The sequence below is a fragment of the Dickeya sp. ws52 genome (assembly GCF_007210685.1).
GTDB lineage: Bacteria > Pseudomonadota > Gammaproteobacteria > Enterobacterales > Enterobacteriaceae > Dickeya > Dickeya chrysanthemi.
The window spans coordinates 1-57,671 of record NZ_SZVX01000012.1; the positions used below are offsets into that span (position 1 = coordinate 1).

Annotated in this window: 48 protein-coding genes, 1 tRNA gene and 1 pseudogene; 14 read left to right on the plus strand and 36 right to left on the minus strand. The window is 51.7% G+C overall.

Going from position 1 to position 57,671, the window contains the following annotated elements; all coding sequences use genetic code 11:
• On the plus strand, positions 1–188 hold a 188-nt coding region (locus FDP13_RS21790; protein WP_234424408.1), incomplete at its 5' end, for a hypothetical protein.
• A 369-nt stretch (positions 189–557) separates the two neighbouring features.
• Here the strand turns inward: FDP13_RS21790 and FDP13_RS12740 are convergent.
• The 8 genes from FDP13_RS12740 to FDP13_RS12775 form a co-directional block, all read right to left on the minus strand.
• Complete coding sequence (locus FDP13_RS12740) at positions 558–1,568, minus strand: AI-2E family transporter (protein WP_012771029.1); 1,011 nt, start codon at positions 1,566–1,568, stop codon at positions 558–560.
• 341 nt (positions 1,569–1,909) lie between these two features.
• Positions 1,910–2,683, minus strand: coding sequence for an ABC transporter ATP-binding protein (locus FDP13_RS12745; protein ID WP_033575912.1), 774 nt, complete (start codon positions 2,681–2,683; stop codon positions 1,910–1,912).
• 42 nt (positions 2,684–2,725) lie between these two features.
• On the minus strand, positions 2,726–3,619 hold the full coding sequence (locus FDP13_RS12750; protein ID WP_012771031.1) for an ABC transporter ATP-binding protein: 894 nt from the start codon (positions 3,617–3,619) through the stop codon (positions 2,726–2,728).
• Positions 3,591–4,397, minus strand: a complete 807-nt coding sequence (locus FDP13_RS12755; RefSeq protein ID WP_370512556.1) for an ABC transporter permease — start codon at positions 4,395–4,397, stop codon at positions 3,591–3,593. Before FDP13_RS12755 ends, FDP13_RS12750 begins: the two co-directional genes overlap by 29 nt.
• Positions 4,398–4,492: 95 nt before the next feature.
• Positions 4,493–5,551, minus strand: coding sequence for an ABC transporter permease (locus FDP13_RS12760; protein WP_033575909.1), 1,059 nt, complete (start codon positions 5,549–5,551; stop codon positions 4,493–4,495).
• 85 nt (positions 5,552–5,636) lie between these two features.
• On the minus strand, positions 5,637–7,199 hold the full coding sequence (locus tag FDP13_RS12765) for an ABC transporter substrate-binding protein (protein WP_370512557.1): 1,563 nt from the start codon (positions 7,197–7,199) through the stop codon (positions 5,637–5,639).
• A 127-nt stretch (positions 7,200–7,326) separates the two neighbouring features.
• The gene (locus FDP13_RS12770; protein WP_143839584.1) at positions 7,327–8,481 is read right to left on the minus strand and encodes a mandelate racemase family protein; all 1,155 of its coding nucleotides are present in this window, start codon (positions 8,479–8,481) and stop codon (positions 7,327–7,329) included.
• 1,086 nt (positions 8,482–9,567) lie between these two features.
• Positions 9,568–9,960: a hypothetical protein gene (locus FDP13_RS12775; RefSeq protein WP_012771037.1), complete on the minus strand. Its 393-nt coding sequence runs from the start codon at positions 9,958–9,960 to the stop codon at positions 9,568–9,570.
• A 754-nt stretch (positions 9,961–10,714) separates the two neighbouring features.
• Between FDP13_RS12775 and acs the strand changes: the two genes are divergently transcribed.
• From acs to actP, 3 genes are all read left to right on the plus strand, one after another.
• Entirely contained in the window at positions 10,715–12,676 is a 1,962-nt protein-coding gene (acs, locus tag FDP13_RS12780) for an acetate--CoA ligase (protein WP_012771038.1), read from the plus strand.
• 120 nt (positions 12,677–12,796) lie between these two features.
• Positions 12,797–13,108 (plus strand): DUF485 domain-containing protein, encoded by a 312-nt coding sequence (locus FDP13_RS12785; protein ID WP_143839639.1) that lies wholly within the window; start codon positions 12,797–12,799, stop codon positions 13,106–13,108.
• Positions 13,105–14,763: a cation/acetate symporter ActP gene (gene actP / locus FDP13_RS12790; RefSeq protein ID WP_143839585.1), complete on the plus strand. Its 1,659-nt coding sequence runs from the start codon at positions 13,105–13,107 to the stop codon at positions 14,761–14,763. Before FDP13_RS12785 ends, actP begins: the two co-directional genes overlap by 4 nt.
• A 51-nt stretch (positions 14,764–14,814) precedes the next feature.
• Here the strand turns inward: actP and FDP13_RS12795 are convergent, their stop codons facing one another.
• From FDP13_RS12795 to FDP13_RS12810, 4 genes are all read right to left on the minus strand, one after another.
• Complete coding sequence (locus FDP13_RS12795) at positions 14,815–16,461, minus strand: Na+/H+ antiporter (protein ID WP_012771041.1); 1,647 nt, start codon at positions 16,459–16,461, stop codon at positions 14,815–14,817.
• Between the two features lie 208 nt (positions 16,462–16,669).
• The gene (locus FDP13_RS12800; protein ID WP_143839586.1) at positions 16,670–18,037 is read right to left on the minus strand and encodes an NCS2 family permease; all 1,368 of its coding nucleotides are present in this window, start codon (positions 18,035–18,037) and stop codon (positions 16,670–16,672) included.
• An 823-nt stretch (positions 18,038–18,860) separates the two neighbouring features.
• Positions 18,861–19,784, minus strand: coding sequence for a kdo(2)-lipid IV(A) palmitoleoyltransferase (gene lpxP, locus FDP13_RS12805; RefSeq protein ID WP_143839640.1), 924 nt, complete (start codon positions 19,782–19,784; stop codon positions 18,861–18,863).
• A 250-nt stretch (positions 19,785–20,034) separates the two neighbouring features.
• The gene (locus FDP13_RS12810; protein WP_143839587.1) at positions 20,035–20,463 is read right to left on the minus strand and encodes a molybdopterin-binding protein; all 429 of its coding nucleotides are present in this window, start codon (positions 20,461–20,463) and stop codon (positions 20,035–20,037) included.
• Between the two features lie 269 nt (positions 20,464–20,732).
• On the opposite strand from FDP13_RS12810, the gene FDP13_RS12815 reads away from it, so the two are divergent.
• The 5 genes from FDP13_RS12815 to FDP13_RS12835 are packed head-to-tail and all read left to right on the plus strand — an operon-like array spanning position 20,733 to position 25,714.
• Complete coding sequence (locus tag FDP13_RS12815; RefSeq protein WP_143839588.1) at positions 20,733–21,605, plus strand: carbohydrate ABC transporter permease; 873 nt, start codon at positions 20,733–20,735, stop codon at positions 21,603–21,605.
• Positions 21,595–22,482: a carbohydrate ABC transporter permease gene (locus FDP13_RS12820; protein WP_027713080.1), complete on the plus strand. Its 888-nt coding sequence runs from the start codon at positions 21,595–21,597 to the stop codon at positions 22,480–22,482. The genes FDP13_RS12815 and FDP13_RS12820 overlap by 11 nt, the downstream gene beginning before the upstream one ends.
• Positions 22,483–22,492: 10 nt before the next feature.
• The gene (locus FDP13_RS12825) at positions 22,493–23,314 is read left to right on the plus strand and encodes a phosphodiesterase (RefSeq protein ID WP_143839589.1); all 822 of its coding nucleotides are present in this window, start codon (positions 22,493–22,495) and stop codon (positions 23,312–23,314) included.
• Complete coding sequence (locus tag FDP13_RS12830; RefSeq protein WP_143839590.1) at positions 23,314–24,399, plus strand: ABC transporter ATP-binding protein; 1,086 nt, start codon at positions 23,314–23,316, stop codon at positions 24,397–24,399. Before FDP13_RS12825 ends, FDP13_RS12830 begins: the two co-directional genes overlap by 1 nt.
• Complete coding sequence (locus tag FDP13_RS12835; RefSeq protein WP_143839591.1) at positions 24,392–25,714, plus strand: ABC transporter substrate-binding protein; 1,323 nt, start codon at positions 24,392–24,394, stop codon at positions 25,712–25,714. Before FDP13_RS12830 ends, FDP13_RS12835 begins: the two co-directional genes overlap by 8 nt.
• 63 nt (positions 25,715–25,777) lie before the next feature.
• Here the strand turns inward: FDP13_RS12835 and FDP13_RS12840 are convergent, their stop codons facing one another.
• Entirely contained in the window at positions 25,778–26,326 is a 549-nt protein-coding gene (locus FDP13_RS12840; protein ID WP_012771050.1) for a sugar transferase, read from the minus strand.
• 9 nt (positions 26,327–26,335) lie between these two features.
• On the minus strand, positions 26,336–27,310 hold the full coding sequence (locus tag FDP13_RS12845; RefSeq protein WP_143839593.1) for an SDR family oxidoreductase: 975 nt from the start codon (positions 27,308–27,310) through the stop codon (positions 26,336–26,338).
• Positions 27,311–27,460: 150 nt separating this feature from the next.
• Between FDP13_RS12845 and FDP13_RS12850 the strand changes: the two genes are divergently transcribed.
• Positions 27,461–29,347 carry a nucleoside-diphosphate sugar epimerase/dehydratase gene (locus FDP13_RS12850; RefSeq protein ID WP_143839594.1) on the plus strand — a complete coding sequence of 629 codons (1,887 nt, stop codon included), beginning with the start codon at positions 27,461–27,463 and terminating at the stop codon, positions 29,345–29,347.
• A gap of 58 nt (positions 29,348–29,405) precedes the next feature.
• Here FDP13_RS12850 and FDP13_RS12855 read toward each other — a convergent pair whose 3' ends face one another.
• The 16 genes from FDP13_RS12855 to xerD all read right to left on the minus strand — a co-directional run bounded on the left by FDP13_RS12855 (position 29,406) and on the right by xerD (position 47,336).
• On the minus strand, positions 29,406–30,539 hold the full coding sequence (locus FDP13_RS12855; RefSeq protein WP_143839595.1) for a glycosyltransferase family 4 protein: 1,134 nt from the start codon (positions 30,537–30,539) through the stop codon (positions 29,406–29,408).
• 382 nt (positions 30,540–30,921) lie between these two features.
• The gene (locus tag FDP13_RS12865) at positions 30,922–32,118 is read right to left on the minus strand and encodes a hypothetical protein (protein ID WP_143839596.1); all 1,197 of its coding nucleotides are present in this window, start codon (positions 32,116–32,118) and stop codon (positions 30,922–30,924) included.
• A complete protein-coding gene (locus FDP13_RS12870; protein WP_143839597.1) occupies positions 32,115–33,053 on the minus strand; it encodes a GDP-L-fucose synthase in 939 nt (312 codons plus the stop codon). The genes FDP13_RS12865 and FDP13_RS12870 overlap by 4 nt, the downstream gene beginning before the upstream one ends.
• 10 nt (positions 33,054–33,063) lie before the next feature.
• Entirely contained in the window at positions 33,064–33,795 is a 732-nt protein-coding gene (locus tag FDP13_RS12875) for an ABC transporter ATP-binding protein (protein WP_143839598.1), read from the minus strand.
• Between the two features lie 3 nt (positions 33,796–33,798).
• Positions 33,799–34,572 carry an ABC transporter permease gene (locus FDP13_RS12880; RefSeq protein WP_143839599.1) on the minus strand — a complete coding sequence of 258 codons (774 nt, stop codon included), beginning with the start codon at positions 34,570–34,572 and terminating at the stop codon, positions 33,799–33,801.
• Positions 34,573–34,637: 65 nt separating this feature from the next.
• Positions 34,638–35,756 carry a GDP-mannose 4,6-dehydratase gene (gene gmd / locus FDP13_RS12885; RefSeq protein ID WP_040002408.1) on the minus strand — a complete coding sequence of 373 codons (1,119 nt, stop codon included), beginning with the start codon at positions 35,754–35,756 and terminating at the stop codon, positions 34,638–34,640.
• 34 nt (positions 35,757–35,790) lie between these two features.
• Positions 35,791–37,152: a phosphomannomutase CpsG gene (locus tag FDP13_RS12890; protein WP_143839600.1), complete on the minus strand. Its 1,362-nt coding sequence runs from the start codon at positions 37,150–37,152 to the stop codon at positions 35,791–35,793.
• Positions 37,149–38,582 carry a mannose-1-phosphate guanylyltransferase/mannose-6-phosphate isomerase gene (locus tag FDP13_RS12895; protein ID WP_143839601.1) on the minus strand — a complete coding sequence of 478 codons (1,434 nt, stop codon included), beginning with the start codon at positions 38,580–38,582 and terminating at the stop codon, positions 37,149–37,151. Before FDP13_RS12895 ends, FDP13_RS12890 begins: the two co-directional genes overlap by 4 nt.
• Before the next feature lie 740 nt (positions 38,583–39,322).
• Positions 39,323–39,700 (minus strand): helix-turn-helix domain-containing protein, encoded by a 378-nt coding sequence (locus FDP13_RS12900; protein ID WP_143839602.1) that lies wholly within the window; start codon positions 39,698–39,700, stop codon positions 39,323–39,325.
• 273 nt (positions 39,701–39,973) lie between these two features.
• Positions 39,974–40,047, minus strand: a tRNA-Gly gene (locus FDP13_RS12905).
• 85 nt (positions 40,048–40,132) lie between these two features.
• Positions 40,133–40,804 carry a LysE family translocator gene (locus FDP13_RS12910; protein WP_012771079.1) on the minus strand — a complete coding sequence of 224 codons (672 nt, stop codon included), beginning with the start codon at positions 40,802–40,804 and terminating at the stop codon, positions 40,133–40,135.
• Between the two features lie 265 nt (positions 40,805–41,069).
• A complete protein-coding gene (gene lysS / locus FDP13_RS12915) occupies positions 41,070–42,587 on the minus strand; it encodes a lysine--tRNA ligase (RefSeq protein ID WP_012771080.1) in 1,518 nt (505 codons plus the stop codon).
• 8 nt (positions 42,588–42,595) lie between these two features.
• Positions 42,596–43,694 (minus strand): peptide chain release factor 2 gene (gene prfB / locus FDP13_RS12920; RefSeq protein WP_012771081.1). Its coding sequence is split into 2 segments (ribosomal slippage): positions 42,596–43,618 and positions 43,620–43,694, totalling 1,098 coding nucleotides; the frame shifts between segments, so codons are not numbered across the junction.
• 183 nt (positions 43,695–43,877) lie between these two features.
• On the minus strand, positions 43,878–45,608 hold the full coding sequence (gene recJ, locus FDP13_RS12925) for a single-stranded-DNA-specific exonuclease RecJ (RefSeq protein ID WP_143839603.1): 1,731 nt from the start codon (positions 45,606–45,608) through the stop codon (positions 43,878–43,880).
• 23 nt (positions 45,609–45,631) lie between these two features.
• Positions 45,632–46,348, minus strand: coding sequence for a bifunctional protein-disulfide isomerase/oxidoreductase DsbC (dsbC, locus tag FDP13_RS12930; RefSeq protein WP_027713090.1), 717 nt, complete (start codon positions 46,346–46,348; stop codon positions 45,632–45,634).
• An 88-nt stretch (positions 46,349–46,436) separates the two neighbouring features.
• The gene (gene xerD, locus FDP13_RS12935) at positions 46,437–47,336 is read right to left on the minus strand and encodes a site-specific tyrosine recombinase XerD (protein ID WP_012771084.1); all 900 of its coding nucleotides are present in this window, start codon (positions 47,334–47,336) and stop codon (positions 46,437–46,439) included.
• A 259-nt stretch (positions 47,337–47,595) separates the two neighbouring features.
• Between xerD and FDP13_RS12940 the strand changes: the two genes are divergently transcribed.
• Positions 47,596–48,921, plus strand: a complete 1,326-nt coding sequence (locus FDP13_RS12940) for an MFS transporter (RefSeq protein WP_143839604.1) — start codon at positions 47,596–47,598, stop codon at positions 48,919–48,921.
• Between the two features lie 139 nt (positions 48,922–49,060).
• Positions 49,061–49,579 carry a flavodoxin FldB gene (fldB, locus tag FDP13_RS12945; RefSeq protein WP_143839605.1) on the plus strand — a complete coding sequence of 173 codons (519 nt, stop codon included), beginning with the start codon at positions 49,061–49,063 and terminating at the stop codon, positions 49,577–49,579.
• 106 nt (positions 49,580–49,685) lie between these two features.
• On the opposite strand, the gene FDP13_RS12950 is transcribed toward fldB, so the two are convergent.
• Positions 49,686–50,117: a protein YgfX gene (locus tag FDP13_RS12950; RefSeq protein ID WP_012771087.1), complete on the minus strand. Its 432-nt coding sequence runs from the start codon at positions 50,115–50,117 to the stop codon at positions 49,686–49,688.
• The gene (sdhE, locus tag FDP13_RS12955) at positions 50,098–50,364 is read right to left on the minus strand and encodes an FAD assembly factor SdhE (protein WP_027713093.1); all 267 of its coding nucleotides are present in this window, start codon (positions 50,362–50,364) and stop codon (positions 50,098–50,100) included. The genes FDP13_RS12950 and sdhE overlap by 20 nt, the downstream gene beginning before the upstream one ends.
• A 310-nt stretch (positions 50,365–50,674) precedes the next feature.
• Between sdhE and ygfZ the strand changes: the two genes are divergently transcribed.
• A complete protein-coding gene (gene ygfZ, locus FDP13_RS12960; RefSeq protein WP_012771089.1) occupies positions 50,675–51,655 on the plus strand; it encodes a tRNA-modifying protein YgfZ in 981 nt (326 codons plus the stop codon).
• An 80-nt stretch (positions 51,656–51,735) separates the two neighbouring features.
• Here the strand turns inward: ygfZ and FDP13_RS12965 are convergent, their stop codons facing one another.
• Positions 51,736–52,386: a hemolysin III family protein gene (locus FDP13_RS12965; protein ID WP_012771090.1), complete on the minus strand. Its 651-nt coding sequence runs from the start codon at positions 52,384–52,386 to the stop codon at positions 51,736–51,738.
• A 209-nt stretch (positions 52,387–52,595) separates the two neighbouring features.
• Here FDP13_RS12965 and FDP13_RS12970 point away from each other — a divergent pair.
• A pseudogene (locus FDP13_RS12970) lies at positions 52,596–53,205 on the plus strand (HD family hydrolase).
• Between the two features lie 64 nt (positions 53,206–53,269).
• On the opposite strand, the gene FDP13_RS12975 reads toward FDP13_RS12970, so the two are convergent.
• The 3 genes from FDP13_RS12975 to gcvP all read right to left on the minus strand — a co-directional run bounded on the left by FDP13_RS12975 (position 53,270) and on the right by gcvP (position 57,593).
• Positions 53,270–53,923: a hypothetical protein gene (locus FDP13_RS12975; RefSeq protein WP_199886333.1), complete on the minus strand. Its 654-nt coding sequence runs from the start codon at positions 53,921–53,923 to the stop codon at positions 53,270–53,272.
• Between the two features lie 6 nt (positions 53,924–53,929).
• Positions 53,930–54,586 carry a LysE family translocator gene (locus FDP13_RS12980; RefSeq protein ID WP_199886334.1) on the minus strand — a complete coding sequence of 219 codons (657 nt, stop codon included), beginning with the start codon at positions 54,584–54,586 and terminating at the stop codon, positions 53,930–53,932.
• 133 nt (positions 54,587–54,719) lie between these two features.
• Entirely contained in the window at positions 54,720–57,593 is a 2,874-nt protein-coding gene (gene gcvP, locus FDP13_RS12985) for an aminomethyl-transferring glycine dehydrogenase (protein ID WP_143839606.1), read from the minus strand.
• Positions 57,594–57,671: the final 78 nt, after the last annotated feature.

The following is a 57,671-nucleotide window of genomic DNA, read 5'->3' on the forward strand; positions in this document are numbered from 1 at the left end:
CAAAAAATGATGAGGCTATTGTCGTCTACCCACTGGATCGTTCAACCGATCATTTGCTTAACCGATCGGTGTTAGCCTACCGGGCGGCATTGTCGCATTCCGATATCATCAGTAAACGCCTGACCTTTCCCCTTCCGTCATGCCTGTCACCACCACGGCTTCGCCCTTGCGTGTCGGCTTCATGTTAAGAGAGGCAAAGGAGTGAGTGTTACGCAACGCGAAGCAAATACGCAGAGCTGCAGAACCAGAGCACCGGGTCGAACTATTCAGCAAACCCAATATTCAGCAAGCCAAATATTCAGTAAAACAAGTCGTTAGCAAACCGACAAGTCAGTAGACCAACCGGTCTACGGGATAAATAGGTTAACGGAATAACAGGGATCCGACAGGATGCGGAGCCAGGCCGCACAAGCCGTCGCCCTTAATGCAATGCCTAACTAATGCAATGCCTGACGAGAAAGGACAAAAGAGATGTGTGCTTCGAGCTAAAAATCGTTCCGCTCTCAATATGATGGCGGCACCGTTGAAACCGTGCCGCCACACAGGAGAGAAGCCGCTTATATCAGTGCAGCTTCACGCAGTTCGCTTTTCAGGTAGGCATAATAAATGGGCGCGGCAATCACGCCGGAAATGCCGAATGCCGCCTCAAACACCAGCATAGCCAGCAAAATTTCCCAGGCATGTGCCTTGATGCGGGTCCCGACAATCTGGGCATTGAGGAAATATTCCAGTTTGTGTATCAGCATCAAGTAGACCAACGCCAGTAGCGCTATCGGCAAAGAGATCGACAGCGCGGCGATAAACACCACGGAGTTGGAAATCAGATTGCCGATGACCGGCAGTAAACCAAAAATGAAGGTCAACGCGACCAGCGTCTTGGCAAACGGCAGGTGAATCCCGAATCCCGGCAAGACGCCCAGAATAAAAATCGCGGACAATACCGTGTTCACCAGCGAAATTTTCACCTGCGCAAACACAATATTGCGAAATGAGGACGACAGCAGCGCAACCCGGTGCATCAGCTCCGTTTTCAACAAGGGTTTTTCCACCGTCGGCTCGATGCTATACAGGGAGATGATGGCCCCGAGAATCATGCCGATCAGCATCGTGACAAAACCATGCAGGAAGTCTTTCCCCATGTTTTGCAGCATCTCCACGTGCTTTTGCAGCCACATCACAAATTCATGTTGCAGCTCCTCCACGCTGACCGGCAGATAACCCGGCAGGTAGGTCATGATCTGTTTTTGCACATCCTCAAGAATGAAAGCGATACGCGCATTGAACACGCTGGTGTCTTTCATTTCCTGCATCAACAGCCCGACCAGCGATCCAAAAATCACGCTCAGCAGGCAAACCACCAGCGTACTGATCACCGCCACTACCGCCAGCCGGGCTCGCTTGCCGCTGATGACCTTCTGGAAATACGGCGTAAGCAGATTAATGATTTCATACACCAGAAAGCCGGCGATAAAGCAGGCAAGCAGGCGCAGCTCAATCAACAGCAACAGCCCGCCAACGGTAAACGCAAAGCTCAGCAACCTGGCCTGTTTCAAATTCAACAACTGCATTATGACATCCCGTTTCTTACTGCAACGTCAGAGATTTGCCGAACCTTCCGGCAAGGGTGCGAACCACCGCCAAAGGCGCAAATACCCTGACCATGAAATACTGTTTCGGCAACCATTCTTAGCGTTTTAACGACGAAACACCAGCATGATGAGCGGCATTTTTACTCCCCAGACCGGGAGACTGATTAGGTTATAAAGAAAAATGTCAGGATGTCGGCGTCGCGTTCCTGCACGCGGCAGGCGCTAAATAATTCGAGTTGCAGGGTAACATCAACAGGCACCATGAAAAGAAACGGGAGAGCATCGCCCTCCCGTGTTCGGCACTCGCTACCGTTTCCGGTTTACATCTGCTCTGATCGCACCGCCAATTCCCGGCTGTATTGTCGGCTGGCATCGACCAACATCGAGGTGTAGGCGTTTTTGGGGGTATCGCGGGCCAGGTCGCTGGTCGCGAGCGTTTCCAAAATGCGGCCGTATTGCATTACCGCCACGTTGTGACACAGATGCGCTATCACCCCCAGGTCATGCGTCACCATCAGGTAAGTCAGCTTTTCCTGCTGCTGCAACTCCGCCAGCAGATTCAGAATCTCCGCCTGCACGGAGACATCCAGCGCCGAGGTCGGCTCATCCAGCAGCAGTACCCGAGGTTCAAGAATCAACGCTCTGGCGATCGCCACGCGCTGACGCTGCCCACCGGAAAGCTGGTGAGGATAACGGCGGCGGAACTGCGGCCCCAACCCAACCTTTCCTAATAACGTATCGATGCGATCATCCCGATCGGCGATACGGTGGATTAACAACGGTTCCGCCAGAATCGTCTCGACGGTATGGCGCGGGTGCAGCGAACCATAAGGGTCCTGAAATACCATTTGCACCCGGCGACAGCGCGCCTGTTCAATACGGTGCGCCAGCGGTTGGTCATCTATCCTAAGCTGGCCTTGCCAATGGTTAAACAGCCCGGCCAAACATTTCAACACCGTGGTTTTTCCGGAGCCGGACTCGCCGACCAGCCCAAAAATCTCACCGTCGTTAACGGTGAGATTCACATCGTACAACACCTGATTTTGCGCGCTTCCCTCACCAAACGTCAGGTTCAGGTTACGCACCTCAATCATCGCTCGCGGCGTGGATTTTGCCTCAGTCGTCATAGGCGCTCCTTAAGGGTTGAGCCAGGCGGGATCACGGTTCATGACCGGTAAACGTGGCCGAGGATTATCGATATCCGGCAGGGCATTAAGCAAGCCGCGGGTATAAGGGTGTTGCGCCTGCTCCAGATCGGCGGCCGCTATCGACTCTACTACCCGGCCGGCGTACATCACCAGCACCCGATCGCAGAAGCTGCGCACCAGATTGATATCGTGGCTGATAAAAATCAGCCCCAACCCCCGCTCACTGACCAGATCATCCAACATCGCCAGCACCTGCAGGCGCACGGACACATCCAGCGCCGAGGTCGGTTCGTCGGCAATCACCACCTCCGGTTCGGTAATCAGCATCATGGCAATCATGATGCGCTGCCCCTGCCCGCCGGAAATCTCATGCGGATACAAGCCATACACCCTCTCCGGCTGGCGAATGCGCACCACATCCAGCATCGCCAGTACCTTTTCCTTCGCCGCCTGCCATGAGACACGGTGGTGAGCGAGATAGGCTTCGGCTATCTGATCGCCGACGCACACCACCGGATTCAGCGAATACTTGGGATCCTGCATGATCATGGAGATGCGTTTACCGCGGATCTGACGCATCCGCGCTTCGTCCGCCGCCAGCAGGTCGATACCGTTGAAGTTCAAGCGGTCGGCAGTAATGCGGGCGCTACGCGGATGCAACTGCAATAAGGCGCGCCCAACGGTGGATTTACCGGAGCCGGATTCCCCCACAATCGCCAGCTTTTCACACCCCAGCGAGAAAGACACACCGCGCACGGCATCGGTCACCGCACGGCCATTGACGAAACTCACCCGCAGATTGTCTACCTCCAGCAGCGAACCGGTTTGCGCCTTGCGGTGAGTCACATTCACATTATTCAGTTCTGGGATCGAGGATGTCACGTAAGCCATCTCCAAGGAAATTGAACGCCAGACTGTTGATTAAAATCGCCAGCCCCGGAATCGTCACCAACCACCAACACTCCATCATGTAGCGGCGGCCTGCCGAAATCATCGCCCCCCATTCCGGATCGGGCGGCTGAGCGCCCAGCCCGAGAAAACCCAGGCCAGCGGCAGTCAGAATGATGCCGGCCATGTTCATGGTGATACGAATAATCACCGACGGCAGACACAGCGGCACAATGTGATGCAGCAGAATACGCAGCGAAGACGCGCCCTGCAGTTTTACCGCCGAGACAAAATCAGCCTGACGTAGCGACAAGGTCTCCGCCCGCGCCAGACGCGCGATCGGCGGCCAGGCGGTGAGCGTAATGGCAATCACCACATGCTCCAGCCCCGGACCGAGTGCCGCCACAAACGCCAGTGCCAGCACCAGACTGGGAAATGAGATGAAGATATCGGTGATGCGCATCAAAATGGTATCGACCACACCGCCGTAATACCCCGCGACCACGCCCAGCAACAACCCGATGGGCCCGACGGTGACCGACACCAGCGCCACGATATACAACGTGATACGGGAACCGTATACCAGACGGCTGAACACATCACGGCCGAATTCATCGGTGCCGAACCAATGGCTGGCGCTCGGCGCCTGCAACGCATTGGTAAGATCCTGCGCCAACGGGTCGTGGGTGGCGATGAGCGGTGAAAACACCGCCATCAGCAGCAACAGTAATACAATGGCCAAACCTATCGCCGTCAACGGGTTGCGCATCATCAGCAGTAAAAAACCGAATAGGCGCGCACCGCGCAGCTTCAGGCTGCCGGCACGCTTATGTGGTTGCGCGCGCAATACCGGCTCAGAGGAAATCGTCATACTCTCGTCCTCGGATCAAAGACCTGATACAACATGTCCGATAGCAGATTCAGGCTGACGAAAATCAACCCGACCAGCAGGACACAACCCATCACCGCGTTCATGTCGCCCAGCAGCAGGCTACCGGTGAGATAGGAACCAAAACCCGGCCACGAGAACACCGTCTCGATCAATACCGCACCTTCAAGTAATGACCCGTAAGCCAGCGCCACCACCGTCAGCAACTGCACCAGAATGTTACGGAACGCATGTGCCCACACGACGCGAAATTCCGACAATCCCTTCACCCGCGCGGTGATGATGTATTCCTGCGACAACTGCGCCAGCATGAAACTGCGCGTCATACGGCTGATGTACGCCAGCGAGTGAAACCCCAGCAGCGTGGCGGGCAGCACCAGATGATTGAGCGCGCTGCGGAACACCTCCCAGTTGCCATCCAGCATCGAATCGACCAGCAGCAGGCCGGTACGATTTTCCACCAACCCGTCGTAAGCCATGTCGACCCGCCCGGCGCCGCCGACCCAGTTCAACCAGGCATAGAACACCAGCAGCCCCATCATCCCCACCCAAAAGATCGGGGTGGAATAACCGGCCAGACTGATGAAACGCACCACGTAATCCGCCCATTTACCGCGCCTTGCCGCCGCCAGCACGCCCAGCGGCACGCCCAGCCCGGCACCGACGATAATCGCCATCGTCGCCAGTTCGACGGTGGCGGGGAAAACGCGGATAATATCGTCAATGACCGGACGGCCGGTCAGCAACGCATTGCCGAGATCGCCGTGCAACAGCGCGTTGAAGTAAATCCAGAACTGAACATACAGCGGCTTATCCAACCCCAGTTGCTGATAAACCTGTTGGTAGGTGCTTTGGTCGGCATCCTGCCCGACGATCGCCAGCACCGGATCGATAGGCATGACACGACCGATAATAAACGTCAGGATCAATAAACCAAACAGCGTGACCACGACCTGGAATAGACGTTTCGCCAACCGACGCAACATCCCTCCCGGCCTCAGCCACTCGCCCGGTTTGATTCGATCAGAGAAAACCATGTTCTTTCTCCCTCGTTCCCAGTCAGCAACAGACATCAGGCCGCCGCTGACCGGTGATTTCACGTTGGCGCTTTGCGATAGCTCATTAGCGTTGCTTGTACACATCACGCAGATGGGTGGTGGAAGACGGATGCGGCACATACTTCACCACGTCCTTGCGCAACACCACCGAGTCGATCATCTGAGAAACCGGAATAATGGCCGGATACAACGCCTCATAACGGTTCTGAACGTCGATATACATCTGCTTCTGTTTTTGCGGGTCCTTTTCCAGCAATGCCTGATCGATCATCTCGTTCAGTTGCTTGTCATAGAACGAGGTGCGCCAGCCCTGAAAATTGGTCAACTTGGCTTCATCGCTGTTGTCGGGGTTGTAAACCACGGAACGCAAGCTGGAATGCGGATGAGGATCAACCCCGCCGCCGCCGCGCCCGACCAACATGTCGAACTTGCGATCGCGCATCGCGCCATAAACCTGATTACCGGTGCCGGAGAGGATCTGAACCTTGATGCCGGCTTGCGCCAGTGTCGATTGCACTGAAGTCGCAAGATTGAGGAACGGTTGATCGGACAACACGCGCAGCGTAGTCTCAAAGCCGTTGGGGTAGCCCGCTTGCGCCAGCAAGGTCTTCGCCCGCGCCACGTCCAGCTTGTAACCCGGATCAGGCAGCGTGGCGTCCATCCCTTTCTGGATCGGGCGCTGATGGTAGAAACCATAGCCGGTCATCACGGTGTTGTTGATGCCGTCGTAGTCGATCAGATAGCGTACCGCTTCGCGCACTTTCGGGTTGGCGAAGTAGGTGTTCTTCAGGCTCATCGCCACGTAATACAACGTGCCTTTGGTCACCTCTTTCACTACGACATCTTTATCCTGCTTAAGCGCGTTGATATCCGGCACCGACATGCCGGTCGCCACATCGATATCGCCTTTCTCTATCATCAACCGCAGCGCCTGCGATTCGGTCATATGTCGGAAAATGACGCGCTTCATTTTGGCGTCGCCCTGCCAGTAACCGTTGACGCGGCTGATACGCAGCACATCTTTTGCCTGCCATACATCCAGCTTGAAGGGGCCGGAACCGGCTTCATTGGTGGTCAGCCAGCCATTGCCCCAGTCGCCGTTTTTCTCGTGTTGCAGCACCGTTTTGCGATCCAATACCGAGCCGCTGCCGAGCGTCGCCAGCGAATAGATGATCAGTTTGGGATCGTTGGGTTTGGGCAGTTCGATCTCAACCGTATGGGCATCTTTGGCGCGGATCATCTTCGCGACGTTATCCGTCGTAAAGCCGTACGATTTCCAGGTGGTCGCCTGCGCCATGTTCAGGTGCAGCAACCGGCTCATCGACCAGACAAAATCCTCGGCGGTCACCGGGTTGCCGGAATGGAATTTCGCGTTATCCACCAGATTGAAGGTGATGACTTTGCCGTCGTCACTCACGCTCCAGCTTTTCGCCAGCGCGGGCAAAACGTGGCTCAGGTTGTCGGGGTCCAGCTCGACCAGCGAGTCGTAGAGATTCACCACGACGCCGACCACTTCATTGCCGGTCATCGCGGCGGGGTCCAGCGACAGCATGTTGTTCATATTCATGCCGACAATCAATTGATCGTCAGGCGTTTTAGCAGACAGTACGGCCGGCGTGGCGGCCATACACAGTGTGCTCAGTAACAGGGTACGAAGTATTGCTCGCGCTTTCATTGTTCTTCTCCAGGTGTGGAAGTATGGAAGACGACAACATATTGTTTTTTTAATGATGATTACCGTACGGATGACTGCGCTAGGCCTGGCTCAACGTATGCGCCTCAATCCAGTCAAAATTGATGTCCTCGCCCAGACCGGGCCGCTGCGACAGGTGTACAAAACCGTCTTCGTCCATTGAATCTACCAGCGAATTCAGATAAGCGACGGGCTCATCGTAGTTGAGGAACGGATGCAGCAGGCCGCGCTCGTACCAGCGGCAGTTTTTAATCGCCCCCACCACCGCCAGATTGGGCGCGCCGTTGCCGTGGATTTCGCAATCCATACCGAAGGCTTCCGCCAGATGCGCCACCTTCAGGCACGGCGTGATTCCGCCCACGCCCTGCACCCCGGCGCGCAGAATGTCGCAGGCCCCTTCCTTCACCCAGTCGGCACGGCTGAAGTATTTCCCGCCCAGACTTTCCGGCCCGATCACGTCGATGTCCAGATTCTTGTTCAGCCAGCTGTAGGACGCCATGCTCTGCTCTTCCATCGGCTCTTCGAACCAGGTGAAGTTCAGTTTTTGCAGTTCACGGCCGATGTACAGCGCCTCGCTGCGGCTGTACCAGTGGTAGCCGTCCAGCATCAGACAGATATCCGGCCCCACCGCCTCGCGCACCGCCGCACAGGCTTTCACGTCCATTTGCGGGCTCGGCGCGAACGACACCGGCGGCATCCAGGTATGCAGCTTGATGGCCTTGTAACCACGCTGTACCAGTTTTTCGGCGAACTGGCCGTACTCCTCCGGCGTCGACAGGCCGCCCTTCAGCTCGTCGCCGCACATGGTGCTGCCGTAGGCCGGCACTTTGTCGCGGTAGCCGCCCAGCAGCTTATACACCGGCACGTTCAGCGCCCGCCCGGCCAGATCCCACAATGCCTGCTCGACGATGGCCAGCGCCCGGTCGGTCAACTGGTTGGCGCTGCCGCGCTGCCAGTGCACCAGATCCTGCCACAGGCGTTCACGATCAAACGGATCCTGCCCAATCAGCACCTTGCGGAAAAAACTGTTCACCACATACGGACGAACCACTTCCGGCGGCGCAAACGCATAGCCTTTGTGCCCGTCATCGGTACTGACAGTCAGGAGCGCCATGCTGGCCTGATGCTCATCGCCCGGATGGGAATGCCCGGCGCTGTCGGAAACGCGGCGAGTGGGATAAGTGAAGACGGTGACGTCGATCGATTCAATTTTCACGTTGATTACCTGCCTGAATAGTTGACCCATTTACAAAACGTGCAGTGATAAACTGTGTGTATCGGAAAATGCATCTGATATATGGCGAAAATTATGTATCAAGCGAAAAACAGATATATTTTTTTGCCGTCAGACGACAAATGCAAAATGCCTAATAAAAGAAACCATGTATTAATTAAAAGGAAACCGTGTTTTATTTAGATTATTATGGCTGTATATCATTTAGTCATTAGGCAATTTCTCCCATATGATGAAATTATGATATGGAAAATTAGGCAAACGCCCATAACCTTGTGAGCATTATCACTAAGAAAAACAGAGTCCTTATACATTACAGGGTTAAATAACTGTGAAGATCGGTAGGTGACAAGCCGCAATCGTTACGGCCAAACGCAGGCAGGACGGGCCTTGGGAACAATAGTCGTTCCCTCGGAGTGGCCCCTGGCGTATCGCGGCGGCCCACCTCAGGATTCGAGTTGCAGGACAACACGCGAGCGTTTTGTCCTGCAACTCGAATTATTTTGGGTATAGCTATCCCACAAAGGTCATATCAGCACATGTGATACGGGAGTGACCGCGCTGACACCGACAAAAAAAGAAACCAGGCGACTCTATCAATCCAATAATAACTGTCGGTATCATCGGTGATATTTCAAGCCAATGCTGCCGAGTGGATTAGAAATAACACGTGTGACGGCGCTATATCGACATAATAATAGAAGAGACGGAGAGAAAATATTGATACCGGCGATGTTTTACATGGCGGAGAATGTTGACGGAGTTATCCGGCTGGTTTCCTTATTTTTTAAATCACATCGTTTTAAATCACGTCCATCAACCGCGCTCAAATTCCTCTCATAGCAATAAAAAAGACACTTAATGGCAAAAAGTGTATTTAAATATGAATTCTTTATTCGATTGTTTACAGAGTAAGAGGTATCGAAACGTATCGATATACAGACGGAGGGAATAATGAGCAAATAAAATGCAACTAATAGTATGGCAAGAGTCGGTATAAAATCGCAAAAAACCATATCAACGAATAACATTGATACCGTATAGATTTCATTTCACGGCGAGCTGACTTTATGAAGCCATTGTCGTAGTAATATCCCCATCACCCTGATTGAGAATGAGCAACGACAGCACCCGATCTTCTACATTCAGTTTGGAAAACGAGAGCGTACTGAGCGGCTTTTTGGTAAACCCATCAGATAGCAAATCCCAGGCGACATGCGTGCTAAGTAACTCATTATTGGTCATAAAATCGTGGTAAGCGAACCGGACGTTAACCGGAAGCACTTCATCGATTGAGGCGGGTGCAGTCGTCCCTGTACGTAGACCAAAATGAGCATTAAATGCGGAATTCGCGCAGAGTATCTTGCAGTTATCATCAATGACCGCAATTGCGCGTCTGTCATTGTGAACAGGGGCACTTAACATGCTCATGATTTCATTCTGCCCAAATATCAGACTCATATGTCCTCTACTTCTTGCTATGTGAAATCTATCCCTCCTGTAGCAATCAGAAAATGAAGACGACAGGGATATGGAGATAGTTTTTAAAGTCAGCCAGGGAAGTCGCTCTGGCAACCACAATAATTAAACCGTTGATATAATTAGAATTCAATCAACCTAAACAAGACATTATGAGTGATAACTTAATTTCCTACGTGATTACGCAGCCCAAACAATATAAATACTATACTTTGTTGAAGTATATCTCATGTCATCTGGCTGACTGAAAGTCGAAATTACCTATCACAGTAATCAGCCTGCTTATTGATACGATTTGCTTACAAAAAAAACAATTCCGTAACTTAATAACGGCATTAATACGTCCTTTTTGAGGATCATTAGCACTATATCTGCTTTCTCGGGGGGGCGATCGCTCAAATAAGGCCGATCTTTTGCCTGTTTGATCATCTCGCTCGATCAAATTTCTGTTAATGATAGTTAATACCAATTAAATAGTCATTTTCATTAACTATTCTCTTTACGAGTAAATCAGATGGCGCGCAGGAAGTAAAAATGTGAGCAAAATCGCATAAAACGGTGCACTTTGGCGGCGGTATCTCCATACCTCTTGATCAGGGACTACTCTTAAAAGCAAACATCTGGGGGTCTTCCCTGTAATGCGTGATCCATCGCGCAAAAAAGAAACAAATGTTAACGGCTCACTATTATTAACCATTGATTGACATAATATTAACAATGTTTAAGGAGAAGCGCTATGAGCCAATATAATAAACACCCTATACCTACCGCGATTGCGGAAAACGCCTTAATCACCGCCGAACAGTATAAAAAGATGTATCAGGCATCGGTGCAAGATCCTGATTCCTTCTGGCGGGAACAAGGCAAGATAATCGATTGGATCAAACCCTATCAACAGGTCAAAAACACCTCTTTTGACCCAGGCCATGTTCGCATTCGCTGGTTCGAAGACGGCACGCTCAATGTGGCGGCAAACTGTCTCGATCGTCATCTTGCTACGCAAGGCGATCAAACCGCGATCATTTGGGAAGGCGACGACGCCAAAGAAAGCAAAAAAGTCACCTATCGTGAACTGCATCAGGCGGTCTGCCGTTTTGCCAATGTACTGAAATCAAAAGGGATCAGTAAGGGCGATGTGGTCGCTATTTATATGCCGATGGTGCCGGAAGCGGCCGTGGCGATGCTGGCCTGTGCCCGCATCGGTGCCGTGCATTCGGTGATCTTCGGGGGATTTTCTCCGGAATCGATCGCCGGGCGAATCGTCGATTCCAGCGCCAAGCTGGTGATCACCGCCGATGAAGGCGTTCGCGCCGGGCGGACGATCCCACTGAAAAAGAATATCGACGAAGCCCTGCGCAACCCGGCCGTCACCAGCGTCAACCATGTGATCGTTTTCCAACGCACCGGTAAACCCGGAAACTGGCAAGACGGCAGAGATCTGTGGTGGCACGAACTGGTCGCACAGGCGGATGATCATTGCCCGCCTGAAGAAATGAATGCAGAGGATCCGCTGTTTATCCTCTATACATCCGGCTCAACCGGTAAACCTAAAGGGGTGCTGCATACCACCGGCGGTTATCTGGTATACGCTGCGACGACGTTTAAATATGTGTTTGATTATCACCCCGGCGACATTTATTGGTGTACCGCCGACGTCGGTTGGGTTACCGGCCACAGCTACCTGTTGTACGGCCCGCTGGCCTGCGGCGCCATCACGCTGATGTTCGAAGGCGTACCTAACTGGCCAACCGCCAGCCGGATGGGACAAGTGGTGGACAAACATCAGGTCAATATCCTGTACACCGCACCAACGGCCATCCGCGCGCTGATGGCGGACGGCGACAAAGCTATCGAGGGCACCTCACGCCAGTCGCTCAAAATCATGGGCTCGGTGGGGGAACCCATCAACCCGGAAGCCTGGGAATGGTACTTCAAAAAAATCGGCAACAGCCGTTGCCCGATTGTCGATACCTGGTGGCAAACGGAAACAGGTGGCTTCATGATCACTCCGTTGCCCGGCGCCATTGAACCTAAACCCGGTTCAGCGACGTTACCGTTCTTCGGGGTGCAGCCCGCCTTGGTAGACAACATCGGTAATCCACAAGACGGTGCCTGCGAAGGCAACCTGGTGATTACCGATTCCTGGCCCGGTCAGGCTCGCACGCTGTTTGGTGACCATGAACGTTTTGAACAGACCTACTTCTCTACGTTCAAGGGCATGTATTTCAGCGGCGACGGCGCACGCCGTGATGAAGACGGCTATTACTGGATCACCGGCCGCGTGGACGACGTGCTGAACGTATCCGGGCACCGGCTGGGAACGGCGGAAATCGAATCCGCACTGGTTTCACACCCGAAAATCGCCGAAGCAGCGGTAGTCGGCATTCCGCACAGCCTCAAAGGGCAGGCGATCTATGCTTACATCACGCTGAATCATGGCGAAGAGCCGACCAGTGAACTGTATACCGAAGTGCGCAACTGGGTACGAAAAGAGATAGGCCCTATCGCGACGCCGGATATCCTGCACTGGACCGACGCTCTGCCGAAAACCCGATCCGGCAAAATCATGCGGCGTATTCTGCGCAAGATTGCAGCCGGGGATACCAGCAATCTGGGGGATATCTCAACCCTCGCCGATCCTGGCGTGGTAGAGAAATTGCTGGAAGAAAAACAAGCCATGGACAACACACCGTCTTAACCGTCATCCGATAAAAACAGCGCCGCCCGCACCGGATCGTATTACGCCGTCTGGTGTGTGGTGGCACCTAAAAACGGCCGCCCAGAAGGGCGACGCGACTTATCTGACTGGAGATTTATGATGAATGATCTCATTTATCAACGGATTGAAGATAACCCGCTATTTAAAGAACTGGTCCAGAAACGGCAACGTTTTGCCGCCTTTCTTTCGCTGATCATGCTGGTGTTGTACATCGGTTTCATTCTGTTGATCGCTTTTGCACCGGGCTGGCTGGGAACCCCCATCGCACCCGGCGCGGGAACGACCCGCGGCATCCCGTTGGGTATCGGGCTCATTGTCATCTCCTTTACGCTTACTGCTATTTATGTCTACCGTGCCAATGGTGAATTTGACCGCCTGACCAAAGCATTGCTGAATGAGGTGCAAAAATGAAAAGCCGCATTTTCCTGCTGACCGGTCTGCTGGGGCTACCGATATGGGCGCAAGCGGCGGATGCCGTTTCCGGCAACGTCCAAAAGCAACCGCTGAATATTCAGGCTATTGTGTTGTTTGTGTTATTTGTGGCGGCAACCCTCTATATCACCTATTGGGCTTCCAAACGTACCCGTTCGCGCAGTGATTACTATACTGCGGGTGGTAACATCACCGGCTTTCAGAACGGGCTGGCGATCGCCGGCGACTACATGTCCGCGGCCTCGTTCCTCGGCATTTCTGCGCTGGTGTACACGTCCGGCTTTGACGGCCTGATCTACTCGCTCGGCTTTCTGGTGGGCTGGCCGATCATCCTGTTCCTGATCGCCGAGCGGCTGCGTAATTTGGGTCGTTACACCTTTGCGGACGTGGCTTCCTACCGGTTGCAGCAAAAACCGATCCGCACCCTGTCCGCCTGCGGCTCGCTGGTGGTGGTGGCACTGTACCTGATTGCGCAGATGGTGGGCGCAGGTAAACTCATCCAGTTGCTGTTCGGACTGAACTACCATGTCGCGGTGGTATTAGTCGGTATCCTGATGGTGATGTACGTACTGTTCGGCGGTATGCTGGCGACCACCTGGGTGCAAATCATCAAAGCGGTATTGCTGCTGTGCGGCGCCACCTTTATGGCGATCATGGTGCTGAAAACGGTCAACTTCAGCTTTGACAGCCTGTTCACCGAAGCCACCAAGGTTCACGCGAAAGGCATTGCCATCATGAAACCCGGCGGGCTGGTGTCCGACCCGATCTCCGCGTTGTCTCTTGGACTGGGGCTGATGTTCGGCACCGCTGGCCTGCCGCACATCCTGATGCGCTTCTTCACCGTCAGCGATGCCAAAGAAGCGCGTAAAAGCGTGCTCTTCGCCACCGGTTTCATGGGGTATTTCTACTTCCTGACGTTCATTATCGGCTTCGGCGCGATTCTGTTAGTGAGTGCTAACCCCGCCTTTAAAGACGCGGCGGGCGCGTTGATTGGCGGCAACAATATGGCGGCGATACACCTGGCGAACGCGGTAGGCGGTAACTTCTTCCTGGGCTTTATCTCCGCGGTCGCTTTCGCCACCATTCTGGCGGTAGTCGCCGGGTTGACGCTGGCCGGCGCATCCGCAGTATCCCATGACCTGTACTCGAATGTGATCAAGAAAGGCCAGGCCACCGAGCGCGACGAACTGAGAGTATCGAAACTCACGGTGCTGGTGTTGGGTGTGATCGCCATCCTGCTGGGGATTTTGTTCGAAAATCAGAACATCGCCTTCATGGTGGGGCTGGCATTCTCGATTGCCGCCAGCTGTAACTTCCCGATTATCCTGTTGTCGATGTACTGGTCGAAGTTGACCACCCGCGGTGCGATGATCGGCGGTTGGGCCGGGCTGTTAACGGCCGTTATCCTGATGATTCTGGGGCCGACCATTTGGGTGAAAATTCTCGGTCATGCGACCCCAATCTATCCGTATGAATATCCGGCGCTGTTCTCGATGTTGGTGGCTTTTGTCGGTATCTGGTTTTTCTCGATTACCGATAATTCCGCTAATGCAGTCGAAGAACGCAGCAAGTTCAAGGCGCAGTTCATCCGTTCACAAACCGGCCTGGGTATCTCAAAAGGTTCCTCTCACTAAGCGAGACAGGGCTGACCACAACCAACCGGGGAGGCAACCTCCCCGGTTTTTTTATACTTTCTCGCTGAGTACCGCTTCCAACAAATCCAGTTCACGCAACATCTTTTGCAGCGTTTCGTTGCTGATGCGTTGCGTAGCACGCAGGTGATACAGCTCGGCGCGCTCGGCGCTGACGGCGGCCAGACGAAAGCGCCGCTCCAGATTCTCAACCGCCATACTGTTTTCCAGCTCATCGGTGCCCGCCACACGGCGATGCAACATGCCGATGACGCGAGCACTCACTTCCGCCAGCACCTGATCATCGAGATTTTCTTCCCGATCAGCCGCCAGGCGCTCCTGCATTTTTTTCAGGCAGTCGATAGCGACCTGCGCCATCGTCACCCGCGCCATGCGTTCTTCTTTCTTCTGCACGCTGTGGTCGGTCAGCGTAATGCCTCTTAACAGCAGCGGCAGCGCCACCACACCGCACAGCAATGAAAACAGGATCACCCCGGTAGCAATAAACACCAGTTGATAGCGAGATGGAAACGGCTCGCCACTGTCCATAAACAACGGAATAGACAGCACGCCCGCCAACGTAATTGCACCACGCACACCAGCAAAAGTACTGATCCAAATCTCGCGCGAGGTGTAGTTGGCAAACAGCATCGGGCGCTTATTCTGCACATAACGGCTGTAGAGTTTCATCAGCCACAACCAGGCAAATCGCAGCAGTAACAAGGCGCAATAGATCAGGACGATATCAGCGAACAACAGCCAGGTTTCAATGGTCGGATCCAGCTCCGCCTGCACAATCGACTCTCCAATCACACTGGGCAGTTGCAGCCCCAGCATCAGGAATACCATGCCGTTGAACACGAACTCCAGCATGTTCCACACGCCGTTGGCCCGAAGCCGCATATTGAGCGGCGCCTGCCGCAGCAGTTGAGTTCGGCTGATGGTCATCCCCGATGCCACCGACGCCAGAATGCCTGATACGCCGAAATGCTCGGCAATCAGGTAAGCGGCAAATGGCAGCAACAACAGTAATACGATCTGCGTCGCAGCATCATCATCGTTTTGATGACCAAGCAGCGACAGGGATTTGCTGTACACCCAGGTCACGCCGATGCCGGCCAGCAGGCCGCCCAGCGCCACTTGCAAAAACGCCAGCGTCGCGCCGGACACGGTAAACACCATGGTTCCCATCGCAATCGCTACTGCAAACTTGAGCGAAACCAGCGCCGACGCATCATTCATTAGCGCCTCCCCTTGCAGGATCCCCATCAACTTTTTCGGGATCCGGTCTTCACCGACGATGCCGGACAGCGCGACTGCATCCGTAGGAGACAACACGGCGGCCAGCGCAAAAGCGGCCACCAGCGGCATTTCAGGGATCATCCAGTGTAACAGGTAACCAATGCCCACCACGGTAATCACCACCAGCACCAGCGCCAGCCCCAGAATTTCGCGCATGTGATGCAGAAACTCACGGGTCGAGGTTTTCCAGCCATCGGCAAACAGCAACGGCGGGATAAACAGCACCATAAACAATTCGGGATTGAAATCGACATGCAAACCAAATTGCGGCCAGGCCAGCATGGCGCCAAGCCCGATCTGCATCAGCGGCAGTGGTATCTGAAAAGGCAGAAGACGCGTCATTACGCCGGAAAGCGACACTATCAGCGTCATGATCAGAATGGTGAAAAATATTTCCATGTGTTCCCTGGTTGATTGCCGTTACATGAAAGAACTCCGAGTCGTTGCCATCCGGTGCCGGTAGCACCATAGGATGGGTGATCTTTATGAATAATAACAAGATATAGTGTGATGAACAGAAAACGATGACAAAAAAGTCGTCGCCTTTAGCACGACAGAATAAAAAAGGGGAACCGCCGTTCCCCTTTATGCATCAGATGATGAAAAACTACAGCGCCCAGCCGCCAGCGTAAAAGGCGACCAGCGCCACAGCGATAATCACGGTGCCGATATTCAGCTTACGCCATTCGCCGGAGAACAGACGGCCCAGTACCAGTGCACCAAAGCCCAACATAATGCCGGTCACAATATTACAGGTCAGCACGATGAACACCGCGCACACCAGGCCGGACATCGCATCGACAAAGTCGTTGAAATCCAGTTTGGACACATTGCTCAGCATCAGCAGGCCGACATACATCAGCGCCGGTGCCGTTGCATAAGCCGGCACCAGGTAGGACAACGGCGACAGGAACAGGATCAGCAGGAACAACACACCGACTACCGTAGCCGTCAAACCGGTTTTGCCGCCGGCCGCGGTACCCGCCGCCGATTCAATGTAGACGGCGGCCGGAGAGGTTCCGACCAGACTGGAGAAAATGCTGCTGACGGAATCGGCGGTCAACGCGCGTCCGCCATTGATAATCTGGCCGTCTTTATCCAACAGATTCGCCTGCCCCGCCACGGCACGAATAGTACCGGTCGCATCAAACACCGCCGTCATAACCAACGCCAACACGCTCGGCAGCACAGCCGGCTGTAACGCGCCTTTGATATCGAGGCCGAAAATCAGGGACTGACCATTCGCATCGGTCAGGCTCGGCAGGGCAAACAGTCCCTGATATTTAACGTTCGGATCAAAAATCAGCCCGATAACCGAAATGGCGACAATCACCAGCAAGATCCCACCGGGTACCCGGCGCTTTTCAAGGCCGATGGTGGCGGCCAGGCCGATCAGCGACATCGCCACCGGAAACGCCGTGAAGTGCCCCAACGCCACCGGCAAGCCGTCGATCGGGTTCTTGATGACCAGCCCAATCCCATTGGCGGCGATAATCAGCAAAAACAGCCCGATACCGATACCCGCGCCGTGCGCCACGCCCATCGGCAGGTTGCGCAGGATCCAGGAGCGAATGCCTGTCGCGGATACCACGGTGAACAGAATGCCCATCATAAAGATAGCGCCCAGAGCAACTGGCACACTAATGTGCTGGCCCAGCACCAGACTGAAGGCGGTAAACGCGGTCAGCGAAATCGCACAACCAATCGCCATCGGCAAGTTGGCCCACAACCCCATCAGCAGGGAACCGAACCCCGCCACCAGACAGGTTGCGACAAACACCGCTGCCGGCGGGAAGCCTGCTTTACCCAGCATACCCGGTACGACGATAACCGAATAAACCATCGCCAGAAAGGTAGTCAGGCCCGCCAACACTTCCTGACGCACACTACTGCCGCGCGGTGTAATCTTGAAAAAGGCATCAAGCGCGCCTGCGGGACGCGCCGCATCGCCAGCCTGACGAGTGGTATTGGACATGATGTATCCCCTGAAATGTCGTTGTTATCAAATGCTATGGTTTACCAAACGCTATAGGCATCAAGCGTGCCGGTGTTATTGCACGCCGTAGCCGGCGCTTGGTCAGTATTCGAAAAACGGTATGATGCAACGCCCCTTGCCGGACGCCGTAAAACCTGCCGTTTTCCCACGCCGACCTGATACGCAAACGATTAACCGTCACGTTACAAGGTGGCTGAATCCTGCCAGTTGTTGTTGAGGCGGCAGATTATCCTGCCTTCGGGACATCCATTTCAACTGCTATTCCCGGTGATCACATCATGGTGGCGGACAAACCGCCGCAAACCGCCGGCTACAGGCAGCTAGCGCGGCCATTTGGCAGGCCCCGTCCATCATCAATTCGTATGGCAATGCATTGAGTATGAAAGAAAATAAAACCATGGTTCAGAAAGAGCAGACTGAGTGTTTATTTTTTTGTGATTAAGTTCACAAAAAATATTGACCATTCCGTGAACCCGGTATATCTTTAAAACCGTGAACGACATCACATAAATAATGAATCACACAGAGGATACGACAATGAAAATGCTGAACAAAATTATCGCCATGTTTGAAAAATTCACCATCGACTTCGGTACTTTCAACCACTAATTCTTTTAAGCGTATGGGGGAAACACCATGAGTATTGTCCGTCAAATCACTCAAATCTTAAAAGCGCTGGGCAAGACCTACCGCGGTGTCAGCCCTTACGCCTGGTTTCGTTAATCAACAATCATTCTCTCCTTCTTTAAATTGTGGCTACCTTCGGGTAGCCACTTTTTTTGCATCTGATTTTTGTATTGGATTAACGGTACAACGATGCTTCACCGCACGGGCGCGTCTTAAAACGACGGTGCAGCCACAGATATTGTTCCGGTGCGCGCAAAATCTCCCGCTCAATCACCCGATTCATGTACTGCGCCGCCTGTTGTTGATCCTGGTATGGATAGTCTTCCAGTTCCGGTTCAATCACCAGTTGATATCCCTGCCGGTTCGGTTTACGAATCAGCACCGTGGTAATCATCGCCGGTTTGGCTAAACGGTGAATAGTGAACGTTCCGCTGGTCGTCGCCGCCTGTTCCACCGCAAAGAACGGTGCAAATACACTGCCTTTAGGGCCGTAATCCTGATCCGGCGCGAACCATACCGCTTCGCCGCTCTTCAGCGCCTGCACCATACCGCGCAAATCTTTGCGATCGATCATCGCCTTATTAGAGCGAGAGCGTCCCCAGGTTTGCACCAGCTCCATCACTTTATTGTTATGCCGCCGGTACATCGCCATCATCGGCTGGCATAGCCCCATCGCACGGCCGCCCAACTCCAGCGACATAAAATGAATGCCGATCACCATCACGCCGCGTTGTTCGCGCCCTGCCTGCTGCAGATGCTCAAAGCCGGAAACATCGAACCAGGCTCTGACCCGCCGATCCGACCAAAACCAGGCCATGCCGGTTTCCATCAACGCCATTCCCAGCGACGCGAAATTCGCATCCACCAGCGCTTCACGCTGCGATACCGGCATCTCAGGAAAGCACAGTTCCAGATTACGACGAGCAATGCTCACCCGTCGTTTGAGAAAATAACGGGAGTGGCGCCCCAGCCAGTCACCCAGCCGCATCAGCATCGGATAAGGCAACTGCACCAGCAGAAATAGTACGGCAAGGCCGAACCACAGCAGCCAGTAACGGGGATGGCACAAGTCCCAGGTAAAGGTTTGTTGAGTCATTATCAAATATCTTCTTGATAGTCATACCAGCCAGTTTTAACAAACTAACCATGCACGACATTGTCGTTATCCAGACAGCCCGGAGGAAAACACAGTCTATGTGAAAAAAGAGGAGAACCCGGCGGTAAAAGCAGCCCGGCGAACCCCGAGTCATCTACCGCTAAAAAGCGGTTCAGATTACCCGAAATCCGCCAAAGAAAGGAGAGTTTCAAGTGTAAAGATTGTGCGGCGGCGATGACGCCGCTGAATGCTATCAGGCGCGGGTGGCCAAAATCACACTGGAGGCTTTGATCAGCGCAATCACGCGGGAACCGGTTTGTAACCCCATTTCGGCTACGCTTTCATTAGTGACGCTGGCGGTCAGTTTCAGCCCTTTGGCGGTAGTGATGTGTACCGTGGCGTGCACCGCACCGTTGACCACATGATCAATCGTACCGCTGAATTGGTTACGTGCCGAGAAATTCAGGCCGCAATCCGCCGAGGCCAAAATCACCCATGGCGCTTTAATCAGGGCTACAGCGGATTTTCCAGGCGCCAGACCCAACGTCACGACGCTATTACGGGTGATGACGGTGGTCAGTTTTTCTCCGCTTTCCAGCGTCAGCACGACCTCACTGTTGACCGCACCTTCAGCAATACGATCCACAATACCATTCAATTGGTTTCGTGCAGAAACAGACATAATTCCTCCTGGATAAATTCAGTGAATGCATCGTAAAAAGCGTACAGTCCCCTATCAAACGCTTTTTCCCGCCGCAGTACAAGCCATCAGCGCCGGTTTTATTTTATGGAAACCGTCGTCACCAAATCGTCACCTGTCTGCCATGTCCTTGCAGTCTTACCTACGCAGCATAGGGCTTGCGTTTTACCGAAATTCGTTGACTGGCATTCATCATCACCATGCAAAAACTATAACCATGCGAAAACTATAACCATGTGAAAACCATCACCATGCAAAAAAACTGGCTCCCCTGGGTGATTCTGTCGCCTTCTCTGCTGTTCCTGTTGTTATTCACCTATTTTCCGCTGTTACGCTCCATGTATGACAGCCTGTTCGATACCCGCATGGCTGGTGCGGATGCACCGTTTGTCGGTTTAGGCAATGTTATTCGTCTATTGGATGACGCCGTTTTCTGGCGCGCACTGTTCAATAATCTGGTCTACATCCTGTTGACGGTAATCCCCGGCGTTGTACTGGCGCTGTTGCTGGCGGTTGCACTATGGGAAAACCGCGCAGTCAATCGCTGGCTACGCACCGCTTTCTTCTTCCCGATGATCATTCCGATGGTCAGCGCCGCCGCGTTGTGGCTGTTCATCTTTATGCCGGGTATCGGCCTGCTGGATTACTATCTGGCCAAGCTGTTCGGGCCAATGAACAACAATTATCTGGGTCGCAGCAATAGCGCCCTGCTGGCGCTTGCGCTGATTGGGGTGTGGAAATTCGCCGGTTACTACATGCTGTTCTTTCTGGCCGGGCTGCAAAGCATCCCGCCCTCTACCCGCGAAGCCGCCGTCATGGAAGGCGCCACGCCGACACAGGTGTTTTTCCGCGTCACGCTGCCGTTGCTGCGCCCGACGTTGAGCTTCGTCATCACCACCGCGCTGATTTACTCCATCACCCAAATTGATCATGTGGCAGTGATGACCCACGGCGGCCCGGATAACGCCACCACGGTGCTGTTGTATTACATCCAGAATCTGGCCTGGGACACCCACGATCTCGGCAAAGCCTCCGCTGCGACCTTTCTGACGCTGGCCGGCCTGTTCGTGTTCTCGCTGATTAACCTGAAAGTACTGGAGAAAGAGGCTCATTATGAGCGTTGAGATATCCCCTACCGTAGTCGGTAGCGCACGCGTCCCTCTGCCGACCTGGCTACGCTGGCGCCAGTCGCGGCGCGCAACGCTGAGTCTGCTGATGATCTGTGCCGCGCTGCTCTGGATCAGCCCGTTTATCTGGATGCTCTCATCGGCCTTTAGCGCCACCACGTTTGGCACCGGCATGGCGTCATTACTGCCGCGCTGGCCGTTAACGCTGGATAACTTCCGTGATGCCTGGCAGAGCGCCGATTGGGTAAGCCTGTATGCCAACACCATTTTTTTTACCTTCGGCACCTTCTTCATCCAGTTGCTGACCATCACCACCGCCGGCTACGTCTTTGCCTGCCATGAATTTCGCGGCAAACAGACGCTGTTTCTGCTGTTTCTGGTGCAATTAATGATCATGCCGGTCGTGATGATGGTCCCCAACATGATGACGCTGAAGGCATTCGGCCTGCTCAATACCCTGACCGGCGTGATGATGCCCTATTTTACTTCGGCATTCGGCGTATTCCTGATGCGTCAGGCGTTTCTGTCCATTCCCAAAGAAATTGAAGAAGCGGCGCTGATGGAAGGTTGCCGCTGGTGGCAAGTGGTTTTTCGCGTGCTGTTGCCGATGTCCTGGCCTTCCATTCTGGCGTTTGCCACCGTCAGCATTACCTATCACTGGAACGAGTACCTCTGGCCGCTAATGATGCTTAACGACCCGGACAAACAGGTGCTGACCGTCGGGCTGGTGTCATTCGCCATGGGGGCTGAATCCGGCGGGCAGTGGGGCATGATCAGCGCCGGTACGCTGATGGTATGCCTGCCGTTAATGCTGGCGTTTATCGTTTTCCAAAAACAGTTCCTGAAAAGCTTTGGCTTCTCCGGGATAAAATAAGGAGTTTTTCATGCTGTTAGCGCAAATTTCCGATACTCACTTTCGCAGCTCAGGGCAAAAACTGTACGGTTTCATCGATATCAACGCCGGTAACGCCGATGTGGTCTCACAACTCAACGCCCTCACCGAACGCCCGGATGCCGTCGTGATCAGCGGAGATATCGTCAACTGCGGTCGTCCGTCGGAATATCAGGTCGCCCGCCAAATTTTGGGTAACCTGACCTACCCGCTGTTCATCATCCCCGGTAACCACGACGACAAAACCCACTTTCTGGAGTACCTGCAACCGCTGTGCCCGCAACTGGGCAACGACCCGCAGAATATGCGCTACGCGATTGACGATTTCGCCACCCGGCTGTTGTTCATCGACTCCAGCCGCGCCGGCACCTCCAAAGGCTGGTTGACGGAAGAGACGCTATCCTGGCTGGAAGCGCAACTGATGCGTGACGACAAACCCACCGCGGTATTCATGCATCATCCGCCGTTGGCGCTCGGCTCCGCCCAGATGGACCGCATCGCCTGTGAAAACGGGCACCGCCTGCTGGAGCTGGTGGAGCGTTTTCCGTCGCTGGTGCGCATTTTCTGCGGTCACAATCACTGCCTGATCATGACGCAGTACCGTCAGGCAGTCATCGCTACCGTGCCGGGCACCGTTCATCAGGTGCCCTACTACCACGAAGATACCCGTCCTTATTACGACATGTCCCCACCATCCTGCCTGATGCACCGTCTGGTGGACCAGCAGTGGGTCAGCTACCTGCATCCGCTGTCGCATTATGCCGGCCCGTGGTTGTACGACGAAAAAATCAGTTGCCCGGTGGATGAGCGTTGATGGCTACGTTACGACTGCACAACGTCAGCAAGCAATTTGACGATAAACCGGCGCTGCGCTCGCTGTCGCTGGAGATTGCCGACGGCGAATTTCTGGTACTGGTAGGGCCGTCCGGCTGTGGCAAAAGCACCCTATTACGTCTGCTGGCCGGGCTGGAAGCAGTCAGCGACGGCGAAATTTGGCTGGATGGCGCCGACATCACCGCTCAGTCGCCGCGTGATCGAAACTTCGCGATGATCTTTCAGAACTACGCGCTGTTTCCCCACCTCACGGTGAAGGACAACATCACCTTCGGTATGCAAATTCGCCATGAACCGAAAGCAAGTTGGCAGCCCCGGCTGGAAAAAGTGGCGCAATTGCTGCAACTGGATACATTGTTGGATCGTAAACCGGGCAAGCTGTCCGGCGGCCAGCGCCAGCGGGTGGCAATGGCGCGCGCCATCGTGCGTGACCCAAAACTGTTTTTGATGGACGAGCCGCTGTCCAATCTGGATGCCCGGCTACGCACCGAAGTGCGCGACGGCATTATGACATTGCATCAGCAACTCAAAACCAGCACCGTTTATGTCACCCACGACCAGATAGAAGCCATGTCGATGGCGGATCGCATCGTGGTGATGAACCACGGCGAGGTCCAGCAAGTCGGTACGCCGGAGCAACTGTACGCGTTCCCGACCAACCTGTTTGTCGCCAGTTTCATCGGCTCGCCGGCTATGAACATTATCACCTTGCCTTGCCGCGCCGGTATGGTGCAGGTCGGCGAAAACACGCTCCCTCTGCCGCCACACGCCACGCATCTTCAGGCGGTCTTTTTCGGTATTCGCCCGGAACACCTCACCGATACCCCCGAGGCAGAACAACATACACATCACCTGTCCGGCATCGTGACGCAACGAGAATTGATGGGCGCAGACTATCTGCTGCACATCAGCACGCCCATCGGCGAACTACGCTACAGCCGCAAAAATCGCGGCGATATCCCGATGGTCGGCGACACCGTCAACCTCGGCTTTTCACCTTTTGATGTTCATCTTTTTCATGCTGAAACACAGCAGAATCTATACCAGGAGACTTCCCATGCATAAGCCCCTGAAACAGCGGTTACAGGCGCTCACTCTCGGCATTTCGCTGGCCTTTACCGGCTCAGCGCTGGCCAAACAAAACATCGACTTCATGTTTCCCGCCCCGGTGGACGGCAAGCTAACGATGGAAATGACCCGCATCATCAAAGAATTTAATAATTCCCAACAGGATGTGGAAGTCCGGGGGATTTTCACCGGTAACTACGACACCACCAAAATGAAAGCGGAAGCGGCGCAAAAAGCCGGTCAGCCGCCCGCACTGGTGATTATGTCCGCCAACTTCACTACCGATCTGGCGCTGAAAAATGAAATCCTGCCGATGGATGAGCTGTTCAAATTCGGCAACGAAAAAGCCGGCGCGTTTTTAACGAATGAATTTTGGCCCGCCATGCACAAGAATGCCCTGGTGATGGGGGTGACGTATGCAATCCCGTTCCACAATTCGACGCCGATCCTCTATTACAACAAGACCCTGTTCGAAAAAGCCGGTATCGCACAACCGCCGCAGAACTGGCAGGAACTGCTAGCCGATGCCAAAAAACTGACCGATCAGAGCAAAGGCCAGTGGGGTATCATGCTGCCTTCCACCAATGATGACTACGGCGGCTGGATTTTCTCCTCGCTGGTGCGCGCCAACGGCGGCAATTACTTCAACGAAGACTATCCGGGTGAAGTCTATTACAACAGCCCGACCACCATCGGCGCACTGCGCTTCTGGCAGAACCTGATCTACAAAGATAAGGTGATGCCGTCCGGCGTGCTGGATTCCAAACAGATCAGCGCCGCCTTCTTCTCCGGCAAGCTGGGCATGGCGATGCTGAGCACCGGTGCACTGGGGTTCATGCGTGAAAACACCAAAGACTTTGAGCTGGGCGTCGCCATGTTACCGGCCAAGGAGCAACGGGCAGTGCCGATCGGCGGCGCCAGTCTGGTCAGCTTCAACGGTATCTCCGATGAGCAGAAAAAAGCGGCCTACCAGTTCCTGAACTACCTGGTCAGCCCACAGGTCAACGGCGCATGGAGCCGTTTCACCGGCTATTTCTCGCCGCGTAAAGCCTCATACGACACCCCGGAAATGAAGGCCTATCTGGAGCAAGACCCACGGGCCGCCACCGCGCTGGAGCAGTTGAAATACGCTCACCCGTGGTACGCCACCTATGAAACCGTGGCGGTACGCAAAGCCATGGAAAACCAGTTGGCCGCGGTGGTAAATGATGAAAAGATCACGCCGGAAGCCGCCGCCAAAGCCGCCCAACAGGAAGCCGATACCCTCATGAAACCCTATGTCGACCAGACGGCGCTGGCCCCGCTGAAGTAATACCTGAGCAGGACGTTGTGAAGTACGATGCCGGCCTGGCCGGCATCGTTTTTATCAGGCGTATCAGCGTACCCGGTCGCCGGCTCCTTTACCGACTACCGTTTGTACCAGATAAGTGAAGTAATGCTTCACCGACAGAGTCTGAATCATCTTCTGATCCCACTCAGCCAGTTTTTGCGGCGTCGACATATCGATGGCATTAACCTGCGCCAGCCCGGTAATCCCCGGCAACACCTCAAAGACACCGCGCGCCTGACGTTCGGCAATCAGCTCTTGTTGATTAAACAGGCAAGGACGCGGCCCAACCAGACTCATTTCCCCTTTCAGCACGTTGATCAACTGGGGTAGTTCATCCAGCTTGGTTTTACGCAAAAAAGCGCCTAACCGCGTCACAGAACTGCGGCTGGCAAGGTGCGTCGCCACCGACTCCGTCGCCACTGCCATGGTGCGAAACTTGATCAGATTAAATGGCCGCTGATGACGCCCAACGCGTTGCTGGATAAAAACCGGCGAACCGGTATCAAATAACCCCAACACATAAACGATCAACATCACCGGCCACAGGCATAACACCCCCACCAGCGCCAGCAAAATATCCAGAACACGCAGCATAATAATCGGTCAACCTTCTTTGGATAGAGACTCAGATGCGCCGGACATTTCCGCCAGAAACGCCCGCGCCGTGATGGCAATCGCCTGATGATAGGAGATAGCGGGCTGCCAGCCAAGCTGTTGACGGGTTTCACGCACATCCACCTGCAATGAACCCAACAAACGCTCCGCCACGGCGGATTTTCCAAGCAAAGCCGCACCGCTTTTCAGTATCCATGGCGGCAGCGGCCAGCAACGATTTTTCGTCTCCAGCGCCGTTGCCATATCCGCCAGCAGTTGGGCGGTAGAGACATCGTGGTCATCCGATACCAGCCATACGCGCCCCGGCGCCTGCGGATGACGAAGACTCAACAGAATCAGATCAGCCAGATTATCCACAAACACCAGGCTGCGCTGGTTATGAATCGCCGCCAACGGCAGCGGCACACCTTTACGCACCCAATTCATCATTGCGCGGAAATTGGCTTTTACACCCGGCCCATACACCAACGGCGGGCGAATAATCACCACCTCGAGACCGGTATCCTGCGCCAGCCGCATCAATCCCTGTTCGGCCTCATACTTGCTCAAGCCATAAGGATCGCTCGGCGGTGCCGCCACTTCCGGCTGAAAAGGCTGACCTGGCTGGGTCGCTTCGCCATTTACTTTAATTGAACTGACAAAGACAAACCGCTTAACACCCGATTCGGCAGCCTGCCGCGCCAGTTGCAACGTTCCCGCGACATTGGTTTCCCGATAAAGCGCCAGCGCATCACTGCCATCCTGCATCTGGTGAACTCTGGCGGCACAGTGCACAACGGCATCCACACCCTTTAGTGCCGACGTCCAATCCGTCGTCGCCGTCAGATTGGCGAGAATCATCGTGCTATCGCTTACATCGCCGCGCTCGCTACCGTGCAAAACACAGGTAATTCCCTGTTCGCCCGCCAGCGCGACCACCCGGCTACCGATAAACCCCCGGCTTCCCGTTACTAAGATTTTCAATGAGATTACCTTCCTGAATAGCTCGGCTCATGATAGCCGGATAGACCCATAACTAAAATTAAGATAAGCACATCTGGTCAAGACATTGTTAGACCACTAAAATACTCCGCTAATACCACTTTATTGTCGCACACGGACATTCAGGTTCAGATGTTTAAACTTATTCCGCTTTTGCTTAATGCAGAGCGCACAACCAAACGCATAGTGACAGTAAGCTATGACATTATCGCGATTGTTTTTTCACTGTATCTGGCCGTCGCCGTCCGTTTAGGTACCGCCGAATTCCCGGTTGGTTATGCTGAAATAGCCAGCGTCATCGTCACATTATCCATCACAATCCTGGTCTTCATACGTTGCGGTATGTATCGCGCCGTGTTGCGCTATATGATGTTGCCGGCAATGGGGTATGTTTTTCTATCAGTTATTCTCTCCGCCATCAGTCTGGCACTGAGTAGCTTCTTTTTTCAGTCTTTTGTCCCGCGTAGCGTGCCCTTTATCTATGCGGGCTTAGCGACGCTCGCGCTGGGTAGCCCGCGCGTACTGATCCGAACCTTCTACTATCACTACTATAAGCGTCAGAAACCGAACGTTTTTATCTATGGCGCAGGCGCTACCGGACGAGACCTACTTTACGCGTTGATCCAGGGGGACGAGTATCACCCCGTCATCATCCTTGATGATGATGAGAAGAAGGTAGGCCAAATCATTTGCGGCATCAAAGTACATCACAGCGGTGAATTTGAGAAACTGAAGCCGCTCTATCAACCCGTTAAGTTGTTGTTGGCGATTAATAACATACAAAAAGGTCAACGACTGAGATTACTGGAGAAGCTTTCTCATTGGCCGATTGAAGTGCAATCCGTGCCCTCGGTTGAAGACATCGCCGCCGGTAAGGCTGTCGCCACGGAAATACGCGATCTGGATGTCGCGGACTTGCTGGGCCGCGCGGCGGTTGACCCCGACAAGCAGTTGATGACGAAAAACATTACGGGAAAAACCGTGATGGTAACGGGTGCCGGTGGGTCGATTGGTTCGGAGCTTTGCCGCCAGATTCTGGCGCAGCGCCCATGCACATTAGTGTTATTTGAACTAAACGAATACAACCTCTACACCATCGACCAGGAACTGCAGGGTATTAAAAAGCGCCTGATGCTTGAGACGAAAATCGTCACGGCATTAGGTTCGGTACAAAAACAAAACCGGGTGCAAAAGCTGATTCATACCCATCAAGTCGAAACGATTTACCATGCCGCAGCTTACAAACATGTGCCATTAGTTGAAGAGAATGTGATTGAAGGGATCCGCAATAACGTATTTGGTACATTGGCCTGCGCCGAAGCAGCGATAGCCGAAGGGGTGGAAAATTTCACACTGATCTCCACAGACAAAGCGGTGCGTCCAACCAATATCATGGGCACCAGCAAACGGATGGCGGAACTCATTTTGCAAGCGCTGGCGGAACGCCAAAACCAAACAACATTCACCATGGTGAGATTTGGTAATGTATTGGGGTCATCCGGCTCGGTTGTCCCGCTGTTTAAAAAGCAGATCCGCCAAGGCGGCCCGGTAACAGTGACACACCCGGATATTATTCGTTATTTTATGCTTATTCCCGAAGCGGCACAGTTGGTGATACAAGCCGGGGCCATGGGGATGAATGGGCAGGTATTCGTATTGGATATGGGCGAGCCTGTCAAAATTCTCGATTTAGCCCGCAGAATGATCAACCTGATGGGAATGAAAAGCTATATAGAGGGCCAGGGGCACGCGGAAGAAGGCGATATCGGGATTAAGTTCACGGGATTACGCCCCGGAGAAAAGCTTTATGAAGAGCTATTGATCGGTGAAAATGTTGAAGGGACCAGCCATCCGAAAATCATGACGGCGCAGGAAGAGAAGTTGAGTTGGCAAGAGATGGATCTATTATTAAAAGAGTTGGATCTTTATTGCCACAACTTCGACGTTAATAATATTAAAGATATCCTGCTACGGGCACCAACGGGTTATAACACAAAGTGTTATACAGATGCTCATTGACTATGAAGTGCAGCGCTTCATAGCGCTGTCTCTTGAAGTAAGATTAACGCTTTAATCACTATAAATATTTATTTTTATCACTGTGTTCAATCACTCTTTGATAAAGAGCCATATACTTGTCGACCATATGCGTGGCGGTAAAATTCTCGTCAAAGCGCCGCTTCGCCATCCTTCCCATCTGCTGGGATTTTTCAACATCCAGCCACAACGTCATTAATGCCTGCTTCAGTGCCACAGGATCAGCCGGCGGCACGGCGATTCCTGTCACCTGATCCTGGTTAATATAGGTTGTTCCTGTTCCTATTTCACAGGAAATCATCGGTTTACCATACATTGCAGCTTCAAGTAATGTCATGCCATAAGCTTCAGAACGAAGATGAGAAGGGAATACGACACCACAGCATAACTCCAATAATGCGCATTTATCTTCATCAGACAGCGCTCCCAAAAAATGGGTATTTTTTAAACCTAATGAAATAGCCTGTAACTTCAATTCATTTTCATAAGGGCCTTCACCAACGATAACCAATGGATAATCAATATCTCTCATGGCTTCGAGTAAAAATGACAGCCCTTTGTAATAACGTAAGAAACCAACAAACAGGAAAAAACGCTCACCAAGCTGACTTTTCCATTTATCAAGGACAGCCTGCGATGATTGATGGTACGAGTCGGGGTCCAAACCAAACGGGATAACCTCAGTTGGCGTTACCAACGACTGCAAGACTGGACTGGTAGTCACATAATTTGGTGATGAAGCAACAACACTATCAACACTATTCAGGAAGCGTTTCATCAACGGTTGATAAAGCTTCAGCAGATATTTTTGTTTTACAATATCAGAATGGTAGCTGACGATTGCAGGTTTACGTACCTTAGCAATAAAGTGCACCAAATCCATGTAAGGCCATGGGAAATGATAATGAATAATATCTGCGCTCGTAGCGAGTTCCTGGAAATCTTTTATGGCAGATAAAGAAAATCCCGTTGAAGCCAGATAAAAGTCTTGGTGGGATGTGTGAACATGGTGATGCCCAATAACCCCATTCTTGGATGAGCCATCAGGGCTTAATGAAAGTACATCGACAGTAGCTCCCCGCCGAGATGCCCCCTCTGCCAGTTGATAAATAACTTGTTGCACACCACCATAGGCTACAGGGTAATATGTTTTAAAAAAATGAAGAATTTTCAAAGCATTTTTCTCATTTCTTAAGAAAAGGATACTATGTACTATTATAAAGACGGGTATTAGCGATGTTATGGTGGAACTATCTTAAAAAAACGCATTAAAAGATACGATGATTTTATATATCATAATTCTTTCAGAATAACCATATATACCCGTCATACTTCAAGTTGCAGGTGTGTTGGCTGCCCTCCCTCACCCCAGTCACTTACTTGAGTAAGCTCCTGGGGATTCACTCGGTTGCCGTCTTCCTGCAACTCGAATTATTTTGGGTATAGACTATATTGATTTTATTTCGCCCCCTGAGAAGCACTTCTATTAAAACTCAGGGGGCGTTTAACACTGTTCTCACTACACTGCTGTTATAACGAGTACAGAATTGCGCAATTTATTTTGTTGATAACTCAATATACAACTCAGCTTGTGACTTTAATGTATACTTAGTTTCAGATGCGCGACTCACTTTATTTGGTATAAAGTGTAATGTTTTGCTTGCCAATTCCAGGTAGTTACCAATATCAAAGCGTGCATAGTTATTATAGTCGGGAATGAGTCTAAACAATTCATCGAATGCAAATGATGAGGAGCACAATACCCGCTTTGATACATCCATACATATGGACGCAATGCCTGAACCATCTTGTCCATTTTCTACATATGGTAACCAGACATAGTCAACAGATGCCGCGAGGTTAATAAAGTCTTCATTATCATATTCTCCCATGAAGAAAACACGATCCTTTACTTTTTTGTTCTTACTTATTTTATCTTGTAGAGAGTGAATGTAATGATTCACTATTTCATTGTTTTTTATTGTCTGGGGGTGCTGCCTACCAAAGATCATTAACTTATAATTTGATGGTAAATAAGACAACGTCTGGATTGCTAGAGAATGCCCTTTATATTCATTAACGAATCCAAACATTCCCACGACTTTATCTTGCTCATCAATACCATATTCATCTTTGATCCTTTCATAGATATCTGGGGATGACTTATGACTTTCATCAACAATCTTAAGAGGATGCACATGCACATTACTATAGTTAAAGAACATTTCAATCTGCTCTTTAGCCCTGAGAGTGTGAACAATAAGATTAATATTATTTTTAACAAGGTATTTAATAATCTTTACGTTTATCTTTGTTGATACATTCCGTCTCAAATCTGAAAGATACATATTAACAGCCGTCTTCAGGCGAAGCCTTAATGCCTGCTTAATCGCCTCACGCTGTGATGCACTATCACTGACTAATCTTGGGCTATGAAGAGTCACACTTGTATTAGGATTAGCAGAAACCAACTTACACACGCGCTTAATAATATCCGCCGGCATAGTGCCATAAAGACCTGCTTCAAATTGAATATTGACACCATCGTAATCTTTGAGAATTTTACATATGTCATCAATATGCTTGTCAGCTTTTTTTCTAACACTATTATTAATAGACTGTGTCAGTAATAAGTTCAGACTCAGGCACTCAACCTGAGCTCCTGCGCTTACCATCGAATCCATCAGGATTTTAGTAAAATAAGCATTTCCGCAACTATCTGAGAAACTTGAAACTATAGCAATTTTTTTCATTTTCTAATACCAAGAATATTATTTTTGTACCATGAGATAGTATCTGAAATTTGTTCTTTAAGATCAAACTTAGGATCGAATCCAGAATTACGTAACCGTTCTATTGATACACTTCTTCTTGGGATACCAATAGGTGCATTCTCATTCCAGGAAACTGATATTTTATTATCAAAACCACTAACTATCGCTTTGACTACATCGCCCATTGATGTCTCTACACCACTGGCAATATTGACGACACCACTTATATTATTCATAGCATGTAATGCAGCAAACCCAGCTTCTGAATTATGCAGAAAATCACGTGTAGTTTCAGGACGCCCCCATACATTCAGAATGTTGTCACCATTTTGGATACTGTTATAGGCTTTATCGATAAGTGAAGGAATAACATGTCCATTGATTGGATCAAATCGGTCATTTTCCCCAAACAGATTTGTAAATAATGCATAACAATAATCAATACTATGATATTTATTTAAAATTTTCAAAAAAGCCAAAGCATGTCTTTTCGCCATAGCATATCCATATTCACCATCATGCGGCTCCCCCATCAAAAGATCATCTTCAACTAATGGCTGTTGGATATAGGGGAATGGATAGGATGCGACAGTACCCGCAAAAAATATTTTCTTTACATTGAATTTATGACTAGAAACAATAACATTTTGATTAATAATCGTATTATTAGAAATGGATTTTAGCTGATTATCCAAATTCCCTTTTAAGCCAAAAACAAGAGAGGCCAAATGAAAAACATACTCTGGTCTATTTTTATTTAGATAATCATCCACACTATCTTGATTTAGACAGTCCATTTCATTTCTATTAGGAGTCAATAGATTATCGTAACCACTACTCCTTAACGAATTTACTAACCCATATCCTAAAACCCCACCGGAGCCGGTGATTAGTATCTTACTTGTCTTTTCCATTTACTCACCATTATAAATAATCATCCAAATCAGAAATATCCAACTCTTTTATACAACCATGCTCTAATAAAAAGAATCTATTGCAATATTCTCGAATCACTTCCTTTGAATGCGAAGCCAGGATGAGAACTGATGTATTACTTATCATTTCCTCTAATTTTTTCCCCATTTTCTCTCTAAAATGAGTATCTCCGACAGTTAACCACTCATCCATCAAAAGAACATTTGGTTTAAGTGTTGAGATAATTGCAAAAGCAAGTCTTAACAACATACCGCTTGAGTAGGTTCTCACAGGCAGATGTATATAATCGCCTAACTCGCTGAACTCAATGATATAGTCAATGTGTTTCGTAATTTCCTTTCTTTTGAGTCCTAGTAAGATACCTCTTATATAAATATTCTGATATCCTGTAGCTTCACTGTCCATCCCCATAGCCATATCAATCAGAGACACAACATCCCCATCAATATTAATATGACCTGTAGACGGATGATAAACACCAGCTAATACTCTCAGAAGGGTAGTTTTCCCCGCACCATTATGGCCGATCAATGCAACACGATCACCTTCGTATATACTAAACGAAATATCATTCAGAGCTTTAACTGTAATACAACTGGTACTATCATTGAATCCACCTCCGACTGCTCGTTTGAATATAACCTTCTTCAAACTGCGTTGCGAAGATGAATATATCGGAAAATCCACACTAATATGTACAGCATCAATTATCTTTTTCATAGATTAAAGCCAATATGCAATCTTGGTTCTGGTCTTCTTCAGCAATATCAATGACAGAGAGAACAAGATGAGAGTTATCACAAATGAAATTAATACCGACTTAGCCTCGGGTAAATGCCCAAGAATAGGCTCCCGAATAATATTAAAAAAATGAACCAATGGATTGAAATCAACCCAAAATAACCATTCTTTATTTAATTGTTCAGTTTTCCACATAATAGGCGTGAAATAAAAACTTACCAGAAGAATATTTTGAATGATCATTTGCATATCTCTAAATCGAGTACAGATAATACCAAGAATTATAGACCCAGAGAACAATGCTAAAGATAACAGAATAAAACCAAAAATAGAAAGTAATGCAATGGGACTCCATCCTTCGCCCACAAAGCTTATAACAAAAATAATAATAATAAAGTTATGGAGAAATACAATAATATTTCGACTTAATATTCTCAAAATTATTGAGCTAAAAGAAACTTTGCTTTGTCGAATTATATAATCGAATTGAATAAAACCATTGCATGCCTCAGTAATCTGAGTTGATATATATGTCCAAAAAACCTGGCCGATACAAAAAAACGGAAGATAATCTTTAACATCTAACTTAAATAATGTAGACCATAATAGACTCAACATTCCAACCAGAACAGCAGTACTAATTGTCACCCAAAAGGGTCCTAACGTTGAGCGCTTATATCGTTGTTTAATATCATACCATGATAAGATCATCCAAGACTCTGGATGAGTTAAAGCTAATCTCAAGTCATTTAACATTTAAAGATGCTCGAATTAATAAAAGAGCTGTATACACAGCCCTTTTTATTTACTATAAAAAATACTTACTCTACGCTAACACTAACATCGTAGCCATTAGATTTCAGGAGAGCGACTTGTTTAGCCTTCTCCAGATCATAAGCAACCATCTCATCAATCATTTCACCCAGAGTTGTCTCTGGAACCCAGCCCAATTTATTTTTCGCTTTGCTCGGATCGCCCAGAAGCGTATCAACTTCAGCAGGACGGAAATAACGTGGATCAACGGCAACAACGACATCTCCCACTTTCAACGCCGGGGCATTATTACCAATAATTTTTGATACAACTGCTTTTTCGTCGACCCCTGAGCCAACAAACTCAAGCTCGATACCAAGCTTTTTCGCAGAGAGCTTAATAAAATCACGAACACTATACTGCACGCCAGTTGCAATGACGAAGTCTTCCGGTTTTTCTTGCTGAAGCATCAGCCACTGCATTTTAACGTAATCACGAGCATGACCCCAATCACGCAAAGAATCCAGATTACCCATATACAGGCACTTCTCCAGCCCCTGAGCGATGTTAGATAATCCACGAGTAATTTTACGAGTTACGAATGTTTCACCGCGACGAGGAGACTCATGGTTAAAAAGAATCCCATTACAAGCATACATGCCATAAGACTCACGGTAGTTTACTGTAATCCAGTACGCATACATTTTAGCAACCGCGTAAGGACTTCTCGGGTAGAACGGAGTTGTTTCCTTCTGAGGGATTTCTTGCACCAGACCATATAACTCGGATGTTGATGCTTGATAGAAACGAGTTTTATTAGTCAACCCTAAGAAGCGAATTGACTCCAATAATCTTAATGTTCCGATAGCGTCAACATCAGCAGTATATTCAGGAGACTCAAAACTCACTGCAACATGGGATTGAGCACCCAAGTTGTATACTTCGTCCGGCTGCACTTCGGCAAGAATACGTGTTAAGTTAGAAGTATCGGTCAAATCACCATAGTGAAGGTTAAATTTTACATTTTCTTCGTGTGGATCTTGATATAAATGATCTACTCGCTGTGTATTGAAAAGCGATGAACGCCGCTTAATACCATGAACTTCATAACCCTTTTCCAAAAGAAACTCTGCAAGATAAGAACCGTCCTGACCTGTCACACCAGAAATCAAGGCAACCTTTTTCATCTATATTCTCCAATATTATATTACTGTTTTAGTACTAAGACTTAATAAGTTCATCTAGTTTTTTAACTTCGGCGTGCAACAGCTCATGGCTACCTTTAGTCTCAACATTAAGTCTCAAAAGAGGTTCAGTATTAGAAATACGAACATTAAGTCTAAAGTCGGCACATTCGATGCTGATCCCATCGATGTAGTTAATATCATCCGCCTTATCCTGATACGCCGCCTTTATTTTTAAAAGAATATTTTTGGGATTTTCGACGCGATAATTAATTTCCCCACTACACGGAAACAAACTCATTCTCTCATCTAAGGCATTGGATAATGTTATATTTTTTGTACTTAGCAGTTCAGTAACCAATAACCATGGAATCATGCCGCTGTCACAGTATGCAAATTCACGGAAATAATGATGAGCACTCATTTCTCCACCATAAATAGCATTCTCAGCCCGCATACGCTCTTTTATAAAAGCATGTCCAGTTTTACTCTGAACTGGGATACCACCAGCATTTTTGACGATCTCTATCGTATTCCAAGTAAGTCTCGGGTCATGAATAATCTTAGAACCAGGATTTTTGGAAAGAAAAGCCTCAGCTAAAAGACCGACAATATAATACCCTTCAATAAACGCTCCATTTTCATCAAATAGAAAGCAACGATCAAAATCACCATCCCAAGCGATCCCCATATCCGCCTGATGTAGTTTCACAGCATTTGACGTCGCCGAGCGATTTTCTGGTAATAGAGGATTAGGAATACCATTAGGGAAATGACCATCCGGCTCATGGTGAACTTTGATAAACTCAACGGGAACCTGCATCTGCTGAAATCTTGCTTCGATCTCATCAATAACATGGCCGGCCGCGCCATTACCTGCATTAACAACTAATTTTAGCGGCTTAATTTTCTTTATATCAATATAAGAAAGGAGATGGTCAACATATTCATTTAATAATGAAAGTTCATTGTAGTTACCTCGGCGCTCTGATTTCTCAAATTGACCTGAATCTGCCAGATCACGAATATCATTTAGCCCAGAGTCACCACTAATTGGTTTGGCACCGCGGCCAACTAACTTCATGCCATTATAATCCATGGGATTATGACTTGCGGTCACTTCAATGGCACCATCTACATCCAGATGGAATGCAGCAAAGTAAATCTCTTCAGTTCCAGTCATGCCAAGATCAATAACATCGACCCCTGCATCCATCAAGCCATTGGCTAGCGACGCCTTTAAATCTTTGCTGCTTAAACGAATATCCCCACCAATCGCTACCGTTTTAGCCCTTAAATATTGACCAAATGCACGACCAATACGATAAGCAACATCAGTATTTAATTCGCTGCCTAAACGGCCTCGAATATCATAAGCTTTAAAGCAAGCCAGAGTCATTGAACCATACTCCCCTTATTGTCATCAAAGCGGACAATATCATCATCCCCCAGATACTCACCACTTTGTACTTCGATCATAATAAGATCTATCACGCCAGGATTTTCAACCCGATGCTGTTCACCAGCAGGAATATAGGTAGACTGGTTAGTTGATAAGAATATATTTTTATTGCCATTTACGATTTTTGCAGCACCCGACATGACAATCCAGTGTTCACTCCGGTGGTGATGCACTTGCATACTCAATCTGGCTCCAGGTTTAACAACTATTCTATTTATTTTAAAGTTATGACCTTCTTCCAGAATTGTTGCTGTTCCCCAAGGGCGATGAATTGTTCGATGAATCTTATAAGCCTGATGTCCTTTGGCTTTGAGTTGATTGTAAATCGATTTAACATCCTGACCATTATCTTTACTTGCGACTAATAATGCATCAGGCGTATCGACAATAACCAGATTTTCTACCCCAACGGCACCAATAACTCGCTCATCCGCTTTGATATAACAGTTATTAGTATTTTGCGTAAGAACTTCAGCACAGCCTTCTATAGTATTGCCACTTTCGTCTGCCTGACCTATTTCACTTAATGCAGTCCAGGAACCGATATCACACCAACCGATGTTACAAGGCACAACTGAAACCTCTGTCGACTTTTCCATCACGGCATAGTCAATGGAGATATCCTCAACCTGGGAAAAACTCTCCATATCCAACTCGAGTTGGGTTGCGCCTTTCCCTTCCAATTGGCGAGAACAGTTAATGCTATATTCAACATCAGCAATTACCTGAGGACAGTATGTTTGCATTTCCTTTAGGATGGAACCGCAAGAAAAGCAAAACATTCCTGAATTCCATAAATACTCACCAGACTCGACATATTCCAGAGCTCTACTATACGAGGGTTTTTCAACAAAACGCTCGACCTGGTTGTTACGATATTTAATATAACCGTAACCCGTCTCAGGCTTTTCTGGTTGGATACCAAACGTCACCAATCTTGATTGCTTAGCCAGCGAAGCAGCCTGGGATACTGCATTAACAAAAGCGTTCTTATCTTTAATCAGATGGTCTGCCGCCAATATCATCAATACCGCATCATCACCATGCTTCTTACGAGCAAGCAACGCAGCCGAAGCGATTGCGGCCGCCGTATTACGCCCCACAGGCTCCAATATATAAGAAATGGGCGTGGTTCCCTTATAAACCTCTGAAAAGGCATCCACAGCCTTAAACAACAACTCTTTATTTGTAACAGTGATAATCTCTTTGACCCCATCAAAAGACAACGCCCTTAATAGTGCCTTTTGAATCAGACTTTCGCCATCCGACAATCGGATGAAGGGTTTCGGATGTTGTTCTCGAGATACAGGCCAAAGCCGTGATCCACTGCCACCGCACATGATCACGGGAATAATTACTGTTGACAAACTAACCTCCTGGACCAGGTTTTTTTCACCATGATCGATTCAACTCGCTGATGCATATTTTGCGATAAAAAATTCAACACAAGTATACATTCCAGGCCAGTGGTCTAAAAACGTATACAATTCCCATACATTATTCACAAAAACATTTTTGAAAAATTTATTACAGATTTTTTTCAAAGTGAGAAATAAATAATGAAGAATAGCATTTCCTGCTCTATATTACCGAAATAAGTGATTAGCAGAATTATCAAATAAGTCTTCGCTTAATCGGCGACACTCATCCACCATATCAACTTTAAAACACTCGCCCAGACTGGCTTTTTTTTAGCCAAATAGACTCATGCTGATGACGGCGACTACAGTTTACGGGGAGGCTACCATTTCATCAGGCACGCTACCGCCCTTGGGCATACCCCAAAGCGTACAACGTATAAATTGTACCGATTCATCATCACCACACAAGATACAAACCCGGGGATATGACACACTACCCCGCGTATTTTACATGTCAGTGCAAACTTGGTGTAGTGATATTACAAATTCGTTGAACTTAAACAAAAAGTTGGCGAAATAGCCAATATTTCCCCGCCAACGTTCAGGATAGTTAATGATTCTTATCTTTATCAAAAGATAGATATAAACTTAACAATAGGAAAACCTAATCAACTAATAAATAAGGTTATTCTGGAAATACGTAGAAATATGGAGCTTCCATATACGTGAAAGATAGGCACAAGTATCTACACCACTGTCGAAGTAGAATTGAGTTCATCATACCGCTGTTGAGCAAGCATGACCTCATTGATATTGCTCTCAGCCCAGTGAGTCAGTTCATGTACGGTTTTGACCAGTGTGTTACCGAGGGGAGTGATTGAGTACTCCACCGTCACCGGTACGGTAGCAAACACCTGCCGATGAATCATGCCGTCACGCTCCAGGTGTTTGAGCGTTTGCGACAGCACCTTCTGCGATACGCCTTCAATATCCCGCCTTAGCTGATTAAATCGCACCGGCTCACATGCCAAACGATCCAGAATCAGCAGTGCCCACTTATTGGATAAACGGTCCAGCACCACGCGCGCTGGGCAAGTTTTGCTATATACATTAAATTCAGGCATCCCGTGACCTCTGTTTTTTCGGTTAAGTTTGACGGCATCGCCACACCATAACGCATATCATTTCTTTTGGGGAGTTAGTTTCTTTTTGAAGGACTGGTTTCTTTTTAAAACCACTGGCTTCTTTTTAGAGCCATAGTAACTTGCGCGTGCCTTCATCTATTCAGAAACAAAATATAGACGAAAGATGGCGTTACTCTTAAAGCGAGGTAAAAGAAAAAATCAGGATTGAAACGATGAAAACACAGCGAGTAAACAGAATATCGGCGAAAATATTGGAGCGGGCGAAGGGAATCGAACCCTCGTATAGAGCTTGGGAAGCTCTCGTTCTACCATTGAACTACGCCCGCACGGAAAGTGACTGGCATTATAGCGCCATCTCTCTGGCGGGCAAGATAAAACACGGCCTGATTGCGCGTGTTTTGAGCAGTCGATTCACACCGCTGGCACCAGCAACGTTTGGTATCCATTCGTAATGACCTGAACCGCAAATACTGCAAACAGCACAGCAGAGACGGCACTACAGTAAAACGACAATCGGCCTTTTAACGCACCACGCCCGTATTTGATTAAGACCGCCATAAACAGCGTCCAGAGTATACCGCCGATAAAAAATCCGCCGAGAAACAGCGCAATCTGTCTGGCAGACCCATCGGTCGCCTGAGCAATCAACGTCCCGCCCACGGCAGCAAACCACAGCAATGCGCTGGGCGATGCCAACGCCATTCCCATGCCACTGATAAAATGGCGGCTCGCCGGCGCTGATACCTGTAATGAACCTTCGCCGGCGGTGTCGATGGCCAAACCACGATGCTGACGGTAGTCTCGCCAGGCGCTGCGCGCCATGTTGAACGACAACCATAGCAGTACGCCGCCGCCGCCAATCCACAACAGCCAGCGTACCGGCGTATAGTTGAAGATAACCGCCATCCCTAACACCGACAGCGTGGCGTAAACCAAATCGCCGAAGCAGGATCCCAGACCAATGAAAAACGCGGCACCTGCGCCATCCCGAATACCGCGATTAATAATAGCGGTATTGACGATGCCCAAATCCAGACATAGCGACAATGACAACAGCAAACCGCTCAACATCACCAGTAACATACATCCCTCTTCTTATTCTCTTCACGCTGTCTCATGCTGGGCCGATAAATCCCTATTCCTGCTTGCCCTACTTGCAGTACGGCTATACCTAAATGCGCTACGGCAATGCTGCATTCAGGACAAACGACAGTAGCATTCCCCCCACGCCAACGGCAAGGCAAGCCAGTCAGGTAGAAGTACGCCGTAAGAGATTAAAAACAGGGATAATGAACAGAAAACGGCTCGTCTGCCTGCTGGCAAACGAGCCGGGGTACTGCGGTGAGGCTTATTTCTGCGGACGCATCGCCGGGAACAGGATCACATCGCGAATGGTGTGGCTGTTGGTAAACAGCATCACCATACGGTCAATACCAATGCCCAGACCTGCGGTCGGCGGCAAACCATGCTCCAGTGCGGTGACATAGTCTTCGTCGTAGAACATCGCCTCGTCATCGCCGGCATCTTTCGCCGCCACTTGATCCTGGAAGCGTTGCGCCTGATCTTCAGCATCGTTCAACTCGGAGAAACCGTTACCGATTTCACGTCCGCCGATGAAGAATTCGAAGCGATCGGTGATTTCCGGGTTTTGGTCGTTACGACGCGCCAGCGGAGAGACTTCAGCCGGGTATTCGGTGATGAACGTCGGCTGGATCAGATGGGCTTCCGCCACTTCTTCGAAGATCTCGGTGACGATACGGCCCAGCCCCCAGCTTTTCTCTACCTTGATGCCGATAGATTCCGCGATGGCTTTTGCCGCGTCGAAGCTGTCCAGATCCGCCAGATTGGTTTCCGGGCGGTATTTCTTGATGGCTTCGCGCATGGTCAGCTTCTCGAACGGCTTGCCGAAGTCGAACACCTGGTCGCCATATGGCACCTCGGTGGTGCCCAGAACATTCTGCGCCAGCGTGCGGAACAGCGACTCGGTCAGTTCGATCAGGTCTTTGTAGTCCGCATACGCCATGTAGAGTTCCATCATGGTGAACTCAGGATTGTGGCGCGGCGACACACCTTCATTACGGAAGTTACGGTTAATTTCAAACACGCGTTCAAAACCGCCGACCACCAGACGCTTCAGATACAATTCCGGCGCGATACGCAGGTACATGTCGATATCCAGCGCGTTGTGGTGGGTGATGAACGGACGCGCAGACGCACCGCCGGGGATCACCTGCATCATCGGCGTTTCCACTTCCATAAAATCACGACCGACCATGAACTGGCGGATACCGGCCAGGATCTGCGAGCGGACGCGGAAAGTGTGACGGGATTCGTCGTTGGCGATCAGGTCCAGATAACGCTGGCGATAGCGGGTTTCCTGATCCGCCAGGCCGTGGAATTTGTCCGGCAGCGGGCGCAATGCCTTGGTCAGCAAACGCAGTTCGGTACAGTGAATCGACAGCTCGCCAGTCTTGGTTTTAAACAGCTTACCGCGCGCACCGAGGATATCGCCGAGATCCCACTTTTTAAATTGCTCGTTGTAGACGCCTTCCGGCAGGTCATCACGCGCCACGTACAACTGAATGCGGCCGCCAACGTCCTGCAAAGTCACGAACGACGCTTTGCCCATGATACGGCGGGTCATCATGCGGCCGGCGACCGTCACTTCCAGGCCCAGCGCTTCCAGCTCTTCGTTGTCTTTTTCATCATAGCTGGCATGTAGTTGATCAGCGGTACTGTCACGGCGGAAATCGTTCGGAAAAGCGATGCCGGTATCACGCAACGCCGCCAGCTTCTCACGGCGGGTTCTGAGTTCGTTGTTAAGATCCAGCGCCTGCTCGGCACCCTGGTTTTGTGGTTCAGACATGAGATTCCTTATAACCCCGCTTTTAAGCTTGCTTCGATAAACTTGTCCAGATCACCATCCAGCACCGACTGGGTATTGCGTGTTTCCACCCCGGTACGCAGATCTTTAATGCGGGAATCGTCCAGCACATAAGAACGAATCTGGCTGCCCCAGCCGATATCCGACTTATTGTCTTCCATCGCCTGTTTCTCAGCGTTCTTCTTCTGCATTTCAAACTCATACAGCTTGGCTTTCAGCTGCTTCATGGCCTGATCTTTGTTCTTGTGCTGAGATCGATCGTTCTGGCACTGGGTCACAATATTGGTCGGGATGTGAGTAATACGCACCGCGGATTCAGTACGGTTAACGTGCTGGCCACCGGCGCCGGAAGCTCGGTACACGTCGATACGCAGGTCCGCGGGGTTGATCTCGATATCAATATCGTCATCGACTTCCGGGTAGACGAAGGCGGAGCTAAACGAGGTGTGACGGCGACCGCCCGAGTCAAACGGGCTCTTGCGCACCAGACGGTGCACACCGGTTTCGGTACGCAGCCAGCCAAACGCATAGTCGCCCATGATTTTGATAGTGGCGGACTTGATACCGGCCACTTCACCTTCGGACTCTTCAATAATTTCGGTTTTGAAGCCTTTGCTTTCCGCCCAGCGCAAGTACATGCGCAACAACATGCTGGCCCAATCCTGCGCCTCGGTGCCGCCGGAACCGGCCTGCAGGTCAAGGTAGCAGTCAGCGCTGTCGTACTCGCCGGAGAACATACGGCGGAATTCCAACTGACCCAGCTTGCTTTCCAGTTGATCCAGCTCGGCAACGGTGTCGTTGAAGGTGTCTTCGTCGTCTTCTTCCACCGCCAGTTCCAGCAGGCCGGCAACGTCATCCAGCCCCTGAACCATCTGATCGATGGTATCGACAATCATTTCCAGGGAGGAGCGTTCTTTCCCCAGCGCCTGCGCGCGTTCAGGTTCGTTCCATACGTCGGGCTGTTCCAGCTCGGCGTTTACCTCTTCCAGACGCTCTTTCTTGGCGTCATAGTCAAAGATACCCCCTCAGAACAGCTGTCCGGTCAGACAGGTCCTGAATGCGGTTTTTTACCGGATTAATTTCAAACATGGTCGTAAGATCTTATTAAGTTGTTTGTCGATGACAGAATGCATGTAAACGGCGAATTGTAACGGATCCACGCCGTGGTTTATAGCTTTTTACCGATTTTAGCCGGATGCACGGCTGGGTGAAAAGAAAACGCCGGGTTTCCCCGGCGTAAGTTCAGCGATTTCCTACTACGATTGCCTGCGACTATAGCGGCCACAAGTGCTCAATCAGCAGTTGTACCGAGCGCTTGCCGCGGAATTCATTGACGTCCAGCTTATAAGCCAGTTCCACTTCGCGCACGCTGCTGTCGGGCCACAGTAGTGTATCGACGTTGAATGCGATGCCATCCAACAGCGGGCCGCCGCCCAACGGCTCCACCATCACCTTGAGGTGGCGTTCACCGACCAGCCGTTGCTGCAGCAGGCGAAAACGACCGTCGAACAGCGGTTCGGGAAACGCCTGCCCCCACGGCCCGGCCTCACGCAACATTTCCGCGGTGCCAAGGGAGAGCTCTGGCGGGGCCAGCTCGCCGTCTGACCAGACGACGCCTTCCAGTTGCGAAGCATCCAGCCACTCGCTTACCAGATCGGCAAAGCGCTGGCGAAATTCGTCAAAATGATCCTCCACCAGCGATAACCCCGCCGCCATCGCGTGGCCGCCAAATTTCAGCATCAACCCGGGGTGACAGGTGTCGAGGCGTTCCAGCGCGTCGCGCAGATGCAACCCGGCGATAGACCGCCCGGAACCTTTCAGAATGCCGTCGCCTGCCGGCGCAAACGCAATGACCGGGCGGTGAAAGCGCTCCTTGATGCGCGACGCCAGAATCCCCACCACTCCCTGATGCCACTCCGGATGGTACATCGCCAACCCCAGCGGCAACGTCTCGCGGCTACGTTCCAGTTGTTCGCACAATTGCAACGCTTCCACCTGCATACCGGCTTCAATTTCACGGCGGCTCTGGTTCAGCGCATCCAGATCGCTGGCCAGCATCCGCGCCTGCACAATGTCATTGCACAGCAGCAATTCAACCCCGACAGACATATCATCCAGTCGACCGGCGGCATTGAGGCGCGGCCCGAGCGCAAAACCCAGATCGCTGGCCACCAGATGAGCGGCGTCACGATTAGACACTTCCAACAAGGCGCGAATGCCCGGCCGACACTTGCCGGCACGAATGCGGCTCAACCCTTGCGAAACCAGAATGCGGTTATTGGCGTCCAGCGGTACTACATCCGCCACCGTCCCCAGCGCCACCAGATCCAGCAGTTCCGCCAGATTGGGCTCGGCCAGCCCGCGTTCGCTAAACCAGCCGGACTCACGAAGGCTGGCGCGTAGCGCCATCATCAGGTAAAACGCGACCCCCACCCCAGCCAGCGCTTTCGACGGAAACGCGCAATCCGACAGGTTGGGGTTAATCATCGCCTCCGCCGCCGGCAGGGTTTCCCCCGGCAGATGATGATCGGTCACCACCACCGCGATGCCGCGCCGGTGTGCATCGTCCACCCCGGCGTGGGACGAAATACCGTTATCGACGGTCACAATCAGTTCCGCGCCTTTGACGGCGGCCTGCGCCACCACTTCCGGACTGAGCCCGTAACCATCCTCAAAGCGGTTGGGCACCAGATACTGAACCTCATAGGCGCCCATGCTGCGCAGCGCCAGCACCGTCAACGCGGTGCTGGTGGCGCCGTCGGCGTCAAAATCGCCGACGATGACGATGCGACGATTCTCCGCCAGCGCCCGGCGCAATACCTCAACCGCCTGCTCGATGCCGCCAAGCAGACGATAATCCAGCAGGCCGCGCAGACTGCGCTCCAATTCCTGCATCTGCCGCACGCCGCGCTGGGCATATAAACGACGTAATAACGCCGGGAGAGAGTCGGGTAACTCCGTCTCCGTCGTCGGCCGACGACGGAGTTGGGTAACAGTATTCACGCTTGATTAACCACTCGATTCCATTAGCCGCCTGATTTCAGCGAGGCTTTGTGCGCTTCCAGCATACGCGCCATCTCTTTCGGCGGCTGGTATCCCGATACCACGGTGCCGTCGCTCAGTACAATCGCGGGGGTGCCCTGTATGCCAAACAGGATGCCCAGTTGGTAGTGAGGGGCGATATCGGTTTTGCAGGTGGCCGGAGAGACTTCATCCCCCTTCATGGCCGCATCAAACGCTTTATTACGATCCGCCACGCACCAGATGGATTGCATATCTTTCGCGGCCTGAGAGTTCATGCCCTGACGAGGATAGGCCAGATAACGCACGGTAATACCGAGCGCATTGTAGTCCTTCATCTGCTCGTGCAGCTTGTGGCAGTAACCACAGGTGATATCGGTAAACACGGTAATGGCATATTTTTCCTGCGGCGCTTTATAGACGATCATCTGGTCTTTCAGTGCGACCAAACGCTCATTCAAAATATGGTTGGTGACATTCACCGGGGTATTACCGCTGATATCGAACAACGGCCCTTGCAGCAGATGCTTGCCGTCGTCGGTGATATAAAGCACGCCGTTCTCGGTCAGCAACGTTTTCATCCCGTTGATGGGAGAATCTTTCACTTCCGCATTCTGCATACCCAGACGGTTCAACGCCTGTTTGATCGCGGCGTCATCGGCGCGCGCCACGCTGCTCAGAGCCAGAGTCAGCAACGAAAAGAGTACTACACGTTTTTTCATGGAATTATCCTGTTATCAGGGCGCAAGCGCCGTGCTTATCCATCATTGGCGGGAAAACCGCCATGACATCCTGTCAGCCCGCCGGTCATCATGCCCGGGGATGGTGCTGTTGATGCAGTTGTTTCAGCCGCTCCGTCGCAACATGGGTATAAATCTGCGTGGTGGACAGATCGCTGTGGCCCAGTAACATCTGTACCACTCGCAGATCCGCACCGTGATTCAGCAAGTGGGTTGCAAAGGCATGACGCAAAACATGCGGAGAAAGTTTATTGCTGTCAATAGACGCCAGTGTCGCATAGTGCTTGATACGGTGCCAGAACGTCTGCCTCGTCATCTGCTGAGCCCGATTACTGGGAAACAGCACATCCAGCGTTTGGCCGTTCAGCAACCACGGACGGCTGAACTCCAGATACTGTTCCAGCCAGTACACCGCCTCTTCCCCCAGCGGCACCAACCGCTCTTTGTTGCCTTTTCCCACTACCCGCACCACGCCTTGCCGCAAGCTGACATCGCTGATAGTCAGCCCAACCAGTTCGGAGACGCGCAGGCCGGTTGCATACAGCAGTTCCAGCATCGCTTTATCCCGCAATTCGATCGGCTGATCGGTGACCGGTGCCGCCAACAGCGCTTCCACCTGCGCTTCCGTGAGATCTTTCGGCAATCGCTGCGGCAGCTTGGGGGACGACAACGGCGCACTCGGATCATCGGCGCGTCGTTTTTCACGGTACAGATATTGAAACAGGCGCCGCATGGCGCTCAACAAGCGAGCCGAGCTGGTGGCTTTGTAGCCGCCCTCCAGGCGCTCAGCCAAAAAACCTTGCAGGTCCAACGGCTGAGCCTGCAGCAGATCACTGTTATGGTGCGCCAGCCACTCCGCCAGCGAGCACAGGTCATTGCGATAGGACGACAATGTATTTTCCGCCAGGTTACGTTCCAGCCACAACGCATCCAGAAACTGCTCGATTAATACCTGATCCTGTTGCTGCACCACACCCTCCCGCCACATGGCCCCGGTCATTCCGCCATTATGCCTTACGGAGTATGTTCGGGGTACAATTCGGTAATCATTCTCAACTTCATCACATCCTGTGGCAAAACGAAGCACTAAAGGGATTATATTTTCTTATTCGAGCATATCCCGGAATACCTTTGCCACAAGGGCCGGCGTCAGTTGCGGCACTGGTTTGAAAAGAACTTTTTTCTATGCATAGAATGCGTGTCCGTGTGTTACAAAAAAGCAAAAAACTATGCAAGCCTCCATCTCATCCACTATTGATACTCAAGCACCAGACGCGCCGGTAAACTCGCGCAACAAAGTGGTGGTTGCCTCGCTGATCGGCACCGCCATCGAATTCTTCGATTTTTACATTTATGCTACCGCTGCCGTGCTGATATTTCCGCACATCTTTTTCCCGCAAGGTGACGCCACCGCCGCGACGCTGCAATCGCTGGCCACGTTCGCCATTGCGTTTGTCGCTCGTCCGATCGGCTCAGCGTTGTTCGGCCACTTCGGTGATCGCGTCGGCCGCAAGGTGACGCTGGTCGCTTCGCTGCTGACCATGGGGATCTCCACCGTATTGATCGGCCTGCTGCCGAGTTATGAAACCATCGGCGTCCTGGCTCCACTGCTGCTGGCGCTGGCCCGTTTCGGTCAGGGGCTGGGCCTCGGCGGTGAATGGGGCGGCGCGGCGCTGCTGGCGACGGAAAACGCGCCAGCCCACAAACGTGCTTTGTACGGCTCTTTCCCACAATTGGGTGCGCCGATCGGTTTCTTCTTTGCCAACGGCACCTTCCTGCTGCTCTCCTGGGTACTGACTAACGAGCAGTTTATGAGCTGGGGATGGCGCGTACCGTTCATCGCCTCGGCGGCGCTGGTGATTATCGGCCTGTACGTACGCGTATCGCTGCATGAAACGCCGGTGTTTGCCAAAGTCGCCAAAGAAGGGAAACAGGTGCGTATACCGTTGGGTACTCTGCTGAGCAAACATGTGAAAGCCACGATTCTGGGCACGTTCATTATGCTGGCGACCTACACCCTGTTTTACATCATGACGGTCTACTCCATGACTTACGGCACCACACCCGCACCGGCAGGGCTGGGTATTCCACGCAACAACTTCCTGTGGATGCTGATGATGGCGGTGATCGGCTTTGGGTTGATGATCCCGGTTGCGGGCTATCTGGCTGATGCGGTCGGTCGTCGCAAGACCATGATCACGGTAACCTGCATCATGCTAGTGTTCGCCATGGCGTTCCCTTCGCTGCTGGGTTCAGGCGATCAGACGCTGATTATGGCGTTTCTGGTGTGTGGTCTTAGCCTGATGGGGTTGACTTTCGGCCCAATGGGCGCGTTGTTGCCGGAACTGTTTCCGACGGAAGTGCGTTATACCGGGGCGTCGTTCTCCTATAACGTTTCCTCGATTTTGGGAGCATCCGTAGCACCGTATATCGCCGCCTGGCTGACCAGCCATTACGGGCTGTTCTACGTGGGCGTTTACCTCGCCGCCATGGCTTCACTGACGCTGATAGCGCTGCTGCTGACGAAAGAAACCCGTCACCAGTCTCTCGACTAACGCCGACAGGGATGGAGGCGCCGCTTTCATCCCTGCTTTCACCCCGTTCACCTCCCACCCTGTACGCTCCCATCATATTCCGTTAGGCTAAGCGCACGGCGATATCGCCTTTATTGATGCAATCACGATCAGACAACTTATGAAAATAGGACTTTTTTACGGCACCAGCACCTGCTACACCGAAATGGCGGCGGAGAAAATCCGCGACATTCTGGGCGAGGAGTTGGTTGACCTGCATAACGTGAAAGACGTTGCGCCGCAGGAAATGGAAAACTACGAGATGCTGATTCTTGGCATCCCCACCTGGGACTTCGGTGAAATTCAGGAAGACTGGGAAGCCATCTGGGCACAATTGTCGACGCTGAATCTGAAAGACAAAATCATCGCGCTTTACGGCATGGGCGACCAGTCAGGATACGGTGAATGGTTTCTGGATGCGCTCGGTATGTTGCATGACCAGCTCAAACCGCTTGGCGTGCACTTTATCGGCTACTGGCCGACAACGGGCTACGACTTCACCAGCCCGAAACCACTCACGGAAGACGGTAAGCATTTTGTAGGTTTGGCGCTGGATGAGGTCAATCAGTACGACATGAGTGATGATCGTATCCAGCAATGGTGCGAACAAATCCTGCAAGAAATGGCAGAACGGCTCTGATGACCGGCACGGTACAAATCGTATTGAACGGTCATGCTTGAACGCTAACCGTAGCGATCAGGCGTGGTACAACACGCCTGATTCAGGTGAATCCGGTTCACCGCATTTAATGATGACGGGATGATTCCGTTCCCTGCAACGGATGGTGCTGCAACAGTTGACGCAACAGCCGCCATTCTTCGCTGCCCATGCTGTCTGACGCCAGCCACAGGCGCTGTTGCCCTTTGCCATCCACCGCCCGTAACGACAGTAAGACGCCGTTACGCATGACCCACGGCCGCCGGATAATATGCCAGTCGCGCTGCTGCCAGTGAAGTTGGCTCTCGCCGCGCAGGGAAATCTCTCCCTGACGTGACTTGATAGTGCGCTGGCTACGCACAAAATCAAATACCACCAGCGTCACCAGCCCCAGCCATAGCGGCGCATAACCGTCCGGCCAGGGTGCCAGCAGAATCATCAGCATCAAAAACCCGTGCGTCAGCAGTGAGAACAACTGCATACGCCAGGACACGCGCAAATCACATTGCCACTGGGCCACGATCTTTATTTCGCGTCTGGATGAGGGAAACCATACGTTTCAAACCCGGATCGACCGGCTCGCCATGGTTCATCAACCAATTGAACAAGTCGGGATCGTCACACTGCAGTAAACGAATAAACTGCTGCTTATCGTCATCGCTTAACGTGTCGTAATCATGCTCGAAAAACGGCATGATGGAGATATCCAGCTCGCGCATTCCACGTCTGCACGCCCAGTGAATACGTGCCTTGTTATTGATGTCCATGTTCATGTCGCCCACTTCTCTGTATGGTTATCCGCACCGGTCGATGATGACCGCCGGTATCACGCTATTGTAACTGATGCCCTTCAACCAATAGTAACACTTTGACATATTTTCGCGTATTGCCGTGTGTACTATTTTACCGATGCAGAGCATACCGCACGATTCGCGCCCTTTATCCATGCGCATTGTCATGCCATTGATTTCATCAATGGCTACCGTATGACGGGACACAGCCTAAACTGCTTGCAAACCTTTGTCGCTCTTTTACCATTGGATAATTCGCTCACATTACGCATCGCAGGATTGTAATATGGCTCATCCGTTTACTGCACAACCGTTATTTTCTTCCGCTCAACTCTCCGCCACCCTGATGTCGCTCGATGACTGGGCGCTTGTCACCCTCACCGGGCCGGATACCGTCAAGTACCTTCAGGGTCAACTCACCGCCGACGTGAACGACTTACAAAGCAGTGAGCAGGTACTATGCGCCCACTGCGACGCCAAAGGAAAAATGTGGAGCAGCATACGCCTGTTCCATCATGGCGACGGGTTGGCTTACCTGGAACGCCGCAGCATACGAGATACCCAGGTAACGGAGTTGAAAAAATACGCCGTCTTTTCCAAAACAACCATCGCGGCTGACGACGGCACCATACTACTGGGCGCGGCCGGCCTCAACATCCGGGCCCTGTTGGCCCCGTTGTTCGATGCCCTGCCGGACGCCGGAAACACGGTCGTACATCAACCCGGAGCAACACTGCTGTATTTACCCTCCCCCACCGAGCGCTTTTTGCTGGTGCTGGATGCGCAGCGCGCTGCAACGCTGATTGACGCACTGCAACCACAGGTTGCATTCAATGATAGTCGTCAATGGCTGGCGCTGGATATTGAAGCGGGCCAACCTATTATCGACAGCGCCAATAGCGCACAGTTCATTCCGCAGGCAACCAATTTACAAGCGCTGCAAGGCATTAGCTTCACCAAAGGGTGCTATGCCGGTCAGGAGATGGTCGCCCGCGCCAAATATCGCGGCGCCAATAAACGCGCATTGTACTGGCTGGCTGGCCCCTCGACACAGATGCCCGCTGCCGGCGACGAACTGGAGTTGAAACTCGGTGATAACTGGCGCCGAACCGGCACTGTGCTGGCAGCCTGCCAGTTGCATGACGGCACACTGTGGGTTCAGGCGGTGCTGAATAACGATCTGGAAGCAGACAGCGTACTGCGAGTACGTGACGACGGCAGCAGCCAGCTTGCGATTCAGCCGCTGCCCTATTCTCTCGCAGAATAACCGATGCGGTAGGTAAAAAACCTCAGGGAGCCACAGCTCCCTGAGATTATCAACGTCAACTCACAGCACTCACCGCGCCGTTACCCCACGTACAGGTAAATCGCCAGGAAATGGCATACGCTGCCTCCCAGCACGAACCCGTGCCAGATGGCATGATTGAACGGAATACGCTTGCAGACGTAAAACACCACCCCCAGCGTGTATACCGCCCCGCCTATCGCCAACAGCGTCACACCGCCGACAGACAGCTTCATCGCTAATTGATACACCACAATCAGTGATAGCCACCCCATCACCAGATAGGTGACCAGCGACAACACCTCAAACCGATGAGCAAATGCCAGCTTGAAAATAATCCCCAGCAGCGCCAGGCTCCAGATAGTGATCATCAGTCCGTGCGCCAGCGGCGAATTAAGTCCGACCAGCAAAAAAGGGGTGTATGTTCCGGCAATCAGCAGATAAATAGCGCAGTGATCAAATTTTTTCAGCCAGCGCTTTGCTCGCTGATAGGGAATGGCGTGATACAACGTAGAAGCGAGGAATAATAAAATCAGGCTGCCGCCATACAAACTGTAGCTGGTAATGGCCAGCGATGTGGCGCCGTTATCCACTGCCTGCACCAACAATAACACCAACCCGACAATCCCGAACACACAACCGATTCCATGGCTGATACTGTTGGCGATTTCTTCCGCCAGCGAGTAACCAGACTCCACCACGTTTTTTTTCATGCCGACCTCTTGTCTCATACTTACCCAAACCTCTGCACTAGCGGCATACCTGCCATGCTGAGCAAGCTTTGAGCAGATTAACTGAGAATAATTCCAGTGTACACCTGTACGCTAAAATAAAAATCCGTTACTTTCGAACGACATTCCAACGTGTTCATCTCCCGACGCATCCCCTACAATGGCGTCTCTTTATTACAGGAGGCTAACGGATGTCGCTCGCTTTACCCGTACTGGATTTCGGCCCCATGACCGATGTCGTCCGGTTTCTGATGGAAATCGACAAACTCAAGAGTGTTCAGCGCCGTTCTAAGGTGATCGGCACCGATCGCCAGGAAGATTCTGCGGAGCACAGCTGGCATTTTGCGGTTGCCGTGATGAGCCTGGCGCCTTATGCCGATGACAACATCGACATTACCCGCGTCCTGAAAATGGCGTTGATCCACGATCATTGTGGAGATCGACGCCGGCGACGTGCTGGTATATGACCTCAAAGCACGCGCAGCCATTCAGGAGCAGGAACAAGCCGCCGCCGCACGTATTTTTGGCCTGCTGCCGCCGCCACAACATGACCAGTTCCTGGCGCTATGGCACGAGTATGAAGCCGGAGAAACCGCCGAAGCGCGCTTTGCCTTGATGATCGACCGGGTGATGCCGGTGCTGATGAACCTGCATAACGGCGGTCAAAGCTGGGTGGAGAACGGCATCCGGCTGGAGCAGGTGCTGAGTCGCAACGATTTTATCCGCGACATCAATCCGGCGCTGTGGAGTTACCTGAAACAACATCTGGAAGACGCACAAGCCAAGGGCTGGCTGAAATGATTGAAACAGGGCTCCGGCAAAACAACAGAGAGCCCTGTTTCAGCGTTATCTATAAAAACAATATTCAACTTAGTGTTTTCGTTATTAGCCTTTTTTCCAACTTTTTAATCACTTTTAAAACCATTTCTCTGTTTTTGTAAGATTTTATCCACGCTGGCAATCGACTAAAATAAGATGAATTCATAGTATGGTTTTCTCTTACCCGCGCAGAAACATACCCTTTTAAATGCATTAAATGCTCGGCGCTATAAACCCACACAGTGCCATAGCGCGTATCTTCTTTTAGCGCCAACTCCAAGCCAAAAAATGGATCAATTGCATGATAGGCTGGTTCTGCATATGAAAATGACAGCGTTAATTCATTCAACGAATTACACTTCGAACATTTCGCCTTGGTTGTCGACTTTTTAATAGCTGCATAATTTTTGAAAGATACCGCTTTTGTTACCCACTGATAACCACACTGCCCACATGGGCGACGACTGTGCCCTACTACCGGGCCATGCCACCCATCACGTTCAGTCTTCAATGAATGCCCACAGTATTGACATGAAAATATAGCCCACCGTTCTCTCCAGGATGGATTGCCATTAATCACGCCGGCACTACCACATTTCGGGCAAAGGGCTTCAATTTCAGTGGCCCAATATAAAAGGGGGAATCCTCTATCAACGTATCGCTTAACCATCATCGCACCCTGAAAGGATGTTTCATTCAAATTACATCAGCCCCTTGCCGACATCACCAGCTTCACGCCCAGTGAAATAAACAGCACGCCGATGGTTTTATTCAACCAAAAACGTACCGCCTTGCTGACTTTCAGCGTGCTGCTGGCCATTGCCGTCGATATGGCGAGAAAGTGACACCACAGCATACCGTTGAAATTGAAGATCAATCCCAGAACGATAAAGGCCAGCGCTTTCTGCGGCGCCTGCGGGTCAATAAACTGCGGCACGAACGCCAGAAAAAACAGTGCAACTTTGGGGTTCAGTACATTGGTGAGAAAACCCTGCCAGTAGATTTTCCGCATCGACAGTACGGGACGACTAACAGGCAGACTCTTGTTGTCGCCAGCCGTTGCGCGATGGGCAGATTTATCCAGCAATGCCTGCACACCGATATAGACCAGATAAACGGCTCCCAGTACTTTTACCACCGTAAATGCGGTGGCGGAGGTCGCTAAAATAGCGGATAACCCCAACGCGGCGGCCAGAACATGCACCAGCGTACCAGAACCGATCCCCAGTGCAGCGGCCGACCCGGCCCGCCATCCCTGCGACGCACTCTTCGTCATAATCAGCAAAGAATCCGGCCCCGGCATAATATTGAGCAAAATTCCCGACAGGATAAACAGCGAAAGATCGTGAATCCCCAACATCATCTCTTCACCTTCTCAACACTGCGCTTAAGCGCTCAAGAAAGAAAACACCACTCTACCATGCCGGCCCTGAAAATATGCCGGACAAAAAAACGGGAGGCCCATGCCTCCCGGTTATTCACTGCGCGACTGACGCTTACTGATACTCGCTCATCGGCACACAGGAGCAGAACAGGTTACGGTCGCCGTAGACATCATCCAGACGTTTCACTGCCGGCCAGTACTTGTGAGCCTGCCCGGCCGGGAATACCGCCAGCTCGCGGCTGTACGGGTGCGACCAATCGGCCGCCAGCTCAGTCTGGGTATGCGGCGCGTTCGTCAGCGGATTGTCTTCGTGCGGCCATTCTCCCGCCGCCACGCGGTCGATCTCGTTACGGATCGCCAGCATCGCGTCGATGAAGCGGTCCAGCTCCACTTTACTTTCCGATTCAGTCGGTTCGATCATCAACGTGCCTGCGACCGGGAACGACATGGTCGGCGCATGGAAACCGTAGTCGATCAGACGCTTGGCGATATCCATCTCGCTGATGCCGGTGCTGTCTTTCAGCGGACGAATATCCAGAATGCACTCGTGCGCTACGCGTCCATCGCGGCCGGTGTACAACACCGGGTAGGCGTCTTTCAGGCGCGTCGCCACATAGTTAGCGTTCAAAATCGCCACCTGACTGGCCTGTTTCAGCCCTTGCGCCCCCATCATGCGGATATACATCCAACTGATCGGCAGAATGGAAGCACTGCCGAACGGCGCGGCGGAAACCGCCCCCTGACGCGTCAGCACGCCGTCCATTGCCACCACCTGATGGCCCGGAACAAACGGCGCCAGATGCGCTTTCACGCCGATAGGCCCCATGCCTGGGCCGCCACCGCCGTGAGGAATGCAGAAGGTCTTGTGCAGGTTAAGGTGCGACACGTCCGCACCGATGTAACCCGGCGAGGTAATCCCAACCTGCGCGTTCATGTTGGCGCCGTCCAGATACACCTGGCCGCCGTACTGGTGAACAATCTGGCACACTTCGCGGATGGTTTCTTCATACACGCCGTGGGTAGACGGATACGTCACCATGATGCAGGAGAGTTTATCGCCCGCCTGCTGCGCTTTTTCCCGCAGATCGTGCAGGTCGATGTTCCCCTGCTTGTCGCAGGCCACCACCACCACCTGCATCCCCGCCATCTGGGCGGAAGCCGGGTTGGTGCCGTGGGCGGAGCTCGGGATCAGGCACAGGTTGCGTTCGCCTTCGTTACGGCTTTCGTGATAACGGCGGATCGCCAGCAAACCGGCATATTCCCCCTGCGCACCGGAATTCGGCTGCATACACACGGCGTCGTAGCCGGTCAGTTGCACCAGCCAGTCGGACAACTGTGTAATCAGTTGGCGGTAACCCAGCGCCTGTTCCGGCGGGCAGAACGGGTGCAGCTCGGCAAATTCCGGCCAGGTGATCGGCAGCATTTCCGCCACCGCGTTAAGTTTCATGGTGCAGGAACCGAGCGGGATCATCGCCTGATTCAGCGCCAGATCCTTGCTTTCCAGACGGTGCAGATAACGCATCATCTCGGTTTCGCTGTGGTATTGATTGAATACCGGGTGAGTCAGGATGTCGTCGCTGCGCAGCAACGCCGCCGGGATCGACGCCGACTGCCGGCTGACCGCCGCATCCAGCGTGTCGATATCCAGCCCGTGATCGTCGCCCAACAATACGGCGAACAGCGCCAGCACGTCGTAACGGCTGGTGGTTTCATCCAGCGCGATGCCGACCGCGCCATCGAGATCAGCACGCAGGTTGATACCGGCGCTCAGCGCGCGGTTTAACACCGCCGCCTTATCGGCGACCTCGACGGCCAACGTATCGAACCAGTGCTGATGACGCAGCGTCAGGCCGCGCTGGGTCAACCCGGCCGCCAGAATATCGGTCAAACGGTGGATGCGCCCGGCAATGCGTTTCAACCCCTGCGGCCCGTGATATACCGCGTACATCCCGGCAATGTTGGCCAGCAGCACCTGCGAGGTACAGATATTGGAGTTGGCTTTTTCGCGGCGGATATGCTGTTCGCGGGTCTGCATCGCCATGCGCAACGCCGTGTTGCCGGCGGCATCGCGGGAAACACCGATAATCCGGCCCGGCATGGCGCGTTTGTATTCATCGCGGCAGGCGAAAAACGCCGCGTGCGGGCCGCCGTACCCCATCGGCACGCCAAAACGTTGGGCAGAGCCCAACACAATGTCCGCGCCCTGTTTGCCGGGTGCCGCCAGCAGTACCAGCGCCATCATGTCCGACACCACGCTGATGATCACCTTCCGGCTTTTCAGCTCGGCCATCAGCGCACGATAGTCGTGCAACTCACCGGTGGTGCCTGTCTGTTGCAGCAATACGCCGAACACGTCGTCATATTTCACCGCATCGGCGGCATTGCCGGTGACAATCTCGAAACCGAAGGTCAGTGCGCGGGTGCGCACCACATCCAGCGTCTGCGGATGAACATCATCGGCAACAAAGAAACGATTGGCCTGCTTGAGCTTACTGACGCGTTTCGCCATCGCCATTGCTTCTGCGGCGGCGGTCGCCTCATCCAGCAGCGAAGCGGAAGCCAGCTCCAGACCGGTTAAATCCTGCGTCACTTGCTGGAAATTCAGCAATGCTTCCAGACGCCCCTGCGACACCTCCGGCTGGTACGGCGTATACGCGGTATACCAGCCCGGATTCTCCAGCACGTTGCGCAAAATCACCGGCGGCGTCAGCACCGCGTGATACCCCATGCCGATATAACTTTTATAACGCTGATTGCGGCCGGCGATGGCCTTCAATTCAGCCAATGCCTGAGACTCGGTGGTGGCGTCGCCCACCGCTGGCGGCTGAGGTAACTGGATATCGGCGGGTACGATGTGACGGATAAGTTCGTCCAGCGAATCTGCGCCAATGGCGGCCAGCATCTGCTGTTGCTGAGTAGCCGACGGGCCGATGTGGCGCTCGGTGAACGCACTGCCGTGTTCGAGTTGACTGAGAGTCTGGGTCATGTGGGGGAATTTCCTGCATTTGGCACAATGATGTGCAGCGCAATTAACTAATTCATAAAACAAGCAAATCATTCAGAA

Coding starts and splice junctions, on each gene's coding strand:
- sdhE (WP_027713093.1), bottom strand. CDS start 50,364: ATGGACATCAATAACAAGGCACGTATTCACTGGGCGTGCAGACGTGGA.
- FDP13_RS12940 (WP_143839604.1), top strand. CDS start 47,596: ATGCAAGCCTCCATCTCATCCACTATTGATACTCAAGCACCAGACGCG.
- FDP13_RS12795 (WP_012771041.1), bottom strand. CDS start 16,461: ATGGAAATATTTTTCACCATTCTGATCATGACGCTGATAGTGTCGCTT.
- FDP13_RS12910 (WP_012771079.1), bottom strand. CDS start 40,804: ATGTTACTGGTGATGTTGAGCGGTTTGCTGTTGTCATTGTCGCTATGT.
- dsbC (WP_027713090.1), bottom strand. CDS start 46,348: ATGAAAAAACGTGTAGTACTCTTTTCGTTGCTGACTCTGGCTCTGAGC.
- ygfZ (WP_012771089.1), top strand. CDS start 50,675: ATGGCTCATCCGTTTACTGCACAACCGTTATTTTCTTCCGCTCAACTC.
- FDP13_RS12880 (WP_143839599.1), bottom strand. CDS start 34,572: ATGTTAAATGACTTGAGATTAGCTTTAACTCATCCAGAGTCTTGGATG.
- fldB (WP_143839605.1), top strand. CDS start 49,061: ATGAAAATAGGACTTTTTTACGGCACCAGCACCTGCTACACCGAAATG.
- gcvP (WP_143839606.1), bottom strand. CDS start 57,593: ATGACCCAGACTCTCAGTCAACTCGAACACGGCAGTGCGTTCACCGAG.
- FDP13_RS12840 (WP_012771050.1), bottom strand. CDS start 26,326: ATGCTGCGTGTTCTGGATATTTTGCTGGCGCTGGTGGGGGTGTTATGC.
- gmd (WP_040002408.1), bottom strand. CDS start 35,756: ATGAAAAAGGTTGCCTTGATTTCTGGTGTGACAGGTCAGGACGGTTCT.
- FDP13_RS12830 (WP_143839590.1), top strand. CDS start 23,314: ATGGCTACGTTACGACTGCACAACGTCAGCAAGCAATTTGACGATAAA.
- FDP13_RS12865 (WP_143839596.1), bottom strand. CDS start 32,118: ATGAAAAAAATTGCTATAGTTTCAAGTTTCTCAGATAGTTGCGGAAAT.
- FDP13_RS12875 (WP_143839598.1), bottom strand. CDS start 33,795: ATGAAAAAGATAATTGATGCTGTACATATTAGTGTGGATTTTCCGATA.
- FDP13_RS12980 (WP_199886334.1), bottom strand. CDS start 54,586: ATGATGTTGGGGATTCACGATCTTTCGCTGTTTATCCTGTCGGGAATT.
- FDP13_RS12760 (WP_033575909.1), bottom strand. CDS start 5,551: ATGGTTTTCTCTGATCGAATCAAACCGGGCGAGTGGCTGAGGCCGGGA.
- FDP13_RS12765 (WP_370512557.1), bottom strand. CDS start 7,199: ATGGCCGCCACGCCGGCCGTACTGTCTGCTAAAACGCCTGACGATCAA.
- FDP13_RS12850 (WP_143839594.1), top strand. CDS start 27,461: ATGTTTAAACTTATTCCGCTTTTGCTTAATGCAGAGCGCACAACCAAA.
- FDP13_RS12870 (WP_143839597.1), bottom strand. CDS start 33,053: ATGGAAAAGACAAGTAAGATACTAATCACCGGCTCCGGTGGGGTTTTA.
- FDP13_RS12820 (WP_027713080.1), top strand. CDS start 21,595: ATGAGCGTTGAGATATCCCCTACCGTAGTCGGTAGCGCACGCGTCCCT.
- lysS (WP_012771080.1), bottom strand. CDS start 42,587: ATGTCTGAACCACAAAACCAGGGTGCCGAGCAGGCGCTGGATCTTAAC.
- FDP13_RS12775 (WP_012771037.1), bottom strand. CDS start 9,960: ATGAGTCTGATATTTGGGCAGAATGAAATCATGAGCATGTTAAGTGCC.
- FDP13_RS12755 (WP_370512556.1), bottom strand. CDS start 4,397: ATGATGCGCAACCCGTTGACGGCGATAGGTTTGGCCATTGTATTACTG.
- actP (WP_143839585.1), top strand. CDS start 13,105: ATGAAAAGCCGCATTTTCCTGCTGACCGGTCTGCTGGGGCTACCGATA.
- FDP13_RS12800 (WP_143839586.1), bottom strand. CDS start 18,037: ATGTCCAATACCACTCGTCAGGCTGGCGATGCGGCGCGTCCCGCAGGC.
- FDP13_RS12740 (WP_012771029.1), bottom strand. CDS start 1,568: ATGCAGTTGTTGAATTTGAAACAGGCCAGGTTGCTGAGCTTTGCGTTT.
- FDP13_RS12745 (WP_033575912.1), bottom strand. CDS start 2,683: ATGATTGAGGTGCGTAACCTGAACCTGACGTTTGGTGAGGGAAGCGCG.
- FDP13_RS12810 (WP_143839587.1), bottom strand. CDS start 20,463: ATGTCTGTTTCTGCACGAAACCAATTGAATGGTATTGTGGATCGTATT.
- FDP13_RS12900 (WP_143839602.1), bottom strand. CDS start 39,700: ATGCCTGAATTTAATGTATATAGCAAAACTTGCCCAGCGCGCGTGGTG.
- FDP13_RS12825 (WP_143839589.1), top strand. CDS start 22,493: ATGCTGTTAGCGCAAATTTCCGATACTCACTTTCGCAGCTCAGGGCAA.
- acs (WP_012771038.1), top strand. CDS start 10,715: ATGAGCCAATATAATAAACACCCTATACCTACCGCGATTGCGGAAAAC.
- FDP13_RS12835 (WP_143839591.1), top strand. CDS start 24,392: ATGCATAAGCCCCTGAAACAGCGGTTACAGGCGCTCACTCTCGGCATT.
- FDP13_RS12785 (WP_143839639.1), top strand. CDS start 12,797: ATGAATGATCTCATTTATCAACGGATTGAAGATAACCCGCTATTTAAA.
- FDP13_RS12815 (WP_143839588.1), top strand. CDS start 20,733: ATGCAAAAAAACTGGCTCCCCTGGGTGATTCTGTCGCCTTCTCTGCTG.
- FDP13_RS12890 (WP_143839600.1), bottom strand. CDS start 37,152: ATGACTCTGGCTTGCTTTAAAGCTTATGATATTCGAGGCCGTTTAGGC.
- FDP13_RS12965 (WP_012771090.1), bottom strand. CDS start 52,386: ATGAAAAAAAACGTGGTGGAGTCTGGTTACTCGCTGGCGGAAGAAATC.